Source organism: Pseudomonas sp. 5Vm1k (genome assembly GCF_056161485.1).
In genome coordinates this window covers 1-40,589 of the sequence record NZ_JBSPCZ010000035.1, presented here as the reverse complement: position 1 = coordinate 40,589, position 40,589 = coordinate 1, and the positions used below count along the sequence as shown (strand labels likewise).

The 40,589-nt window shown below is 60.5% G+C and carries 36 protein-coding genes; 18 read left to right on the top strand and 18 right to left on the bottom strand.

Annotated elements, in window-relative coordinates; translation table 11 throughout:
• Nucleotides 1–97 precede the first annotated feature (97 nt).
• Nucleotides 98–691, bottom strand: a complete 594-nt coding sequence (locus ACWIKB_RS33210; protein WP_403017925.1) for a nitroreductase family protein — start codon at nucleotides 689–691, stop codon at nucleotides 98–100.
• A 280-nt stretch (nucleotides 692–971) separates the two neighbouring features.
• On the opposite strand from ACWIKB_RS33210, the gene ACWIKB_RS33205 reads away from it, so the two are divergent.
• On the top strand, nucleotides 972–1,421 hold the full coding sequence (locus ACWIKB_RS33205; RefSeq protein ID WP_475271639.1) for a YcgN family cysteine cluster protein: 450 nt from the start codon (nucleotides 972–974) through the stop codon (nucleotides 1,419–1,421).
• A gap of 137 nt (nucleotides 1,422–1,558) precedes the next feature.
• Nucleotides 1,559–2,788 carry a hypothetical protein gene (locus ACWIKB_RS33200; RefSeq protein WP_475271638.1) on the top strand — a complete coding sequence of 410 codons (1,230 nt, stop codon included), beginning with the start codon at nucleotides 1,559–1,561 and terminating at the stop codon, nucleotides 2,786–2,788.
• Between the two features lie 87 nt (nucleotides 2,789–2,875).
• Here ACWIKB_RS33200 and ACWIKB_RS33195 read toward each other — a convergent pair whose 3' ends face one another.
• The 5 genes from ACWIKB_RS33195 to ACWIKB_RS33175 form a co-directional block, all read right to left on the bottom strand.
• On the bottom strand, nucleotides 2,876–3,247 hold the full coding sequence (locus tag ACWIKB_RS33195) for a YgaP family membrane protein (protein ID WP_475271637.1): 372 nt from the start codon (nucleotides 3,245–3,247) through the stop codon (nucleotides 2,876–2,878).
• Between the two features lie 77 nt (nucleotides 3,248–3,324).
• On the bottom strand, nucleotides 3,325–3,795 hold the full coding sequence (locus ACWIKB_RS33190; protein WP_054055178.1) for an RNA methyltransferase: 471 nt from the start codon (nucleotides 3,793–3,795) through the stop codon (nucleotides 3,325–3,327).
• Between the two features lie 309 nt (nucleotides 3,796–4,104).
• Nucleotides 4,105–5,517 carry an efflux transporter outer membrane subunit gene (locus tag ACWIKB_RS33185; RefSeq protein ID WP_475271636.1) on the bottom strand — a complete coding sequence of 471 codons (1,413 nt, stop codon included), beginning with the start codon at nucleotides 5,515–5,517 and terminating at the stop codon, nucleotides 4,105–4,107.
• A complete protein-coding gene (locus ACWIKB_RS33180) occupies nucleotides 5,501–6,667 on the bottom strand; it encodes an efflux RND transporter periplasmic adaptor subunit (RefSeq protein ID WP_475271635.1) in 1,167 nt (388 codons plus the stop codon). Before ACWIKB_RS33180 ends, ACWIKB_RS33185 begins: the two co-directional genes overlap by 17 nt.
• Entirely contained in the window at nucleotides 6,657–9,878 is a 3,222-nt protein-coding gene (locus ACWIKB_RS33175; protein ID WP_475271634.1) for an efflux RND transporter permease subunit, read from the bottom strand. The genes ACWIKB_RS33180 and ACWIKB_RS33175 overlap by 11 nt, the downstream gene beginning before the upstream one ends.
• A 227-nt stretch (nucleotides 9,879–10,105) precedes the next feature.
• Between ACWIKB_RS33175 and ACWIKB_RS33170 the strand changes: the two genes are divergently transcribed.
• Together ACWIKB_RS33170 and ACWIKB_RS33165 are read left to right on the top strand one after the other, a co-directional pair.
• Complete coding sequence (locus ACWIKB_RS33170) at nucleotides 10,106–10,510, top strand: PA0061/PA0062 family lipoprotein (protein ID WP_475271633.1); 405 nt, start codon at nucleotides 10,106–10,108, stop codon at nucleotides 10,508–10,510.
• Between the two features lie 156 nt (nucleotides 10,511–10,666).
• On the top strand, nucleotides 10,667–11,077 hold the full coding sequence (locus tag ACWIKB_RS33165; RefSeq protein ID WP_475271632.1) for a PA0061/PA0062 family lipoprotein: 411 nt from the start codon (nucleotides 10,667–10,669) through the stop codon (nucleotides 11,075–11,077).
• Nucleotides 11,078–11,221: 144 nt separating this feature from the next.
• On the opposite strand, the gene ACWIKB_RS33160 is transcribed toward ACWIKB_RS33165, so the two are convergent.
• The 4 genes from ACWIKB_RS33160 to ACWIKB_RS33145 all read right to left on the bottom strand — a co-directional run bounded on the left by ACWIKB_RS33160 (nucleotide 11,222) and on the right by ACWIKB_RS33145 (nucleotide 14,392).
• Nucleotides 11,222–11,905: a response regulator transcription factor gene (locus ACWIKB_RS33160; protein ID WP_163908961.1), complete on the bottom strand. Its 684-nt coding sequence runs from the start codon at nucleotides 11,903–11,905 to the stop codon at nucleotides 11,222–11,224.
• A 250-nt stretch (nucleotides 11,906–12,155) separates the two neighbouring features.
• Nucleotides 12,156–13,010 (bottom strand): hypothetical protein, encoded by an 855-nt coding sequence (locus ACWIKB_RS33155; RefSeq protein ID WP_475271631.1) that lies wholly within the window; start codon nucleotides 13,008–13,010, stop codon nucleotides 12,156–12,158.
• A gap of 271 nt (nucleotides 13,011–13,281) precedes the next feature.
• The gene (locus ACWIKB_RS33150) at nucleotides 13,282–13,656 is read right to left on the bottom strand and encodes a YajD family HNH nuclease (protein ID WP_475271630.1); all 375 of its coding nucleotides are present in this window, start codon (nucleotides 13,654–13,656) and stop codon (nucleotides 13,282–13,284) included.
• 49 nt (nucleotides 13,657–13,705) lie between these two features.
• Complete coding sequence (locus ACWIKB_RS33145; RefSeq protein ID WP_123410584.1) at nucleotides 13,706–14,392, bottom strand: spermidine synthase; 687 nt, start codon at nucleotides 14,390–14,392, stop codon at nucleotides 13,706–13,708.
• Nucleotides 14,393–14,481: 89 nt separating this feature from the next.
• Here ACWIKB_RS33145 and ACWIKB_RS33140 point away from each other — a divergent pair, with 89 nt between their 5' ends.
• Nucleotides 14,482–14,772, top strand: coding sequence for a hypothetical protein (locus tag ACWIKB_RS33140; RefSeq protein WP_475271629.1), 291 nt, complete (start codon nucleotides 14,482–14,484; stop codon nucleotides 14,770–14,772).
• A 114-nt stretch (nucleotides 14,773–14,886) separates the two neighbouring features.
• Here ACWIKB_RS33140 and ACWIKB_RS33135 read toward each other — a convergent pair whose 3' ends face one another.
• Both ACWIKB_RS33135 and ACWIKB_RS33130 read right to left on the bottom strand, forming a co-directional pair.
• Nucleotides 14,887–15,360 (bottom strand): cyclic nucleotide-binding domain-containing protein, encoded by a 474-nt coding sequence (locus ACWIKB_RS33135; protein ID WP_475271628.1) that lies wholly within the window; start codon nucleotides 15,358–15,360, stop codon nucleotides 14,887–14,889.
• Between the two features lie 185 nt (nucleotides 15,361–15,545).
• Nucleotides 15,546–17,600 (bottom strand): S9 family peptidase, encoded by a 2,055-nt coding sequence (locus ACWIKB_RS33130; protein ID WP_475271627.1) that lies wholly within the window; start codon nucleotides 17,598–17,600, stop codon nucleotides 15,546–15,548.
• A 310-nt stretch (nucleotides 17,601–17,910) separates the two neighbouring features.
• Between ACWIKB_RS33130 and ACWIKB_RS33125 the strand changes: the two genes are divergently transcribed.
• From ACWIKB_RS33125 to ACWIKB_RS33115, 3 genes are read left to right on the top strand one after another with little or no spacing between them, the layout of a single operon-like run.
• Nucleotides 17,911–18,408, top strand: a complete 498-nt coding sequence (locus ACWIKB_RS33125) for an MFS transporter (protein WP_475271626.1) — start codon at nucleotides 17,911–17,913, stop codon at nucleotides 18,406–18,408.
• Between the two features lie 32 nt (nucleotides 18,409–18,440).
• Nucleotides 18,441–19,217, top strand: coding sequence for a class II glutamine amidotransferase (locus ACWIKB_RS33120; protein WP_475271625.1), 777 nt, complete (start codon nucleotides 18,441–18,443; stop codon nucleotides 19,215–19,217).
• Between the two features lie 12 nt (nucleotides 19,218–19,229).
• Nucleotides 19,230–19,772: a DUF2937 family protein gene (locus ACWIKB_RS33115; RefSeq protein ID WP_475271624.1), complete on the top strand. Its 543-nt coding sequence runs from the start codon at nucleotides 19,230–19,232 to the stop codon at nucleotides 19,770–19,772.
• Between the two features lie 145 nt (nucleotides 19,773–19,917).
• Here ACWIKB_RS33115 and ACWIKB_RS33110 read toward each other — a convergent pair whose 3' ends face one another.
• Nucleotides 19,918–20,832 (bottom strand): LysR family transcriptional regulator, encoded by a 915-nt coding sequence (locus ACWIKB_RS33110; protein WP_475271623.1) that lies wholly within the window; start codon nucleotides 20,830–20,832, stop codon nucleotides 19,918–19,920.
• A gap of 158 nt (nucleotides 20,833–20,990) precedes the next feature.
• Here ACWIKB_RS33110 and ACWIKB_RS33105 point away from each other — a divergent pair, with 158 nt between their 5' ends.
• From ACWIKB_RS33105 to ACWIKB_RS33090, 4 genes are all read left to right on the top strand, one after another.
• Nucleotides 20,991–22,277 (top strand): MFS transporter, encoded by a 1,287-nt coding sequence (locus ACWIKB_RS33105; RefSeq protein ID WP_475271622.1) that lies wholly within the window; start codon nucleotides 20,991–20,993, stop codon nucleotides 22,275–22,277.
• A gap of 63 nt (nucleotides 22,278–22,340) precedes the next feature.
• Nucleotides 22,341–23,093 carry a 5-oxoprolinase subunit PxpA gene (locus ACWIKB_RS33100; RefSeq protein ID WP_475271621.1) on the top strand — a complete coding sequence of 251 codons (753 nt, stop codon included), beginning with the start codon at nucleotides 22,341–22,343 and terminating at the stop codon, nucleotides 23,091–23,093.
• On the top strand, nucleotides 23,090–23,794 hold the full coding sequence (gene pxpB / locus ACWIKB_RS33095) for a 5-oxoprolinase subunit PxpB (RefSeq protein WP_475271620.1): 705 nt from the start codon (nucleotides 23,090–23,092) through the stop codon (nucleotides 23,792–23,794). The genes ACWIKB_RS33100 and pxpB overlap by 4 nt, the downstream gene beginning before the upstream one ends.
• Nucleotides 23,791–24,708 carry a 5-oxoprolinase subunit C family protein gene (locus ACWIKB_RS33090; protein WP_475271619.1) on the top strand — a complete coding sequence of 306 codons (918 nt, stop codon included), beginning with the start codon at nucleotides 23,791–23,793 and terminating at the stop codon, nucleotides 24,706–24,708. The genes pxpB and ACWIKB_RS33090 overlap by 4 nt, the downstream gene beginning before the upstream one ends.
• 144 nt (nucleotides 24,709–24,852) lie before the next feature.
• On the opposite strand, the gene ACWIKB_RS33085 is transcribed toward ACWIKB_RS33090, so the two are convergent.
• The 3 genes from ACWIKB_RS33085 to ACWIKB_RS33075 form a co-directional block, all read right to left on the bottom strand.
• Nucleotides 24,853–26,031, bottom strand: coding sequence for a vWA domain-containing protein (locus ACWIKB_RS33085; protein ID WP_475271618.1), 1,179 nt, complete (start codon nucleotides 26,029–26,031; stop codon nucleotides 24,853–24,855).
• A gap of 36 nt (nucleotides 26,032–26,067) precedes the next feature.
• Nucleotides 26,068–26,913, bottom strand: a complete 846-nt coding sequence (locus ACWIKB_RS33080) for an AAA family ATPase (RefSeq protein WP_475271617.1) — start codon at nucleotides 26,911–26,913, stop codon at nucleotides 26,068–26,070.
• Nucleotides 26,914–27,055: 142 nt separating this feature from the next.
• Nucleotides 27,056–28,132, bottom strand: a complete 1,077-nt coding sequence (locus ACWIKB_RS33075; RefSeq protein ID WP_475271616.1) for a DUF748 domain-containing protein — start codon at nucleotides 28,130–28,132, stop codon at nucleotides 27,056–27,058.
• A 127-nt stretch (nucleotides 28,133–28,259) separates the two neighbouring features.
• Here ACWIKB_RS33075 and cysK point away from each other — a divergent pair, with 127 nt between their 5' ends.
• From cysK to ACWIKB_RS33060, 3 genes are all read left to right on the top strand, one after another.
• Nucleotides 28,260–29,234 carry a cysteine synthase A gene (gene cysK / locus ACWIKB_RS33070; protein WP_475271615.1) on the top strand — a complete coding sequence of 325 codons (975 nt, stop codon included), beginning with the start codon at nucleotides 28,260–28,262 and terminating at the stop codon, nucleotides 29,232–29,234.
• Between the two features lie 311 nt (nucleotides 29,235–29,545).
• Nucleotides 29,546–30,484, top strand: coding sequence for an aspartyl/asparaginyl beta-hydroxylase domain-containing protein (locus ACWIKB_RS33065; protein ID WP_475271614.1), 939 nt, complete (start codon nucleotides 29,546–29,548; stop codon nucleotides 30,482–30,484).
• Between the two features lie 221 nt (nucleotides 30,485–30,705).
• Complete coding sequence (locus ACWIKB_RS33060; protein ID WP_475271613.1) at nucleotides 30,706–31,959, top strand: TerD family protein; 1,254 nt, start codon at nucleotides 30,706–30,708, stop codon at nucleotides 31,957–31,959.
• A 272-nt stretch (nucleotides 31,960–32,231) separates the two neighbouring features.
• Here the strand turns inward: ACWIKB_RS33060 and ACWIKB_RS33055 are convergent, their stop codons facing one another.
• Entirely contained in the window at nucleotides 32,232–32,405 is a 174-nt protein-coding gene (locus ACWIKB_RS33055) for a hypothetical protein (RefSeq protein ID WP_475271612.1), read from the bottom strand.
• On the opposite strand from ACWIKB_RS33055, the gene ACWIKB_RS33050 reads away from it, so the two are divergent.
• On the top strand, nucleotides 32,404–33,309 hold the full coding sequence (locus tag ACWIKB_RS33050; RefSeq protein ID WP_475271611.1) for a DMT family transporter: 906 nt from the start codon (nucleotides 32,404–32,406) through the stop codon (nucleotides 33,307–33,309). The genes ACWIKB_RS33055 and ACWIKB_RS33050 overlap by 2 nt on opposite strands.
• Before the next feature lie 126 nt (nucleotides 33,310–33,435).
• Here ACWIKB_RS33050 and ACWIKB_RS33045 read toward each other — a convergent pair whose 3' ends face one another.
• Nucleotides 33,436–34,350, bottom strand: a complete 915-nt coding sequence (locus ACWIKB_RS33045) for a DMT family transporter (RefSeq protein ID WP_475271610.1) — start codon at nucleotides 34,348–34,350, stop codon at nucleotides 33,436–33,438.
• A gap of 203 nt (nucleotides 34,351–34,553) precedes the next feature.
• Here ACWIKB_RS33045 and aceK point away from each other — a divergent pair, with 203 nt between their 5' ends.
• Together aceK and hrpA are read left to right on the top strand one after the other, a co-directional pair.
• Nucleotides 34,554–36,275 carry a bifunctional isocitrate dehydrogenase kinase/phosphatase gene (gene aceK, locus ACWIKB_RS33040; protein WP_475271609.1) on the top strand — a complete coding sequence of 574 codons (1,722 nt, stop codon included), beginning with the start codon at nucleotides 34,554–34,556 and terminating at the stop codon, nucleotides 36,273–36,275.
• 258 nt (nucleotides 36,276–36,533) lie between these two features.
• On the top strand, nucleotides 36,534–40,445 hold the full coding sequence (gene hrpA, locus ACWIKB_RS33035; protein ID WP_475271608.1) for an ATP-dependent RNA helicase HrpA: 3,912 nt from the start codon (nucleotides 36,534–36,536) through the stop codon (nucleotides 40,443–40,445).
• Nucleotides 40,446–40,589 lie beyond the last annotated feature (144 nt).

Below are 40,589 nucleotides of genomic sequence, written 5' to 3'. Positions count from 1 at the left end.
CTTGCTCGCGAAGAGGCCATGTCAGTCAACATCGATGTTGAATGTGCCGACGCCTTCGCGAGCAAGCCCGCTCCCACAGTGGGTTTTGTGGTGTGGTTTAGAGGGTGAAGTCGCCTTCAGCCGCCAGTTCGCTCAGCGGACGGCGCGGGCTTGGCTCTTCGCGGGCTTGCAGGTATTCCGCCAGCGTTGCCTTGTCGCCCAATTTGCCGACGGCAACGGCCGCGTGCAGCGCATAACCTTCGGGAATGTTCAGCTCCTTGCGGGTCAGTTCCTGGTCAAAACCGGCCATGCCGTGGGTGTGCCAGCCGCTGATGCTCGCTTGCAGCGCCAGGTGGCCCCAGGCCGAACCGGTGTCGAAGGTGTGCCATAGCGCCGGGGTTTCTTCGGTAGCGCCCGGCACGGCGAAGGTGGTTTTCGAAATCACGATCACCAGCGCCGAGGCGTGTTGCGCCCAGCCACGGTTGAACTCATTCAGCAGACCCAGGAAACGCTCCCAGTTCGGCGTGTCGCGACGCGCGTACAGAAACCGCCAAGGCTGCGAGTTGTACGCCGACGGCGCCCAGCGCGCGGCTTCGAAGAAGCTCAGCAGGGTTTCTTCCGGGATGCTTTCGCCGGTGAAGGCCCGTGGCGACCAGCGATCGGTGAACTGTGGGTGAATGGCATATTCGGCAACGCGTGGATTGGCACTCATGCAAAGGTTCCTTGCTACGTTTGGGTCAGGGAGTCGAAATAAAAACCAGCGGCCACAGTTGAGCTGAGCGATGAGGTTTTTCGAGCCGTGGCAGTTCACCGGAATGCAACGCGGTTGCGCGTTAATGGCCTTCAGGTTTGGCTCGTTGCGACTGGCAAAGCTACTTCGTGGCGCCAAAACTGACAAGTGAAGTTCTACCGACAGTCGCCAGCGCTTGGCCCCCAAGGCCTTGGGCACTAGACTGGCGGCCTTTTCACCACCTGATGTTGATGCTTGAGCCATGGCCGCCAAAGTCGAACCGTTCTGGATACGCAAAACCCTCGATCAACTCGATCCGCAGGAATGGGAATCGCTGTGCGACGGCTGTGGCCTGTGCTGCCTGCAAAAGCTCGAAGATGAAGAAGACAACAGCGTCTACTACACGCGCATTGCCTGCAAACTGCTGGACCTGAAAACCTGCCAGTGCACCGATTACCCGAACCGTCGCGATTTCGTACCGGACTGCATCCAGCTCACGCCGGGCAAGGCCGAAGAGTTCCAGTGGCTGCCGCCGACCTGCGGTTATCGGCTGGTCAGCGAGGGCAAGGACCTGCCACTGTGGCATCACTTGGTGTGCGGCGACCGCGATGCGGTGCACCACGAACGCATTTCCCAATCCGGGCGCATGCTCGCTGAAGGCAGCGTGCCGGAAGACGATTGGGAAGATCACCTGATTTTCCGGGCTGGCTGAATGCCCACTGCTTTTGTGGCGAGGGAGCTTGCTCCCGCTTGAGTGCGCAGCACTCACCAAATAGGCTTAATGACTAAAAACTGGGGCCGCTAAGCAGCCCAGCGCGAGCAAGCTCGCTCGCCACATAAGGAGTGTGTATGGCTGGGGGATTACGGCTGGCGTTGGCCGTCGGGGCGTTGGCCCTGAGTTCGTCGGTGTGGGCGGCGAAGAAGGTCGATCTGGATTACCACGTGCGCCTGTTGCCACAAAGCGATCAGGCTGAAGTGCGCCTGACCTTGGCCCAGGGCTCGGCGGTGCGCAGCCTCGACTTTGACCTGGGCGACGGCAGCCACTACAGCGACTTCAAGGCCGACGGCCAATGGCAGCTTACGCCGGGTAAAACCGCCCGTGGGGTCTGGCACCCAGCCGCCGACAAGGCCAGCCTGACCTACCGCGTGCGCATCAGTCACGGGCGCAAGAACGGCAGCTTCGACACGCGCATGACGCCAAACTGGGCGTTGATGCGCGGCGACGATCTGGTGCCGGCGGCCAAGCTCGATCAGCAGGACGGCATCGAACTGGTGTCACGTTTGGAATTCGAATTGCCCAACGGCTGGAAAAGCGTCGAAACCGCCTGGCCGCGCATCGGCAAGAACACGTTTCGCATCAACAACGTCTCGCGGCTGTTCGACCGGCCGACCGGCTGGATGCTCGCCGGCCACCTCGGCAGCCGCCGCACACGGTTGGGGGAAACCGAAGTCACCGTCGCCTCGCCGCTGGGGCAGGGCATGCATCGCATGGACGTGCTGACGCTGCTGACTTTTGTCTGGCCGCAAGTCCAGACCGTATTCCCACGCCATCCGAGCAAACTGTTGATCGTCGGCGCCAACGACCCGATGTGGCGCGGTAGCCTGGCGGCGCGGGAATCGATCTACCTCAACAGCCGTTTGCCACTGGTCAGCGAAAGCGGCACCAGTGTGCTGGTGCGCGAGCTCGTTCAGGTCTTTGGCCGGGTCAACGACAAACAGCACAGTGACTGGATCAGCGAAGGTCTGGCCGAGTACTACGCCATTGAGCTGGTGCGCCGCGCGGGTGGCATGAGCGATGAGCGCTACGAGAGTTTGCAGAAGAAGTTGGCCAAGGACAGCCAGAAAGTGACGACATTGCGTGGTTCGCAGGTCAACCCGGCGCAGATTGCCAAGGCAGTGTTGCTGCTACAGGAGCTGGATCAGGAGATTCGAATCAAGACCCGCAATAAGCGGTCGCTGGATGATGTGCAGCGCGGGGCGATGCATTTGGAAAGTGTCGACACCAAGGAGTTTGTTCAGCTTGCCGAAAGCGTGATTGGTGAGTCCTCCAAAGTCCTCGATACCGAGCTATTGCAGTAAAAATCAAAAGATCGCAGCCTTCGGCAGCTCCTACAGGTGTACGCAAAACCCTGTGTAGGAGCTGCCGAAGGCTGCGATCTTTTGCTCTTATGCTTTAGGCGATTTCAACGAATCATTCCCGGTAACGGTCGCCGTCTTGGTCGCCGCTTCCGCAGCCGCCTTCAACTGATTCAGCTCTTCACCCGCGCGCTGAATCTTCGCCCGCACGTTGTTCATGTCCTGACGGCTCTTCTCCAGCAGGCTTTTCACCGAGCTGTGCCCGGTAATGCCGCGGGCCAGGGCCACGCCGCCGATTGCCACTTGAATCAGGCCAAACACACCGCCGCGACGCAGGCCCTTGCCGACCATCACCACGCCGCCAGCCAGGGAACCGATGCGTTCCCAGCCCTCGACGTTCTGCTCGTGGTGCGTCTGGAACGGGGTGGATTCGATGCGCTCTACGCGTTTGAGTTCGCTCATGATCTGTCTCCAGGCAGGGAAGGATAGTAAAGCTGACTGCCGAAGCGGGCCGCTTGTTCCATCGGATGTGCGGCGATTCAGCGGAATTTCGGCCCCGAGCGAGTGTTCAGCCCCTTGGCCATGCGGTCGTACAGCACGACGTTGACGGTGGCGGCCAGGTTCATGCAACCGGTGGTCGGGATGTAGACCACGTCTTCGCACCAGTCGCGGATCTCTTTATCCAGCGAACCGTCTTCCGGGCCGAAGATGTAGAGCGCGCGATCCGGGTGGGTGTATTCCGGCAGCGAACGGGCGCCTTCCACCAGCTCCACGGCGACCGGCACGCAACCCAGCGGCAGGATTTTTTTCAGGTCGTCGATGCCGATCAGCGGGATGTCGTAGTGCACGCGCTTGGTGTCGGTGACGAAGTCGGCGGCGCGATCATAGCGCTTGCCGGTGTAGAACACCGACGCCACGCCATAACAGCCAGCGGCGCGCATCACCGAGCCGACATTCTCCGGTGATTTGGGGTTATACAAACCAATGCAGCTGTACCGTTTGTCTGCCACGAGCGGGGTGCCTTCGGGAAAAAGAGGGCGATTATACGGGGATTGCCACAGGGTGGTCAGTTTGTAGATTGATGGTGCCAGTGCGGCCGTCATCGCGAGCAAGCTCGCTCCCACAGGGAAACGCGATCAACTGTGGGAGCGGGCTTGCTCGCGAAAGCGGTGGGTCATTCAACAACGATGTCGACTGGCACGGCCTCTTCGCGAGCAAGCCCGCTCCCACAGGAGATCTCGGGTGTTCACAAATACTGAGTTAGACGCAAAACCCCTGTGGGAGCGAGCTTGCTCGCGATAGGGCCTGCACAGCCAGCATCAATCTTCGCTGCTGCTCCAACCCCCACCCAACGCCACCACCAACCCGACACTCGCCTGCAACTGCCGCGTCTGCAAACTCTGCAACCGCCGCTGTGCCTGCAGCGCCGAGGTCTGTGCGGTCACCACATCCAGATAATTCACCGCCCCGGCTTCATAGCTGTTCATCGCCAGCGTCTGCGTGTGCTGCGCGGCATCGACAGCCGCCTGCTCATCCTCCGCCTCCCGTTGCAGATCGCGCAGTTGCCCGAGGTTGTCCTCTACCTCCCGCACCGCCCGCAGCACCTGACTGCGGTAATGCGCGGCGGCTTCTTCGAATTCGGCCTTGGCCTGGCGTTCGTTGGCGTCGAGGCGGCCGCCGTCGAAGATCGGCAGGTTGACCAGCGGCCCCAGTGCCCAATAGCGATTGCCGGCGGCCAATAGATTGCCGCTGCCAGCGGTTTGCCCGCCGAGCAGGCCAGTCAGGCTGAAATCCGGGTACCACGCGGCGCGGGCGACGCCGATGTTGGCGTTGGCGGCAAACACCCGGCGTTCGGCGGCCGAGATGTCCGGGCGGCGTTGCAACAGTGTGCTGGGCAGTGCGCCGGGGACTGAGGGCAACGCCAATGGTTGATCGCTGGCCTGGAGCCGGAAAACACTCGCCGGCTCACCCACCAGTTCCCCCATCGCATGCTCCGCCAGATCCCGCTGTGCCCGCACATCGTCCAGTTGTGCCCGGGCCTCGGCCAGTTGGCTTTGCGCGCGGGTCAGGTCCAGTTCCGAAGCGATGGCGCCTTCATAGCGGTCGCGGGTCAGTTGCAGCGCCTGGGTGTAATCATCGAGGGAGCTGGTGAGGATTTTGTTCTGCGCATCCAACCCATTGAGCTGGATATACAGCATCGCGAGTTGCTGTTGCAGGCTCAACCGCGCCGCCGCCAAGTCGTCCGCCGAAGCCTCAGCCTGGGCATCTCCCGCCGCCACCTGATTACGAATCCTCCCCCACAAATCGAGGTCGAAGTTCAGCGCAAATCCAGCGGTATTACTGTTGTACACCGACGGCTGATTGCTGCCGCGCAACGGTTTGCCGTCCGACTGACGTTGGCGCAACGGCTGGGCGCTGGCGGTGATTTGCGGGAACAACCCGGCATGCAATTGACCGGAATACGCCTGCGCCGCATCAAAGTGCGCGAGGGCGGCGGCCAGGTCCGGGTTGGCCTTGAGCAATTGCTGTTGCAGGTCGTTCAGGCGCGAGTCCTGATAAATCTGCCACCAGTCCGGACCCGATTCCTGGGCCTTGGCCAAGTGCCACGGACCATCGCTGGTCTGCTCGCGATACTGCGCCGGCAAGTCGATGTCCGGCGCCTTGTACGCCGGCGCCATTGAACATCCCTGCAACGCCAGCGCCATGATCAGCAGCTCAAGCCTTGGGCGCATGCACACCTCCGGCGTCGGCCAGTTGCACGGTATCGCCTTCACGCAGGGCATCCGGCGGGTTATCGACGACCCGGTCCGCTGGCTTCAAACCCTGATCGATGACCAGCCGCTCGCCCAGATCCAGACCGATATGAATGTCGCGCAAGTGCACGTGGTTATCCGGATCAAGCACCGCTACCTGCGTGCCTTGAGCGCGGAAGATCAGCGAACTCGCAGGAATGCTCACGCCATGGGTGTCTGCCGGAATCTGCAAAGTCGCCTCGGCATAGTCGCCGGGCAATAACGCGCCATCCGGGTTATCCGCAACAAACTGCGCGAGCAAGGTGCCGGAGCGTCGGTCAACTGCCGTGGAATCCCCGATCAACCGCGCACTGAAATGCTGGCCAGGATGTTCCGGCACGATCAGTTCGGCCTGCATGCCGGGGCGAATCACACTGGCGTAGTTCTGCGGCACCGGCACGTACAAGCGCAGTTGGTGGGTGTCGGCGATGTCGAACAGCTCCGGGTCGCTGTCGTTATCAGCCTTGATCAACTGGCCGATGTCGGTGTTGCGCGCGGTGATGGTCCCGGCGAACGGTGCGCGAATGGTCTTGTAATCCTCCAGCGCCGAGAGCCGCGCGTAATCGGCGGCGGCCGCATCGGCGTTAGCCTTGGCGGCGGCAGCGTTGGAGCGTTTTTCATCGGCTTCCTGACGCGACACAGAATGGCTCGCCAACAGGTTTTGCCAACGGCTCGCCGTGGTCTCGGCCAGACGTGCGTTGGCCTGTTCCTGGATCAATCGTGCGTGGGTTTGCGCGACTTGTTGATCAAGGTCCGGGCTGTCGATCTCGGCGAGAGTCTGCCCGGCCTTCACGTGGACGCCGATGTCGGTTTTCCAGTCCTTCAGATAACCGCTGACCCGCGCATGAATCGGCGCCTTGCTCCACGCTTCCAGATGCGCTGGCAAACGCAGGCTGTCGCCGTGCACGTTCTGTTGCGGCTGGAACACGCTGACCAGTGGCATGGCGGCGGTTTCGGTCCAGGCTGCCACGGCTTTCTCGTGGCGAGTGCGGGCGGCCAGACCGTTGGCCACCAGCAACGCGGCCAGGGTCAGGCCGCCGACCCCCACCCACATCAGGCGTTTGCGCGACGGTTTTTGATCAGGCGACATGAGAGCTTTCTCCAACAACTGTACGAGATGATTGGCGTCCGTGAACCAGGCTGAACACCACCGGGACGAACAGCAAAGTGGCGGTGGTGGCGAGGATCAGCCCGCCGATCACAGCGCGGCCCAGTGGCGCGTTCTGTTCTTCGGACAGGGCCAGCGGCAGCATGCCGATGATCATCGCCAGGGCGGTCATGCACACCGGGCGAAAACGCGTGTAGCCACCTTCGAGTGCAGCCTTGAGTGCATCGCCGTGTTCGGCCAGGCGTTCACGACAGAAACTCACCACCAGAATCGAGTTGGCCGTGGCCACGCCCATGCACAGGATCGCCCCGGTCAGGGCCGGCACCGACAGCGAGGTGCCGCTGAGAAACAGCATCCAGACAATCCCGGCCAGCGCGGCGGGCAGGGCGGTGATGATCACGAACGGATCGACCCATGACTGGAAATTGACCACGATCAGCAAGTAGATCAGCACCACCGCGCCGAGCAGGCCGAAGCTCAACCCGCTGAAGGCTTCGTGCAGCGCATCGATCTGCCCGTGCAGGCTGATCACCGCGCCTTTGGGCCGCATTGAGGCGGTGTCATCCAGCACTTTTTGAATGTCCTTGGCCACGCCGCCGAGGTCGCGGCCCTGCACGTTGGCGTACACATCCAGGGTCGGCATGATGTTGTAGTGGCTGACCACCGCCGGGCTCTGCACCCGGGAAATGCTCGCCAGGCCACCAAGGATTTGCGATTGCCCGTCACTGCCGGTCACCGGCAAGGCTTCCAGGGATGGCAGGCTGTCGAGGCGATATTGCGGCGTGGCGGCGACTACGCCATAGGACACGCCATTGGCCGGGTTGAGCCAGAAGGTCGGCGCGGTCTGCGAGCTGCCGGCCAGGGACGCGACCATGCTGTTGGTCACGTCGCGCTCGGTGATGCCCAGGCCGTTGGCGCGCAGGCGATCAACGTTGACCTGCAACGACGGATAACCGGTGGACTGCTGGATGCGCAGGTCAGCGACCCCGGCCACATGTTGCAGGCGTCGCTCCAGTTCCACCGCGTAAGCACGGTTGGCCACATCGTTAGGCCCGGAGATTTTCACGTCCAGCGGTGCCGGTGCGCCGAAGTTGAGGATCTGGCTGCTGATGTCCGCCGGCAGAAACGCAAAGTGGCTGCCGGGAAAGCTTTCAGGCAAGGCTTCGCGCAGGCGTTTGACGTAATCGGCGGTTGGGCTGTGATCGGCCTTGAGGCTGACCTGGATGTCACCGTCCTGCGGACCGATGGTGCCGCTGTTGCTGTAGGCCATGTCGATGCCGCTCAGCGGAATGCCGATGTTGTCGACGATGGTGTCCAGCTGTTCCGCCGGAATGATCTCGCGAATCCGCGCTTCGATGCGGTCGAACGCCGCCGCGCTTTCTTCGATCCGCGTGCCCAGTGGCAAGCGCACATGCAGCGACAATGCGCCGGCGTCGGTGGCTGGGAAGAAGTCCTCGCCCAGACTCGGCAGCAGCGCAAAAGAGGCGAGCACACACGCCAGGAACCCGAGCAGGAAACGCTTGCGATACTCCAGCGCCAATTCCAGCAAACCGAAGTAGGTGTCCCGCAGATTGGAGAAATGTCGCTCGAATCCCTGCTGGAAATTCAGCACCCGTTGCAGCAAAGGATGGTGGGTTTTGCGGTGTTGTTCGCCCTCGTGGTGGTTGATGAATTCATCTTCCGGGTGATGCCCCGGACCTTGTTCCGGCCGATGAGGTTTGAGCAAAAACATCGCCAACGTCGGCACCAACGTGCGCGACAGAATGAAGGAGCTGGCCATGGCGAAAATCACCGCCAGCGCCATCGGCCGGAACAGGTAACCGGCGATGCCCTGCAACAGGAACATCGGCACGAACACGATGCAGATGCACAGCAGCGAAACGAAGGCCGGGCCGACGATTTGTTTCGCGCCGTCGAGGATTGCGGTCTTCACCGCTTTGCCTTGCTCCAGGTGCCAGTTGATGTTTTCGATGGTCACCGTGGCATCGTCCACCAGAATCCCCACGGCCAACGCCAGCCCGCCGAGGGTCATCACGTTGAGGGTCTGGCCACTGGCCGCGAGCAGAGCGATGGCCGACAACACTGCCAGCGGAATCGACGCGGCGATGATCAGCGTCGAACGCCAGCTGCCGAGAAACAGCAGGATCATCGCGCTGGTCAGCAACGCGGCGATGATGCCTTCCTTGGCCACGCTGCCCACCGACTGTTTGACGAACACCGAGGCGTCCCCCAGCAGCGAGGTTTTCAGCGATGGCGGCAGGGTTTCGTTGATGCGCGGCAGCATCTGGCGAATGCCGTCGATGATCGACAGTGTGGAAATATTGCCGTTCTTCAGCGCCGGCATCAGCACGGCGCGGCGGCCGTCGACCCGTACGATATTGGTCTGCGGGGGTGAGCCGTCGCGCACGTGAGCGACTTGGCCGATGGTGATCAGCGCGCCGTCGACGGTTTTGATCGGCAGATCGTTGAGCTCGTCGATGGCTTTCGGGCTGTTGTTCAGCAGCACCGTGTACTCGTTGGGGCCGAGCTTGGCGGTGCCCACCGGGATGATCTGGTTTTGCGCCGCCAGTGAGTTGCCGACGTCCTGCGCCGACAGGCCTTTGGCGGCCAACGCCTGTGGGTCGAGGTCGAGGGTGATCTGCCGTTGTTTGCCGCCCATCGGCGTCGGGATCGCCAGCCCCGGCACCGAGGTCAGCGGCAGGCGGATGTTGTTCTGCACCAGGTCGCGGATCTTCGCTTCCGACAGCGTCGGGCTGGAGAACGCCATCTGCAAAATCGGCACGGTCGAGGCGCTGTAGTTGAGGATCAGTGGCGGCGTGATGCCCGGTGGCATTTGCTTAAGCACCGTCTGCGACACCGCCGTGACTTGGGCGTTGGCGGTGCGGATGTCGACGCCGGGCTGGAAGAAAATCTTGACGATGCCCATGCCTGGCAGCGATTGCGACTCGATGTGTTCGATGTCGTTGACCGTGGTGCTCAGGGAGCGCTCATAGGTGTAAATCACCCGCCCGGCCATGTCCTGCGGCGCCAGGCCGTTGTACTGCCAGACCACCGCGATCACCGGAATACCGATGTCGGGAAACACATCGGTTGGTGTACGCAGGGCCGCCATGGGCCCGATGATGCAGATGAAAATTGCCAGCACGATAAACGTGTAGGGCTTGAGCAGTGCAGTCTTTACCAGCCCGAGCATGCCGTAAACCTCCGAGGTCTTGAAGTGCAATTGCCCGGCAGTCTTGCGGTTGCTACTTAAAGATTTGCCTTCACGGGAATGAAGAAATTTTTAAGCATTTGCTGAAAAACCTTTCATGGGTCTTCATTTGTCCGCAGCGCTCTAGCCCGCCACTCTTCACCTCAAGCCGAGCGCCCACCGTCACACCTGACGGCGGCCTCGGCGTCCATTTTGCGAGGTGTTTTTCAATGACATTCAAACCCCTGTTAATGCTTCCGGGCCTGGGCCTGGTGTGTCTGTTGTCGGCCTGTGCCGGGCCGGTGCCCAAGGCTGATCCGAGCGAAGCCTGGATTGGTCTGCAACAACCGGGGAACACCAATGTGCTGGCGGAAAAACTCGATGGCCAACGCGTCGATGACGGGCGCTATTTCGAGGTCACGCCCGGCGTTCATCGACTGCAGGTGACGCTGATTCGAGGTACCGATGGCAACTCGGCCGAACCCATTTGCATGGGCCGGCTGGACTACAGCCACTTCCAGGCGGGTGAGCGCTACCACATGAATACGACCAGCGAGGGCCTGTCGGCCAGTGCCAGTCTGGTGGACTCCCATGGCAAGCAGGTCGCGCAGAGCGACAGCTTTCAGTGCTCGTAATACGGGTGTGAAAAAGACTGTGGGAGCGAGCCTGCTCGCGAAAGCGGTGGGTCAGTCGACACTGACGTCAACTGACACGGCCTCTTCGCGAGCAGGCTCGCTCCCACAGGGACCTGTAGTGTTTTGAAGTTTTTTTTAGGAAGGAAGGACATTCCAATGACACTTAAACATCTGCTGTTGATTCCCGGCTTGAGCGTGGTCTGTCTGTTGTCCGCCTGTGCCGGCCCGATGCCCAAACCTGACCCGGGGATGGCCTGGATCGGGCTTCAGGAAGAGGCGCCCAATGACATGCTGGCCGAACGGGTGGATGGCAAGCGCATCGATGACGGACGCTTTTTTGAAGTGGCCCCCGGCGCCCATGACCTGGCGGTGACGCTGTTTGAGATGCCGAGTGGTGATTCGAACCAGGAGGATTGCGAAGGCAAGGTCAGTTATAAGCAGTTCAAGGCCGGCGAACACTACCGACTGGTGGAATCGAGCCTGGGGGAGGCCGTCAGCGCGCGGCTTGAGGATTCACACGGTAAAGAGTTGGCGCAGACCGGCGACTTCCAGTGCATGCCCGGCTAAACACCCAGTTCAAAATCAAGTACATAACTGTGGCGAGGGAGCTTGCTCCCGTTGGACTGCGCAGCAGTCCTGTTTTTAAAAAAGGGGGCCGCTCCGCAGCCCAGCGGGAGCAAGCTCCCTCGCCACAGGTTCGGTGAAACGCCTTTATAGCGGTTCGGCAATCACATAGCCCGACCCGCGCATGGTGCGGATCAACGGCGGTAAACCGGGAGGGTCGATCTTCTTGCGCAACCGGCCGATGTGCACATCAATCAGGTTGGTGCCGGGATCGAAGTGATAACCCCAGACCTCTTCGAAAATCATCATCCGCGACAGAATCTGTCCCGGATTGCGCATCATGAATTCCAGCAGTTTGTATTCGGTGGGCAGCAGGCTCAGCGGCTGATTCGCACGATTGGCTTCGTGGCTGATCAGGTCAAGCTCCAGGTCGGCAATGCGCAGGGTAGTTTCGAAGGTCTTGGCCGGGCTTTTTCGCCGTAGCAGCACTTCGACGCGTGCAGCCATTTCGTCGGTGGCGAACGGTTTGGCCAGGTAATCATCGCCCCCAGCGCGCAGGCCGCGCACGCGTTCATCGACGTCGGAGAGGGCGCTGATCATCAGGATCGGCGTGGCCACGCCAATGGCGCGCAGCGTCGTGACAATCGCCAGGCCATCAAGCTCGGGGAGCATGCGGTCGAGGGTGATCAGGTCGTAATTACCACTGACCGCGCTCACCAGGCCTTCGCGGCCATTGCTCACCCAATCCACTTCGAAACCGTGGCTTTGCAGCTCGGTGACGATTTCCTTGGCGGTCACGGCATCGTCTTCGATGGTCAAGATTCGGGACATGTCGGTTACCTGTTCAGAGTTCCGGATGTCGCGATTTTGCCAATAAATGCTTATCAACTTTCTGATGAAAGTTTCATGTGCGGTACAAAGAAAATGCGCTATACCGCACGGCGCTTTTTCATGGGCGACCTCAATCCCCTGTGGGAGCGGGCTTGCTCGCGAAGGCGGTGGGTCAGTCGACATTAATGTTGCCTGACACGGCCCCTTCGCGAGCAAGCCCGCTCCCACAGGTTTTGCATTCGGCCTGGGATTACTTGGTTGCAGGCAGCATCGCTTTCAGCTTGTCCATCATCGAGCTGGCCGCATTGGTGATCTTGTTGCTCTCCGGGTCTTTGCTCCCCGAGCCGCTGGTGTCTACACCCGCGAGGATTTCCGCAAGGTTGTTGAAGTGCCCGTCTTTCTTTTTACCCCCGGCGACTGCATCGCCCTTGCCGTACTGAGTCAACGCGTCCTGCAAGGTCTGGTGCTGGGATAACCATTCGGGCTTGGTTTTTTCCTCGGGGCTCATGTTGTCGAGGAAATTCAGCGCGGCCTTGGCGCGACCGATCGGGTCATTGGCGAACGGGTCTTTCCAGTTTTTCTTTTGATCTTCGGGGCCGCTGTAGTGACCCGACGCCAACCGTGCCTGCTGTTGCATCAGCGCTTTGGCCGCTTCCTGCTCATCGTTCGAGAACTTGCCGCCTTCATTGGTGGCCACGGCGTTCAGCGAACGGCGATCCAGGTCGCCCATCAACGCATTCTTGTCTTCAACGCTGGCGCTGTAAGGCTTTTCGCCGGTCTTCATCTGCGCGTACTTGTCGTCCATGCGTTTGCGCGCATCCACGGCCACCTCCGCGAAGGTCTTGTCCTTGGAACTGGACACCGCGCCAGGTTGGGTAACGCCCAGCACCAGGGCGTCTGCGTTCATGCCCGCACGGACCGGAAAGTACGGCGTGTTGTTGCCGATCGAACCGCTGTAGTCGGTGGATTTTTTCGACAGGCTGACCGCGTCATCGGTTTTGGCGTCTTTGGCCGCCTGCTCGGTGGCGCTGGTTTTAGCCCTGGCCTGGGCAGCCGCGCCGTAAGCCAGCATGGCGGGGCTGTTGAAGGTTGAGGTGACGTTCATCGTTCACTGCCTTGAGTGTATTGATGCTGATACATCGCAAGAACAGTGCCAGCGGGGCGGAGGGCAGTTTGATGGCGAGCTTGTAGCGGTTTTGACATGTTTGTAATGGGCAAGCATTGCCGGTAGCGGCAAGTTGTCGCCGCCGTATTGCCGCTGGAAACTCAAAACAACTGTGGGAGCGAGCTTGCTCGCGATCGCGGCTTATCAGACAACAATGATGTCGACTGGCACGCCCTCATCGCGAGCAAGCTCGCTCCCACAGGGATTGGTGTCAGTCTTCTTCTTTTTTCATCAGCCCAGCCAGCGCAGCGAACGGGTTATGGGTGGCCTTGGCGACTTTCGGCGTGCTGAGGGAGCCTTCGCTGAAGTACTGCTGATCGGTATAGCGCGAGTGTTCGTTGTCGTGGCAATACAGGCACAACAGTTCCCAGTTCGAGCCGTCCTGCGGGTTGTTGTCGTGGTTATGGTCGCGGTGGTGCACGGTCAGTTCGCTCAGGCGCTTGCCGGAGAATTCACGGGCGCAGCGGCCGCACACGTGCGGGTACATCTTCAGGGCCTTGTCGCGGTAACCCATTTCCTTGTCGCGCTGGTTGTCGGCGAGGATGCGATCCAGCTTCGAGGTATTGGTCGGGGTGGACGAACTCATGGGTTCACCTTTGTAAAAAGACTAATGACGGTTATGAACTCAGTTTAGCTCAGCCCTTGAGCTTCTCGGCAATCCAGATGGTGTGGCGTGTGCCTTTGTTGCCGTGGGCGAAGACCTGGACTTCCTCGGCCTTGAAACCGGCCTTTTTCAACTTGTCGGAAAACTGCTTGTCAGCGCTGGCCGACCACACCGCCAGCACGCCTTTTGGCCGCAGGGCCTTGGCGCAGGCGCTCAGGCCGCCGGACGAGTAGAGCCAGCTGTTGGCCCGTTGGGTCAGGCCTTCGGGACCATTGTCGACGTCGAGCATGATCGCGTCGAAGCCCTGAGGTTCGGCTTGCAGCACTTTGGCCACGTCCTCCATGCGGATCACGGTGCGTGGGTCGAGCAACGGGTTGCCGGCCTTTTCGCCCAATGGGCCACGATTCCATTCGACCACGCCGGGCACCAGTTCGGCGACCACTACTTCAGCGGTCTTGCCCAGGTGCTTGAGGGCGGAGGCGAGGGTGAAGCCCATGCCCAAACCGCCGATCAAGACGCGGGAGTTCGGCCGGCCGGCGACCTTGCGGCACGGGATCTCGGCCAGGGCGTCTTCGGAACCGTGCATGCGGGTGTTCATCAATTGCCCGCCGTCGCCCCCCTGGATCTTGATGACGAAATCCTCACCGTATTCGAACAGGCACAGGGCACCGCCGTTTTCAGGGATGGGGGCGGTGTCGAGCAGAACGAAACGTTTCATGGGAGGCTCTTGAGCAGAAATTGGCATAAGGCAAACGGACGCCGTTGGGAGTAGCCTGCAAGCAGACAACAAGGCCAACGGAGCCATTGATGAAGCGCACCATTCTAACGGTCATTGCCTTGGCCGCGCTCTCGATAACTGCAGTGCAGGCCCAGGAGCAGCAAACCATACCCACCAGCCCTGCGCCGATGTCCGGCTCGCCCGGTACCGCGACCCCCACGCCGTACTCGCAGATTACCCCTACCAGCGTGCCCAGAACCGGGCCTGGCAGTGGCGGGCCGCCACTCGTACCGATTGAAATGCCCAGCCCGCCGTCCAAGGACCAGCCGTTGCCGGGCCTTGAGCCGAACAGCACGAAAATCAAATCGCCGGGCGGGTAGTGTCCTGTCTCACAAATACGTTTCTCTTTTGACGAGTGGCTGTTGTCGTCAGGCAACGCAGCATGACGGCAACAGACGCCGTCAAAAAGGAACAGTATTTGCGAGACGGGACACTTACACCTGCTGCGAAAGCAGTTGCCCGTCGGCCATGCGCAGGCGCTTGGAGAGCGAGACGGCGAGGGCGCGGATGATCTTGGCGGCAATTTTCGGTGCGTCGTTGAGCATCTTTTCCAGCGAGTCCTTGCCCAGGTTGAGTAACTGGCAATTGCTCGCGGCCACACAACTGGCCGAGCGCCGCTCGCCGTCGAGCACGGCCATCTCGCCGAACGCCCGACCGCTGCGCAGGGTGGCCATGATCACCGTTTGCCCGTCGCTGTTGGTCTTTTGCACCGAGACCTGGCCGGTGTGGATGATGCACATGAAGCTACCGGCATCGCCCTCATGGAAAATCTCTTCGCCCTGGGCGATGGTGCTGATGCTGAAATAACCGGAAGCAGCGGCGAAGTCGGCGGGCAGCAATTGATCGAACAGGCCGCAGTCCATCAGCCAGTCGCGAATTTCGTTGTTCAGTAAGGTCGGTTCTGACATGTCGTCACGGTCTTTTTTGTTTTTTGCTGATTGATGCTCATCCCCCTGTAGGAGCGAGGCTTGCCCGCGAAGGCGGTGTGTCAGCCAACATTGATGTTGGATCTTATGCCTCTTCGCGGGCAAGCCTCGCTCCTACAAGGGTAGGTCGGCGTACGAATTAAGACCCGTACGCCGGGCCAAGTTCCTCAGGCGATGCCCAAAACCTTGAAAACAAATGCGTATTCGAGGGCTACGTCACGTAATCCCTGATAGCGCCCGCTCATCCCGCCATGCCCGGCGCCCAATTCGGTCTTGAGCAGCAGGGGATTGTCGTCGGTTTTGGTCGCACGCAATTTCGCCACCCACTTGGCCGCTTCCCAGTACTGCACGCGACTGTCGTTGTAGCCGGCGATTACCAGGGTCGCCGGATACGCCTGGGCGGAGACGTTTTCGTAAGGGGCGTAGGCCTTGATCCGATCATAGACGTCCGGCTCTTCAGGATTGCCCCATTCGTCGTATTCGGTGACGGTCAGCGGCAAGTCCGGGTCGAGCATGGTGTTGAGCACGTCGACGAACGGCACCTCGGCAATCGCCGCCGCGAACAGCTCCGGGCGCTGGTTCAGTACTGCGCCGATCAGCAAACCACCGGCGCTACCGCCGCTGATCGCCAATTGCTGCGGGGTGGTGAAACCGTTGGCGATCAAATGCTCGGCGCAGGCGATGAAGTCGCTGAAAGTGTTGTGCTTGTGTTCCTGCTTGCCTGCGCGGTACCAGGCTTCCCCCAGTTCACCGCCGCCGCGCACGTGCGCGATGGCAAACGCCACACCGCGATCCAGCAAGCTCAGGCGGGCGTGGGAGAACCACGGGTCGAGGCTTTCGCCGTAGGCGCCGTAGCCGTAGAGATACAACGGCGTCGGCTTGCCGAGCGCTTCGCGTTTGACCACCAGGCTGATCGGCACTTGCGTACCGTCCGGCGCGGTCGCCCACAGGCGCTGGCTGACGTAGGCATCGGCGTCGAACGGGCCGAGCACAGGCGTTTCCTTGAGGACTTTCTGCTCGCCCGTGGCCAGTTCCAGCTGACGAACCTGCGCTGGACGGTTCAACGCTTCGTAGCGCAGGCGAATCCTGTCGCTGACAAACTCAAGGCTGTTTTGCACATGCAGGCTGTAGGCCGCGTCCGGCAGTTGCACGCGATAAGGTGCCAGGTCTTGTGGGCGAACCTCAATGATCGGCAAGCCACCTTCGCGCAGGCTCAGGGTCACGGCTTCGACGTTCAGGCTCAGGCCTTCGATCATCACGGTGTCGCTGTGGGGGATCAGGTTTTGCCAGTCGGCCTGGGTCGGCGCCACGCCGGTATCGAGCGCGGTGTACAGCGCAAAGTTGATGCCGTCGCGGTTGGTGCGAATGAACCAGGTCCATTGGCCGTCGAGTGCGCCGTGGTCGACGTCGTATTCGTGGTCTTCGACCCGGGGCGCCAGGCAGGTAAAGGCCTGGTGCGGCTCGAAGGCATCAAGCACCCAGACTTCGCTGGTGGTCTTGCTGCCCAGGGACAGCAGCAATTGCTGTTCGGAGCTTGAACGGTAGCAATGCAGGAAGAACCGGCCGTCCGGCTCGTGGAACACTTCTTCGGCCGCCGTGCCGTCCAGTCGGTAGCGCATCAGCTTGTGCGGGCGATGGGTGTCGTCCAGTTCACCAAAGAACAGCGTCAGGCTGTCATTGGCCCAGGTCATGCTGCCGTCGCAGTCCTCGAACTCCAGTTCGCTGACACGGCCGTTGGACAATTCCTTCACGAACAGCGTGTAAATCTCATCGCCCGTGGTGTCGAGACTGTAGGCCAGACGCTGATGGTCCGGGCTGATGCTGAACGCACCGAGGGAGAAGAAGCCGCCGTTGGCCAGTTCGTTCGGGTCCAGCAGCAGTTGTTCCCGACCCTCGTCGATGAGCAGGCTGTCATCGGCCGGGCGCGGGCAGCGGTAGTGACGGGCGTATTCGTCACCGGCCGTGGTGCGGGTGTAATACAGGTACGGCCCCCATGGCGAGGGCAGGGACAGGTCGGTTTCGAGAATCCGGCCCTTGATCTCTTCGAACAGGGTTTCGCGTAACCCGGCCTGATCGGCGGTTTGCGCCTCTTGATAGCTGTTTTCAGCCTTCAGGTAGTCGAGCACCGCGTCGGTGTCGCGCTCCTGAAGCCAGGCATATGGGTCAACCCCTTCGGCCTTGCGGGCAATCGGGGCGCTGGTGACATTGGCGGATAAGGGCATGAAGGGCTCTCGGACGATGTACGGAATAGGGGTTTCGCAGGTCTTGATGCCGCTGCAGATCCCTGTGGGAACGGCCTGTGGCGAGGGGGCTTGCCCCCGTTCGGCTGCGAAGCAGTCGTAAAACCATTGCATGCGATGTATCTGGTGTACCGCGATCTCAGGTTTTGGGGCCGCTTCGCGACCCAACGGGGGCAAGCCCCCTCGCCACACAAGCCCGCTCCCACAGGTTCTGTGTCTTGACCGACTGGCATTGGGACAAGCCGGACAGGCGAAAAGTCGTTACTATAAGCGCCTCTTTGCCTGCCTTGCCATGGACACCATGACCGAGAACGACTATCTGATCGCTTGGGGCCTCTACGCCTTTGCCGCTTTAGGCTGCCTGTTGGTGTGGATGCGCTTGACCCGCTGGATGTGGCGCTACCTGCGTGAGCCACTGCGGCTGCTGATGGCGGTGTTGCTGTTCAGCCCGACCATCATCGACCCGGTGAAGGACAAAGTCGCCCCGGCCATCGCCATTACCGCCCTGGACCTGGCGTTCAAGGTGGGCAACAACGCCTGGCGGGCGATTTCCGATCTGTTCATGTACGGCATGATCGTTTTCGGCCTGTACCTCATTCTGGTGCTGATCCGCTGGCCCATCGAGCGCGCAGCCAACGCCCGCAAGGAACAGGCGGCCGACGCCAAAGCCGCGATCAAGCCTGACGACTATGAAGACGATCAACCGTTCGGCGTGGCTGGCGATGATCGTTATGGCCGTCCACCGATCCCGAACAACCCTCAGCGTTCGCGCATCGAACCGCGTTTGTAACTTTGCCCCAGCATTGAAGCGAGAGTCCGAGCATGTGTGAGTTATTGGGCATGAGCGCCAATGTCCCGACCGATATCGTGTTCAGCTTCACCGGGCTGATGCAGCGCGGCGGGCGTACCGGGCCGCACCGTGACGGTTGGGGCATCGCCTTCTACGAAGGCCGTGGCCTGCGCTTGTTCCAGGACCCGGCGGCGAGTTGCGAGTCGGAAGTGGCGAACCTGGTGCAGCGCTACCCGATCAAGAGCGAAGTGGTGATCGGGCATATCCGCCAGGCCAATGTCGGCAAGGTCTGCCTGTCCAACACTCATCCGTTCGTGCGTGAGTTGTGGGGGCGCAACTGGTGCTTCGCCCACAATGGGCAGCTAGCGGACTTTCAACCGATCAAGAGTTTCTACCGCCCGGTCGGCGATACCGACAGCGAAGCGGCGTTCTGTGATTTGCTCAACCGCGTGCGCGCGGCGTTCCCAGAACCGGTAGAAATTGAAGAACTGCTGCCGGACCTGGTGGCCGCCTGCGCCGAATACCGCAGCAAAGGCGTGTTCAACTGCCTGCTCAGCGATGGCGACTGGCTGTTCTGCTATTGCTCGACCAAGCTGGCGCAGATCACCCGCCGCGCCCCGTTCGGCCCGGCGCGCTTGAAGGACGTCGATGTGATCGTCGACTTCCAGGCCGAAACCACGCCCAACGATGTGGTCACGGTGATCGCTACCGAACCCTTGACCGAAAACGAAACCTGGACCCGCTACGAACCGGGCCAATGGAGCCTCTGGCGACGCGGTGAATGCGTCAGTCAGGGCAAGACCGAATAAGGACTTACCCCCATGTTGCTCAGTTATTTACGGCTGGTGTTGTTTGCGGCGGGCCTGTTGATCGGTGTCCAGGTGCCGGGGTTCATCAGCGATTACGCCAAGCGGGTCGAAGCGCACATGATTGAAGCGCAGACCGGTTTGAGTGGTTTTCAGGGCACCGCCAATGAGTTCTTCAAGGGCGATATGCAGGCGTTGGTCGCACACTACCGCGCCAGCGAAGACCCGATCTTTCGCAGTGATGCCGACAGCCTGAGCACTTTGCTCACCCGTCAGTTGGCCCTCGATAAGCAATACCAGGCGATGCAAGGCCCGTGGTATATCCGCTTCCTGCAAGTGGCACTGGCCGCTGACCCGGATATTCGCAAGGAAACCTGGAACGGCTACAGCTACCAGATTTTGCTGACCCCGGAAGCGATGATCTGGGGCATGAGTGGCGCGTTGTTGCTGTCGTTCGGCATTGAATGCCTGTTCCGGCTGATCGACTGGGTAGTACTGGGCGGCAAACGCCTGCGCCAGAGCCGGCCGATTGAAGATCGGGATGTGCGGGGTCTTTGATCCGCCAAAGATCGCAGCCTCGTTTCACTCGACAGCTCCTACAGGGGAATGCAAAACCCTTGTAGGAGCTGTGTAGGAGCTGTCGAGTGAAACGAGGCTGCGATCTTTTGATCTTTGATCGTTCCCACGCAGAGCGTAGGAACGATCAATGAGCTAAAACGATGTAACCCTCACCCACCTTCCGCGCATACCCCTCCAGCACCTGCTGGCACAACGTCACAATCTCCTCGACCCATTCCACCCCGATCCGCCACGACACCACTACCTGCAAATTCGGTGGCCGCTGGTCGATGGCCAGCAAGGTCAATTCCCCCCGCGCCAACTCTTCAGCCACCAACACCGGCGGCAATGCGCCGATGCCAAAGCCGTCCCGCAGCAGCCGGGTAATCGCCGACACCGAATTCACGCAGTTCAAGCGCGGCGCCAACACGCCGTTGGCCTGCATCAGCGCCAGAACGTCCTGGTGCGGATGGGAGTTTTTCGAGTAGGTGATGATCCGCTCGCGGGCCAGATCGGCCACGCCTGAGTACTCGCGGTTGTAGATGGAGTTGCTGGCGACGATCCAGCCCATCGGGTGGCTGGCCAGTTCCAGGCTGCGCACGCTTTCCTGGCGCAACAGGTCGGTTTGCAGGATCAGATCGAGAAAGCCTTTTTGCAGCTGATCGCAGAGGTTCAGCGAGGTATCGGCCACCAGCTCGATTTCCACCAGCGGATAGTGATCCATCATCTGCGCCACCAACGGGCTGAGCCAGGTGTGAATCACCGTGTCCATCACGCCGATGCGCACCCGCCCGACCTTGCTCGAGCGGGTCTCGATCGACTGCTTGAGCGCCTGCATGGTGTCCATCATTTGCTCGGCGTATTCGAGCACTTTCAGGCCTTCGGGCGTCAGGCTCACGCCCCGGGAATCGCGCAGGAACAGCTTCACCCCGAGCTCGCTTTCGAGCACCGCGATGCGGCTGGAAATCGACGCCTGGGTGGTGAAGAGCTTGTCCGCGGTCAGGCGAAAACTCTTGAGTCGGGCGACCCAGACAAAGGTCTCGAGGAACTTCAAATTCATAGGATCTGCTCGGGGATAAAGAATTCTTATGTCTAGGGCGGGTTTTTATTAGTTGGACGCCGCAGGCCCGGGCGCCCAAAAATCAGGTCATCCGGTTCCCACGATAGGCGTCGTCGGGGCTCAGAACAATACCAATAAAATATGTACGGAGACTTGCCATGAGCGCGCCCGACACCCTCGACATCCCCAAGGCTACGACTCGCCCGGGACCTTTCGACTGGTATCGCAACATCAACAAACAGGAACGCCGCACGTTCTGGAGCTGCAAGATCGGCTATGGCCTGGACGGCATGGACACCCAGATGCTCAGCTTCGTGGTGCCGACCCTGATTGCCATGTGGGGCATTACCACCGGTGAAGCGGGGCTGATTCACACCAGCACCCTGATCGCCTCGGCCATCGGCGGCTGGGTGGCGGGGATTCTCTCCGACCGCATTGGCCGTGTGCGCACTTTGCAACTGACCGTGCTGTGGTTTGCCTTCTTCACCTTCCTCTGCGGCTTCGCGCAAAACTACGAACAACTGCTGATCAGCCGCACCTTGATGGGTTTCGGTTTCGGCGGTGAGTGGACGGCCGGCGCGGTGTTGATGGGCGAAGTGATTCGCGCCAAGGACCGCGGCAAAGCGGTGGGCATGGTGCAATCGGGCTGGGCGCTGGGTTGGGGGCTGACAGCGATTCTGTATGCGCTGCTGTTCTCGGTGTTGCCGCCGGAAGACGCCTGGCGTGCGCTGTTTATCCTCGGCATCGTCCCGGCGATTTTCGTGATCTTCGTCCGTCGGCTGGTCAAGGACCCGGAAATCTATCGCGAAGCAAAAGCCAAGCAAACACCGAGTAACCCGGCGAAGTTCTACGAGATCTTTGCTCCGGGCATCCTCTTCACCACGATTCGCGCTTCGGTGCTGACCACCGGCGCGCTCGGCGGTTACTACGCAATTACCTCGTGGCTGCCGACATTTCTGAAAAACGAGCGCGGTTTGAGCGTCCTCAATACCAGTGGTTATCTGGCGATGGTGATCGTCGGTTCCTACATCGGCTACGTCATCAGCGCCTATCTGACCGACATCCTCGGCCGCAAAAAGAACTTCATCCTGTTCGCCGTCGGCTCGTTCACCATCGTTTTGCTCTACACCCAATTGCCGGTCAGCAACGCGGTGATGTTGTGGCTGGGCTTCCCGCTGGGCTTCTTTGCCTCGGGGATTTTCAGTGGCATGGGCGCATTCCTGACTGAGTTGTTCCCAACGCGGATTCGTGGTTCGGGGCAGGGGTTTTGCTACAACATCGGTCGGGCGTTGGCGGCGATGTTTCCGCTGTTGATCGGTTTGCTTAGCCAGAAAGTGCCACTGAGCGTAGGCATCGGGGCGTTTGCGGCAGTGTCCTACGGGGTGGTGATCCTCGCGGCATTGAGCCTGCCGGAAACCCGTGGCAAGCAACTGGACGCCGAGTAACTGATAATCTGCTGCGCATCTATCCGGCAGTAAAAAAAGAATATGCCTACAGGAGTGTTCACCGTGAGCCGCCTGCTATTGAACTGCGACATCGGCGAGAGCTTCGGCAACTGGACCATGGGTCTGGATGCCGAGGTCATGCCCTTCATTGATTGCGCCAACATCGCCTGCGGTTTCCATGCCGGCGACCCGAGCATCATGCGCAAGACCGTCAGACTGGCCCTGAGCCACGGCGTACAGATCGGCGCGCACCCGGCCTATCAGGACCTGGTCGGCTTCGGCCGGCGTTCCATGGCCTACACCGCCCAGGAACTGCAAGACATCCTGCATTACCAGATCGGCGCCCTCGACGGTATCTGCCGGGCCCAGGGCGGCAAAGTCAGCTATGTCAAACCCCACGGCGCGATGTACAACGACATGATGGCCAACCCGGCGCAATTACGTGCGGTGATCCAGGCCGTGGCGGCTTACGACCGTACGTTGCCGCTGATGCTGATGGCCACCCGCGACAACCGCGCTGCGCAGCAATTGGGCGATGAATACGGCGTGACGCTGTGGTTCGAAGCCTTCGCCGACCGCGCCTACGACAGCGCCGGGATGCTGGTCTCACGGCAGTTGCCGGGAGCGGTGCATCACGATCCCGAGAAAATCATCGAACAAGCGCTGACCATTGCCCGAGGCGATAACCTCACGGCCAGCGATGGCAGCGCCTTGCATTTACAGGCCAACACTTTGTGCGTGCACGGTGACAACGCCAGTTCGGTGGCCGCTGTGCAGCGTATCCGCGAGGCCTTGAATCAGCAGAGTGCGTCATGAAACCAAGGGTAGAAGTGGTCGCGCTGGACTGCCTGATGGTGCGTCTGTTCGATGAAATTGCCGAAGCCAACATGCCGTGGATGCTCGCGGCCAGTGAAAGTCTGCGCGCCGCGTTTGCCGGGCATTTGATCGACCTGGTGCCGTCTTACACGACATTGATGGTGCATTACGACCTGACCGCGCTGAGTCCGGCCCAGGCTCGGGAGTTGATTGCTGAAGCGTTGATCGATCTGTCGCCCAACGCCAGCACAACGGGCAAATGCCATGTGTTGCCGGTCTGGTATGACTTGAGTGTCGGCCCGGAATTGAGCCTGTTGTCGCAACGCAGTGGGTTGTCGATGGACGAGGTGATTCGTCGTCACAGCGAGCGCGAGTATCAGGTGTTCGCGTTGGGCTTCGCGCCGGGATTTGCTTTCATGGGGCTGGTAGAAGAAATCCTCGCCGCGCCGCGTCTGAACACGCCGCGTAAGAAAGTGGCAGCGGGGAGTGTGGGAATTGCCGAGCGGCAAACTGCGGCTTACCCGGTGGTGTCCCCCGGTGGCTGGAACCTGATCGGCCGCACGCCAGCCAAACTGTTTGACCGCGAGCGCGACGGCTACAGCCTGATGCAACCCGGCGACACTGTGCGTTTCGAAGCTGTCAGCCAAGCCGAGTTCATCAACCTGGGCGGTGACGACACGCCACTGGAGGCCCAGGCATGAGCCGACTGAGAATTGAAGCGAGTACGCCGCTGTGCCTGTTGCAGGACGCGGGACGATTCGGCGTGCGGCACTTGGGCGTGACCCAGGGTGGCGGGCTGGATTGGCGCTCGATGTCGTGGGCCAATTGGCTGCTGGGCAATGGGCTGGATGCGCCGGTGATCGAAATAACCCTCGGTGGGTTCAGCGTGCTGGCCGAAGAGGATTGCGTGCTGGCGCTGGCTGGGGCGGACCTGGGCGCACAAGTGAATGGCGAAGCATTGGCGCCGTGGCGCAGCTTCCGGCTGCACAAAGGCCAGCGGTTGCAGTTCACCCAGCCGTTGCTGGGGGCGCGGGCTTATCTCGCCGCGCCGGGCGGGTTTGATGCGCCGAAGGTGTTGGGCAGCAGCGCGACGGTGGTCCGTGAGGAACTTGGCGGGCTCGATGGCATGGGTCGGCCGTTGGCCAAGGATGCGCAGCTGAGCTATTCGGGCAGTGACTTGATATTGCTGCGGGAGTTGCCGCAAGGGCTCGTCCCGGATTTCAAACTTGATGCACCACTGGACCTGGTGCTCGGTGCGCAGATCGGCGCGTTCAGCGGGCAAAGCCTGTTCGATGCGTTCAATAGCGTCTGGACCCTCGACAGTCGCGCTGACCGCATGGGCATTCGTCTGCTGGGCACGTCTTTGGAATACCAGGGCAAGCCGATGATTTCCGAAGGCATCCCGCTGGGCGCGGTGCAGGTGCCTCCGGACGGGCAGCCGATTGTGTTGCTCAATGACCGGCAGACTATTGGCGGTTATCCGCGATTGGGGGCGTTGACGCCGTTGGCACTGGCGCGGCTGGCGCAGTGTTTGCCGGGGGCGAAGGTAAGGTTGCGGCCGGTGGTGCAGGACGTGGCGCATCGGGAGCAGGTCGGGTATTTGCAGCAGTTTTAATGTGGCGAGGGGGCTTGCCCCCGTTGGGTTGCGCAGCAGCCCCAAAATCTGCAGCCGCGGTATTTCAGAAATACCGCATGCACTGGTTTTGCGACTGCTGCGCAGCCGAACGGGGGCAAGCCCCCTCGCCACAAGGTCCTCGCTCTACTTGGACAAAAACCGCATCCCTTCCTCCAACCCCCGCAACGTCAGCGGATACATCCGGTCTTCGATCAAATCGCGCACGATGTTGGTCGACGAGGTGTAACCCCAGGTATCTTTCGGATACGGGTTAATCCAGATCAACTTCTTGTACTTCTCCATGAAACGCTGCATCCACACGTAGCCCGGCTCTTCGTTCCAGTGCTCGACGCTGCCGCCGGCCTGGGTGATTTCGTAGGGCGCCATGGCGGCGTCGCCGATGAAGATCACTTTGTAGTCGGCGCCGTACTTGTGCAGCAAATCCTGCGTCGAGAAACGCTCGGAGGTGCGACGCATGTTGTTCTTCCACACCGATTCGTAAAGGAAGTTGTGGAAGTAGAAGTACTCCAGGTGTTTGAACTCGGTCTTGCAGGCCGAGAACAGTTCCTCGCAGATCTTCACGTGGGCGTCCATCGAGCCGCCGATGTCGAACAGCAGCAACAACTTGACGGTGTTACGCCGCTCCGGTCGCATCTGAATGTTCAGCAGGCCGGCGTCGCGGGCGGTGTGGTCGATGGTGCCATCGATATCCAACTCTTCCGCCGCGCCCTGACGAGCAAACTTGCGCAGTCGGCGCAGGGCAACTTTGATATTGCGCGTGCCGAGTTCCACCGAATCGTCGAGGTTCTTGTACTCGCGCTGGTCCCAGACCTTGACCGCTTTGCCCTGGCGCTTGCCGGCATCGCCGACCCGAATACCTTCCGGGTTAAAACCGCCAGAGCCGAACGGGCTGGTGCCGCCGGTGCCGATCCATTTGTTGCCGCCGGCGTGGCGTTCTTTCTGTTCTTCGAGGCGTTTCTTGAACTCCTCGATCAGCTTGTCGAGGCCGCCGAGGGACTGGATTTGCGCCCGCTCTTCATCGCTCAGGGAACGCTCAAATTCCTTGCGCAACCAGTCTTCGGGAATCAACGCCTGAAGGTGGTCGTCGAGTTTTTCCAGGCCATTGAAGTAGGCACCGAAGGCCCGGTCGAACTTGTCGAAATGCTTTTCGTCCTTCACCAGGATCGCCCGGGACAAGTAATAAAACTCGTCCATGTCGGCGAAGACCACGCGCTGTTTCAGCGCGTTGATCAGGTCCAGCAGCTCGCGCACAGAGACCGGCACCTTGGCTGCGCGCATTTCATTGAACAGGTTGAGCAGCATGGCGATCGCCTCCGCTTTTGTTAAAAAAAGCGAGACTTAGCGAGAGCCGCGACGGCTCATGAACGCCAGACGCTCAAGCAGTTGCACGTCCTGCTCGTTCTTCACCAGGGCGCCGGCCAGCGGCGGGATGGCCTTGGTCGGATCGCGTTCGCGCAGCACCGCTTCGCCGATGTTGTCGGCCATCAGCAGCTTGAGCCAGTCCACCAGTTCGGAGGTCGACGGCTTCTTCTTCAGGCCCGGCACTTTGCGTACGTCGAAGAACACGTCCAGCGCTTCGCTGACCAAGTCTTTCTTGATGTTCGGGTAATGCACGTCGACGATCCGCTGCATCGTGACGCGATCCGGGAAGGCGATGTAATGGAAGAAGCAGCGGCGCAGGAACGCGTCCGGCAGCTCTTTCTCATTGTTGGAGGTAATGATGATGATCGGGCGTTTCTTGGCCTTGATGGTCTCGTCGATCTCGTAAACGTAGAACTCCATCTTGTCGAGTTCTTGCAGCAGGTCGTTCGGGAACTCGATGTCAGCCTTGTCGATTTCGTCGATCAGCAGGATCACCCGTTCGTCGGACTCGAAGGCTTCCCACAGCTTGCCCTTTTTCAGGTAATTGCGAACGTCGTGGACCTTTTCCGTGCCCAGCTGCGAATCCCGCAGACGGCTCACCGCGTCGTACTCGTACAGGCCCTGATGCGCCTTGGTCGTGGACTTGATGTGCCAGGTAATCAGCCTGGCGCCAAAGGATTCGGCCAGTTGCTCGGCGAGCATGGTCTTGCCGGTACCCGGCTCGCCCTTGACCAGCAGCGGACGCTCCAGGGTGATGGCGGCGTTGACCGCCAGCTTCAGGTCATCGGTGGCGACGTAGGCCTGGGTGCCTTCGAACTTCATCTGCTAATCCTCGAACGGTAGCGCCGACCTGAACGGGCAGGGCGGGACGGAATAAATGTGATGTCCGACTATAACGCGCTGCCCGGTCGACTGTGAACGCAGACGGGTTATTCAGTCTCTGAATGGGGCGTCACATCTTGACTCAGCCCGCATCCGGCTTCGACTGTTCATACCGTGCATTGAATGCCTGGACGAAGCCGTTGCGCAAGATCTGCAAAAACGCCTGGAACGCGCTGATATCTTGCTGGTGCACGTTGCCGCTGAGTTCGACTTTGGTGGCGAACTGGTTCTTGCGCTGGTTTTTCAACACGGTTTCTGTGCTGCCGACGATGGCTTCCCAGACGGAGCGCAAGATCCCTTTGTTCTTGTTCTCGACGTCCTGCTGCCAGTTGAACACTTCGACGTCGCGCAGCAGCGGTTTGATGTAGCCCTTGAGCTGGCCTTTGTTGGCTTCGGCTTCGATCACCACATCACCGTGGCCGGCATTGAAGTCGAATTTGCCGTACGCCGAGGCGAAGTCGTTCATGCGTTTGAGTTCGATGTTCTTGGCCCGCAGGCGGAATTCGAAGTCTTCGAAGTTGCTCAGCGGGTCGAAGGTGGCGGTGGTTTCCAGCGGCGCGTGGCCCAGCAGCAGGGCCTTGCCTTCGAAACGGGCGTCACGCTTGCCTTGGGTGTCGACCACGTTGGTCAGGTTATAGAGGCTGGCGTTGACCTGGGTGGCGTTCATGTTTACCGGCGGGGTGGAGCTGAAGTTTCGAAAACTGATTTTGCCGTCGTCGATTCGCACTTCGTTGAGGGTGATCGGCAGCAATTTGCTCAACTGGGCGCGCCAGTCGGTGCCGCGACCGGTCTGGGAGTTCTGCTTGTTGGCGCCGCCATCGACGAAGTTCACCTCCGGTTTGATGAATTGCACCTCGGCCACCACCGCATGGTCGTACCAGAGTGAATGCCAACTGACTGAAAGGTCGATCAGCGGCGCGTTGACGAAGGGCACGGGGACTTTGCCGTCGACCTTGACGATCTTCAGCCCATTGATTTTGTAAGCGCCGCGCCACAGGGCCAGGTCCACGTCGGTGACCTGGCCACGGTAATCGCCCATGTCGGCGAGCTTGTCGTTGAGGTAATTACGCACCAGGTAGGGCAGGGCGATGTCCAGGGCAACCAGCAGTACAACAAGGCCGGCAACGGTCCATAGGGGCCAACTGTATCGACGCTTCATGATGGCAATTCCTTGGCAGTGTAAAGCCATTGACTACGGGCGCCTGCGGACGTTCGACCTGACTGGACGACCATCGGCAACAGGCATACCTTGGTGAGCTTATTCAACGCTGCATAAGGACCCAGCCATGAGTCGTATTTTTGCTGACAACGCCCATTCCATCGGCAATACGCCGCTGGTGCAGATCAACCGCATCGCGCCGCGCGGCGTGACCATCCTGGCCAAGATCGAGGGGCGCAACCCCGGTTATTCGGTCAAATGCCGGATCGGCGCGAACATGATCTGGGACGCCGAAAGCACCGGCAAACTCAAGCCTGGCATGACCATTGTCGAGCCGACTTCGGGCAACACCGGTATCGGCCTGGCGTTTGTCGCCGCCGCCCGTGGCTATAAGCTGATGTTGACCATGCCCGCGTCCATGAGCATCGAGCGGCGCAAGGTGCTAAAGGCCTTGGGCGCCGAGCTGGTGTTGACCGAGCCGGCCAAGGGCATGAAAGGCGCGATCGAAAAGGCTGCTGAAATCCTCGCCAGCGATCCGGCCAAATACTTTATGCCGGCGCAGTTTGAAAACCCGGCCAACCCGGCCATCCACGAAAAGACCACCGGCCCGGAAATCTGGAACGACACCGACGGCGCGGTCGATGTGCTGGTGGCGGGCGTCGGAACCGGCGGAACCATCACCGGTGTTTCGCGGTATATCAAGAATACCCAGGGCAAACCGATTCTTTCGGTGGCCGTGGAGCCGGTGTCGTCGCCGGTGATTACCCAGAAGTTGGCCGGTGAAGAGATCAAGCCGAGCCCGCACAAGATTCAAGGCATTGGTGCCGGTTTTGTGCCGAAGAACCTCGATTTGTCGATTGTCGACCGGGTAGAACTGGTGACCGACGACGAGTCCAAGGCCATGGCCCTGCGCCTGATGCAGGAAGAAGGGATTTTGTGCGGTATCTCTTGCGGTGCGGCGATGGCGGTTGCGGTGCGTCTGGCCGAAACCCCGGAAATGCAGGGCAAGACCATCGTGGTGATCCTGCCGGACTCCGGCGAACGTTATCTGTCGAGCATGTTGTTCAGTGATCTGTTTACGGAGGCAGAAACCCAGCAATAACGTGTGTACCTGTTGTGGCGAGGGAGCTTGCTCGCGCTTGAGTGCGTAGCGCCCACATAAACTTGGGGCCGCTGCGCAGCCCAGCGCGAGCAAGCTCGCTCGCCACAATGTGAACCCGGACCTAAAAAGGGTTGACTCGGGTCAGCCTTCGTTCAGGAACCTTATGTTAATAAGTGCTTTGTTGCGCAATCCTTAACACTGAATGTTCAGTTATGTGGGTTTTTCCCTGGGCCGGTAGTGGTTATCATGGCCGGCTGCCACGTCGGGTAAATGGCGTTGCGCAAAGTTGCTTATATCTCAAGGAGTCGTTGATGACCTTTTCCTTTGCCGCGAAGGCGTCGGTGTTGCTGTTATTCCTCGGCAGCACGCTCTATGTGCATTTGCGCGGCAAGGCACGTTTGCCGGTCCTGCGTCAGTTCGTCAACCATTCGGCTCTGTTCGCGCCTTATAACGCCCTGATGTACCTGTTCTCCGGCGTTCCGTCCAAGCCCTATCTGGACCGCAGCAAGTTTCCGGAACTGGATGTGCTTCGGGACAACTGGGAAGTCATCCGCGACGAAGCCATGCACCTGTTCGACGAGGGCTACATCCGCGCCGCCGAAAAGAACAACGACGCCGGTTTCGGTTCGTTCTTCAAGAAGGGCTGGAAGCGTTTTTACCTCAAGTGGTACGACAAACCGTTGCCATCGGCTGAAGCCCTGTGCCCGAAGACCGTGGCGCTGGTCAGCAGTATCCCTAACGTTAAAGGCGCGATGTTTGCCTTGTTGCCAGGCGGCAGCCACCTCAACCCGCACCGCGACCCGTTCGCCGGCTCCCTGCGGTACCACTTGGGGTTGTCGACACCGAACTCCGATGACTGCCGCATCTTTGTCGACGGTCAGGTCTACGCCTGGCGCGATGGCGAAGACGTGATGTTCGATGAGACCTACGTGCACTGGGTCAAGAACGAAACCGAAAAGACCCGGGTCATCCTGTTCTGCGACATCGAACGCCCCCTGAGCAACCGCATCATGACCCGCATCAACCGCTGGGTCAGTGGCCTGCTGGGGCGTGCCACGGCACCGCAAAACCTGGACGATGAGCGCGTTGGCGGGATCAACCAGGCTTACGCCTGGAGCAAGAACTCCAGCGACAAATTCAGCGGCGTGGTCAAGCAGTGGAAGCGACGTCATCCCAAGGCCTACCGTGTACTGCGGCCGGTGCTGGCGGTGGTGGTGCTGACGTTGTTGGGGTATTGGCTGTTTGGTTAAACCGGCCTCTGAACAAAAAACCGCTCTGTGTGAGCGGTTTTTTTATGGGAAGCAGATGAGGGCATAAAGCGCCGCAGAGTGACACAAGCCGTTAAACTCCCTCCCCGCAGTACGGCCCTGAAAGCCTGGCTTTCCCTTTGGCTGGCTCGCGCACTCGCTCAATGAAGGCGCAGCACACATGCAGTGTGCTGCCATACACCCCATGGAATAGGCGACTCCCATTGAATCAATCCCTCAAGCCCGGCGAAAACACCACCCTCAGCCTGCCCAAAGGGCAAGTCGTGGTCACCCACGCTGCCGGCGACAACCTGGACGTTAACCTCACAGCCTTCCTCGTCACCGAAACCGGCAAGGTGACGGATGACAGCGGCATGGTTTTCTTCAACGCGCCGGAACACGCGTCCGGTGCTGCCATGTTTATCGCACCAGTCACGCAAAGTGGTGCCGTCAGCCACCGCATCGGCTTTGATCTGTCGCGCCTGCCGGCCAGTATCACCAAGATCGCCATTACCCTGACTCAAGATGGCAGCGCTGGCGGTTTTGCTGCGGTGAAGGATCTGCGCGCACAAGTGATTGTCGGCGACCGGATTCTGGAGCTCGCGCCCGGGTCGTTCTCTCAAGAGACTGGCATTATCGTGCTCGAGTTGTACGTTCGAAACGGCCAGCTCAAGGCGCGTTCGGTATGGCAGGGGTTCGCTTCGGGCCTGGCCGGGCTCTGCGGTCTCTACGGGATTGAGGTGGACGACGAAGCGCCTGCTGCCCCGCCGGTTTCGCCGACTCCCGCCCCGAAACCGGTCAATATCGCCAAGTCCGTGATCACCCTGGACAAGCCTGGCACCAGCCACAAGGTGTCATTGGAAAAAGGCCCGTCCGCACCGAAGGTCATCCGTGTCAGCGCGACCTGGGTTGATAACGGCGATGGTGAGGACAATGACGATCTCGACCTGAGGATCGGCATCCTGCGGCCGGATGGCCGGATGTCCATCATTCAGGCGCCCGACAAGAGCGGTGCCTTTGACGTCGATCCCTTCATTTTCCACACCGGCGACGTGGTCAGCGCCAGTGCGTCTGCGCCGGGCATAGAAACGGTCGACATCAACCCTGCCATCTCCCAGCGCATGGGCGGCAAGGTTGCGCTGGTCTGCAGCGTTTACTCCGCCGTGGACAACGGGGCCGTCTCGGTGGCTTCGCTGAAACCGAAAATGCGCATGGAATACGGCGACCAGATCGTCGAGTGCGCCTTTGAGTTCAAGGACGGTTTTTTCAGCAGCGCGATTTACACCTACGTGATCGGCTTGATCGAAATCGATCTGGATCACATTGAGCTGAGCCCATCCGGCAAGACCTCCAAGAGCACCAGTGAAGCGACCCCTTGGCTGTCGCGCAAGGGTGACAAACTGGAGATCACCATGGATGGCCCCGCTGTGTTCAAAGGCTATCCGCCGGAAAACAGCGGCAACAAACGTTACGTCTGAGTCCCTGTGACGGGCGCGTGGCACTTGTCGAGTCGCCACGCGCCACTGCTACGTAGTGCAGGCTTGGCGGGCCTTTACGGCAAGTCATTGCAATCCATGTCGAACGCTGGTTATAGTCGGCGCTCGCCTGCTTACCCAAGTACGGCCCTCAAAAAAAGATCCGCCCATGCCTGCTTCCCTCATCAACGCGGTAGTCGATTCAGCGGTCAACGCTGGCGTCGTGCCGTGCGGGATTCAGCAGCCTGCGCAGATCAGTCATTACCCCCCTCCTGTCAGTAGCACGCCGGTGTGCGCAGTCGTATCACCGCCAGGCGTTGGCATTTCGGGCTGATCAGCTTTTCCTGCTGTTCCATGCCCGTCATAAAAAGTGCCCGTCTGAAAAAACTACTGAACTTCAGCTTCGGCTGACCTGGCTTTTTATTTGCCTGATGACAGGTGGTATTCATGTTTGTCCTTTCGAAAAAAACCGCGCTCGCGGCGGCGTCCACGAGCCTGTTCGTCTTGCTGTGGAGCAGCGGGGCGATCTTCTCCAAATGGGGCCTGGCCCACGCGTCACCCTTTGCCTTTCTGCTGTTTCGCTTCGTCATCGCCCTGTGCGGGTTGGTGCTGTTGGTGCCGTTGCTCAAGCTGAAACTGCCCAAGGGCGGCAAGCCGATGCTGTATGCAATGGCCACGGGTGTGGTGTTGTTGGGGGCGTATCAGATTTTCTATCTGCTGGCCCTGGACCTGAAGGTCACCCCCGGCGTCATGGCCACAATCATGGGCGTGCAGCCGATTCTCACCGTGGTGATCATGGAACGGCAGCGCTCGGCCAGCCGGATGTTCGGCCTTGCGCTGGGGCTGGCCGGGTTGATCATGGTGGTTTACCAAGGCATCGGCCTGGCCGGGATGTCGCTGGCCGGGATGCTCTTTGGTTTGTTAGCGCTGGCGAGCATGACCTTCGGCTCGATCATGCAAAAACGCATCACCGACAATCCCCTCGGCACGCTGCCGGTGCAGTACCTGGCAGGGCTGTTGCTTTGTGGGATTTTTGTACCGTTCCAGCCGTTTCATTTTGAACACAGCACAGGGTTTATCGTGCCGGTGTTGTGGATGGGACTGGTGGTGTCGGTGCTGGCGACGTTGCTGCTGTATCGGCTGATCGCCCGGGGCAATCTGGTGAATGTCACCAGTCTGTTTTACCTGGTGCCGGCGGTGACGGCGGTGATGGATTACCTGATTTTCGGTAATCGGTTGGCGCTGTTGAGCGTGCTGGGGATGCTGCTGATTATTGTCGGGTTGGTGTTTGTGTTTCGTAGGCCCGGGCGCGGCAGCGCGAAGACGGTTACAAGACAGCGGTGTCGCGGCTGACATCCATATGTAATGGCTATTGATTAACCCTGTAGGAGCTGCCGAAGGCTGCGATCTTTTGATCTCGATCTTAAAAACAAGATCAAAAGATCGCAGCCTTCGGCAGCTCCTACGGGGGAGTAGGCTCTAGTCTTGGCGCGTAGCCACTTCCGCCGGTTTCACTACCGCCGGCTTCAACACCAGCCACAACGCCGCCGCAATCAACACCCCGCCGTATATGTGGGCCATCGACAACGGCTCATCCAGCAGCAACGCGCCCCACAGCACGCCGAACGGCGGGATCATGAAGGTCACGGTCATTGATTTCACCGGGCCGATCGAGCTGAGCAAGCGGAAGTAAACAATGTACGCAAACGCGGTGCAGCCCAATCCCAACCCCAGCAGCGACAACCAGACATTCCAGCCGCCCCAGCTCGCCGGTGGCTGGGTGATTACGCTGTAGCCGAACAGCGGCAGCAGGAACAATGTCGCGCCGAGCATGCTGCCCAACGCCGACAAACGGCTGTCGAGGCCGCCGGCCTGATCGAGCCAGCGGCGGGCGAGGAACCCGGCAAAGCCGTAACAGGTGGTGGCGAGCAGGCAGGCCACGGCGCCCATCAGCAATGGCATGTCGAACGCCACCGGACCGGCACGAGTCAGGATCCCGACGCCGAGCAGTCCCAGGAACACGCCGCCAAGTTTGGCCGCGGTCAGTTTCTCATGGAAGAACAGCCCGCCGATCAGCACGCCCATCAAGGGCGTAGTGGCGTTGAAAATCGCCGAGTAACCGGCCGGCAGCACTTGCGCGGCCACGGAATACAGGGTCGCCGGAATCCCGGAGTTGATCACCCCGAGCAACATCACAGTCTTGAGTTTGCCTTTGAAATCCCAGCTGATACGCATCAGACCGAGGATCACCAGCAAGCCGGCAGCGGCAATCGACACGCGGAAAAACGCGGTGGGAACAGTGCCGATCACCGGGGCGATGACGCGCATGAACAGGAAACTCGCGCCCCAGATCGCTGCCAGCGACAGTAAACGAACAATATCGACAGGGCTCACGGTGCACTCCTTCCTTTCTGGGGACGGAAGTGTTGCCGAGAGCCCTGTGGATGGCAACCGCAAATCGGGCATTTAATTGGCGGCGCGGGTCTCCAGACCGTTGAGCTCCACGGCCAGGCGCGACAATGGCGAAAATGACGCTTCTCCTTAACCCGGTTCACTGGCTAAGCTCAGGCTTCCGCAATTCCCGCAGAGGTTTCACCATGCCGCAGCAATGGCCAGCCGCCGACATCGCCCGAATGATCCTCGATGGCTTTGACGATTACCGCGAGCATTTCCGGCAGATCACCGATGGTGCCCGGGCCCGCTTCGAACAGGCGCAGTGGCAGGAGACGCAATCGGCGTCGGCGGCGCGGATCAATCTGTACGAGGATAAAGTCGGCGAAACGGTGGAGCGGCTGCGGGCGTCCTTCGACACCGATACGCTGATGGACGTCAGCTGCTGGCCACTGGTCAAAAGCGCCTACATCACGCTGATCGACCTGCGTTTCGACGATGAACTGTCCGAGACCTGGTACAACTCGATTTTCTGCGGGCTGTTCAGCCACGACCTGATCAGCGACGGCTGCATGTTCATCCACACCACCCGGCCGAGCCTGCGCCGGGCCCGGGCCGCGCAAACCCGCACCTACAAGCCTCAAGGACATTTGTCTGAAATGTTGGCGAGCATCTTTGCCGACTACCGCTTCAGCGAGGATTACGCCGACCTTGCCGGCGACCTGCGCCGTCTCGAAGCGCAACTGCGCGAAAACCTGCCGGACTGGGTCTGCAAGGACCCGGAGTTGTCCGTTGAACTGTTCTCCTCGGTGCTCTACCGCAACAAAGGCGCGTATCTGGTCGGACGGATTTACACCCAGGACGAGCAATGGCCGCTGGTGATTCCGCTGCTGCACCGCGAAGGTCGCGGGATTCAGATTGACGCGTTGATCACCGATGAAGCCGATGTGTCGATCATCTTCTCGTTCACCCGTTCGTACTTCATGGTGGATGTACCGGTGCCGGCGGAATTCATCGGCTTTCTCAAGCGCATCCTGCCGGGCAAGCACATTGCTGAGCTGTACACCTCGATTGGCTTCTATAAACACGGCAAATCCGAGTTTTACCGGGCGTTGATCAACCACCTGGCCAGCACCGACGACCAGTTCATCATGGCTCCCGGCGTGCGCGGCATGGTCATGAGCGTGTTCACCCTGCCGGGCTTCAACACCGTGTTCAAAATCATCAAGGACCGCTTCTCGCCATCGAAAAACGTCGACCGGGCGACGGTGATCGAGAAGTATCGCTTGGTGAAAAGTGTCGATCGGGTAGGGCGCATGGCCGATACCCAGGAGTTCGCCGATTTCCGGTTCCCGCTGAGCAAGTTCGAGCCGGCGTGCCTGGAGGAGCTGCTCGATGTGGCGGCGTCCACGGTGTCAGTGGAGGGCGACACCGTACTGATCCGCCACTGCTGGACCGAACGGCGGATGACGCCGCTGAACCTCTACCTGGAACACGCCAACGAGGCGCAGGTGCGCGAGGCGCTGGAAGATTACGGCCTGGCGATCAAGCAACTGGCGGCGGCGAACATCTTTCCAGGCGACATGTTGCTGAAGAACTTCGGTGTTACCCGTCACGGGCGTGTGGTGTTTTATGACTATGACGAGATTTGCTTTTTGACTGAGGCCAACTTCCGGCATATCCCGCAACCGCGCACGCCGGAAGATGAAATGGCGTCCGAACCGTGGTATTCGATCGGGCCGCTGGATGTGTTTCCGGAAGAGTTTCCGCCGTTTTTGTTTGCTGATTCCGGGCAACGGCGGTTGTTTGATCAGTTGCATGGCGAGTTGTACAACGCCGATTACTGGAAGAGCCTGCAAGAGGCCATTCGCGCGGGCAAAGTGATCGACGTGTTCCCCTATCGGCGTAAGGGGTTGGATAACGAGTGATGGCTGACATCCAGCCCCTCACCCCAGCCCTCTCCCCAGAGGGGAGAGGGGGGAAAGGGAGCTGATCTCCATCGTTTTCCAGACCTGAGTTCGACTCGGACTTTCAGGTCGATATAACTCAAAAGAACAACTCGGTCAGTCCCCTCGCCCCTTTGGGGAGAGGGTTAGGGTGAGGGGTGGCCCTCCCTGACACGCCAAACACACCCAAATCTGCGACAATCGCGCCCCTGCGCCACTAGACGACTTATTGCGTACCTGATGACTGACGAATCGCCTTCCATCGACAAACTGCTGAAAAACCTCGATCACGCCATGCTCGCCGACCGCCACCGGCTGCGGCGGCAGTTGCTTGAGCTGCGCAAAAAACCTGATGAGGCCAAGCTGGCCCAGTGGGTGGTGCGCATGCAGGCGTCCTGTGATCAGGTGTTGGCGCGGCGCGCCAGCCTGCCGGTGATTCGTTACGACGACAGTTTGCCGATCGCCGCCAAGCGCGACGAAATCAAAGAGGCGCTGCTCAAGCATCAGGTGCTGATCATTGCCGGCGAAACCGGCTCGGGTAAAACCACCCAGTTGCCGAAGATCTGCCTGGAAATCGGGCGCGGCCAGCATGGCTTGATCGGCCACACCCAGCCGCGCCGAATCGCGGCGCGCAGTGTGGCCAGCCGGGTCGCCGAAGAACTGGCAACGCCGCTGGGCGCGCTGGTCGGCTATCAGGTGCGGTTCGAGGATCAGAGCGATTCCAACACCCTGATCAAGCTGATGACCGACGGCATCCTGCTGGCGGAAACCCAGAACGACCGCTACCTCGAACGCTACGACACGATCATCGTCGACGAAGCCCACGAACGCAGCCTCAACATCGACTTCCTGCTCGGTTACCTGAAAACCCTGCTGCCGCGCCGCCCGGACCTGAAAGTCATCATCACGTCGGCGACCATCGACCTGGAGCGTTTCTCCAAGCATTTCGATGACGCGCCGATTGTCGAAGTCTCCGGTCGTACGTTCCCGGTGGACACCTGGTATCGCCCGCTGACGCTGGAGCAGGACGAAGAGGGCAACCGCGTCGAGGACGACTTGACGGTGGATCAGGCGATCCTCGCCACCCTCGATGAAATCGCCGCGTTTGAACGCAGTGAGCGCAAGAGCCCCGGCGATGTGCTGGTGTTCCTGCCCGGCGAGCGCGAGATTCGCGACGCCGCCGATATGCTGCGCAAGGCCCAGCTCAAGCACACTGAAATCCTGCCGCTGTATGCGCGGTTGTCGCCGGCCGAGCAGCAGCGGATTTTCCAGTCGCATCCTGGCCGTCGCGTGGTCCTGGCGACCAACGTCGCGGAAACCTCGCTGACGGTGCCGGGCATTCGTTACGTGATCGATAGCGGCACCGCGCGCATCAGCCGCTACAGCTACCGCGCCAAGGTCCAGCGCCTGCCCATCGAAGCGATTTCCCAGGCCAGCGCCAACCAGCGTAAAGGTCGATGCGGCCGGGTCGAGCCGGGCATTTGTATTCGCCTCTACGGCGAAGAAGACTTCATCGGCCGACCGGAATTTACCGACCCGGAAATCCTGCGGACCAACCTTGCCGCCGTTATTTTGCAGATGCTGCATCTGCGCCTCGGCGAGATCACCGATTTCCCGTTTATCGAGCCGCCGGATGGCAAGGCCATCAGCGACGGTTTCAACCTGCTGCAAGAACTCTCGGCAGTAGACCGCAACAGTCAGCTGACCCCGCTCGGTCGGCAACTGGCGCGGCTGCCGGTGGACCCACGCATGGGTCGCATGCTGCTGGAAGCGGCGAAGCTCGGCAGCTTGCAGGAAGTGCTGATCGTCGCCAGCGCCATGTCGATCCAGGACCCGCGCGAGCGTCCGCCGGAACGCCAACAAGCGGCCGATCAGGCCCACGCGCAATGGAAAGACGTGGACTCGGACTTCGCCGGGCTGGTCAATCTGTGGCGCGGTTTTGAAGAGCAGCGCCAGGCGTTGACCGCCAGTCCGTTGCGTAACTGGTGCCGCAAGAATTTCCTTAACTACTTGCGCTTGCGCGAGTGGCGCGACTCCCACCGTCAGTTGAGCCTGATCTGCCGCGACATGCAGCTCAGCCTCAATAAAGAACCGGCGGATTACCCGAAACTGCACAAAGCCGTGCTCTCGGGCCTGCTCAGCCAGATCGGCCAGAAAACCGAAGACGGCGACTACCTCGGCGCGCGTCAGCGGCGCTTCTGGATTCACCCGTCGTCGGGCCTGGGCAAGAAGCGTCCGCAATGGCTGATGGCTGCCGAACTGGTGGAAACCACCAAGCTCTACGCGCGGATGGTCGCCAAGATCGACGCCGACTGGATCGAGCCGCTGGCCGGGCACTTGATCAAGAAGAACCACTTCGAACCCCATTGGGAGAAGAAGCGCGGCCAGGTCGTGGCGTTTGAGCAGATCACCTTGTTCGGGCTGATCGTGGTCGGTCGCCGGCCGGTGCATTACGGGCCGATTGATCCGGTGGTGTCCCGTGAGTTTTTCATTCGCGAAGGTTTGGTGCGCGGCGAGATTCAGTCCAAGGCCAAGTGCCTGACCGCCAATGCGCAGTTGCTGGAGCAGCTCGACGAACTGGAGGCCAAGGCCCGTCGTCGCGACATTCTGGCCGACGAAGAAACTCTGTTTGCCTTCTACGATGCGCGCCTGCCGGCGGAGATTCACCAGACCGCGACCTTCGACAGTTGGTATCGGGTTAACAGCCAGAAAGACCCACAGCTGCTGATCATGCGCGAAGAAGACGTACTGGCCCGCGAGGCCAGTGAAGTCACCGCGCTGCATTACCCGGATACCTTGCACATCGGTGATCTGGAACTGGCCCTGAGTTACCACTTTGAACCGAATCATCCGCGTGACGGCGTGACCCTGCGGGTACCGGCGCCGCTGTTGCCGATGCTGCCGCCGGAACGCCTGGAATGGCTGGTGCCGGGCGTCATCGAGGCCAAGTGCGTGGCGTTGGTGCGTAACCTGCCCAAAGCCCTGCGCAAGAATTTCGTACCGGTGCCGGACTTCGTCAAAGCCGCGTTGCAACGCATGACCTTCGCCGAGGGCTCGTTGCCCCAGGCGTTGGGCCGCGAACTGTTGCGCATGACCGGTGCGCGGGTCAGCGATGAAGCCTGGGCGGAAGCCTCGCAGCAGGTCGACAGCCATTTGCGGATGAACCTGGAAATCGTCGATGGCCAAGGCAAGTTCCTCGGCGAAGGGCGGGATCTGGCCGAGTTGACCGCTCGTTTCGCTGAAGCCAGCCAAGCGGCGTTGGCCGTGCCGCAAACCGCGAAAAACCAGCAGCCGGTGGAGCCGAAAGTCTTTGCCGCCGTCGCCGAGAAAACCCAACAGAAGATCGCCGGGCTGTCGATGACGGTATACCCGGCGCTGGTGGAAGAGGCTGGTACGGTCAAGGAAGGGCGTTTCTCAACCCCGGCCGAAGCCGAATTCCAGCATCGCCGTGCCTTGCAGCGTTTGCTGATGCAGCAATTGGCCGAGCCGGCGAAGTTCCTGCGAGGCAAGTTGCCGGGGCTGACCGAGTTGGGCCTGATGTACCGCGAACTCGGGCGCATTGATGCCTTGGTCGAAGACATCCTGTTGGCTAGCCTCGACAGCTGCATCCTCGACGGTGAAGACCCGTTGCCACGCGACGGCGCCGGGTTGGCGTCACTGGCCGAGCGCAAGCGCGGTGGCTGGACCGAACACGCCGAGCGTCTGGCCAAATTGACGCTGGAGATTCTCAAGCTCTGGCACGGCCTGCAAAAACGCTTCAAGGGCAAGATCGACCTGGCCCAAGCCGTGGCCCTGAATGACATCAAGCAGCAGCTCAGTCATCTGGTGTATCCGGGTTTTGTCCGGGAAACGCCGATGCAGTGGCTCAAGGAGCTGCCGCGTTATCTGAAAGCGGTCGAGCAGCGCTTCGAGAAAATCGGCGCGCAAGTGCAGCGGGATCGGGTTTGGAGCGGCGAATTGTCAGGTCTGTGGGCGCAGTACCAGACTCGCGCCAACAAACATGCCCAGGAAGGCAAGCGCGATCCGCAGCTGGAACTGTATCGCTGGTGGCTGGAGGAATACCGGGTTTCCCTGTTCGCCCAGCAACTGGGGACCAAGGTGCCGATCTCCGATAAGCGTTTGAACAAACAGTGGACCCAAGTCGAGCCATAACCTCGATTAATGTGATTCGCGCGATCCCTGCGATCATTGCGATCTCTGTGGATCACCGGGATCCACCGTAGGAGCTGCCGAAGGCTGCGATCTTTTGATCTTTCTTTGTCGCGACACCGGAAGATCAAAAGATCGCAGCCTTCG

Coding starts and splice junctions, on each gene's coding strand:
- ACWIKB_RS33210 (WP_403017925.1), bottom strand. CDS start 691: ATGAGTGCCAATCCACGCGTTGCCGAATATGCCATTCACCCACAGTTC.
- ACWIKB_RS33050 (WP_475271611.1), top strand. CDS start 32,404: ATGTTTGTCCTTTCGAAAAAAACCGCGCTCGCGGCGGCGTCCACGAGC.
- ACWIKB_RS33080 (WP_475271617.1), bottom strand. CDS start 26,913: ATGAAGTTCGAAGGCACCCAGGCCTACGTCGCCACCGATGACCTGAAG.
- hrpA (WP_475271608.1), top strand. CDS start 36,534: ATGACTGACGAATCGCCTTCCATCGACAAACTGCTGAAAAACCTCGAT.
- ACWIKB_RS33170 (WP_475271633.1), top strand. CDS start 10,106: ATGACATTCAAACCCCTGTTAATGCTTCCGGGCCTGGGCCTGGTGTGT.
- ACWIKB_RS33075 (WP_475271616.1), bottom strand. CDS start 28,132: ATGAAGCGTCGATACAGTTGGCCCCTATGGACCGTTGCCGGCCTTGTT.
- ACWIKB_RS33115 (WP_475271624.1), top strand. CDS start 19,230: ATGTTGCTCAGTTATTTACGGCTGGTGTTGTTTGCGGCGGGCCTGTTG.
- ACWIKB_RS33165 (WP_475271632.1), top strand. CDS start 10,667: ATGACACTTAAACATCTGCTGTTGATTCCCGGCTTGAGCGTGGTCTGT.
- ACWIKB_RS33200 (WP_475271638.1), top strand. CDS start 1,559: ATGGCTGGGGGATTACGGCTGGCGTTGGCCGTCGGGGCGTTGGCCCTG.
- ACWIKB_RS33110 (WP_475271623.1), bottom strand. CDS start 20,832: ATGAATTTGAAGTTCCTCGAGACCTTTGTCTGGGTCGCCCGACTCAAG.
- ACWIKB_RS33105 (WP_475271622.1), top strand. CDS start 20,991: ATGAGCGCGCCCGACACCCTCGACATCCCCAAGGCTACGACTCGCCCG.
- ACWIKB_RS33130 (WP_475271627.1), bottom strand. CDS start 17,600: ATGCCCTTATCCGCCAATGTCACCAGCGCCCCGATTGCCCGCAAGGCC.
- ACWIKB_RS33160 (WP_163908961.1), bottom strand. CDS start 11,905: ATGTCCCGAATCTTGACCATCGAAGACGATGCCGTGACCGCCAAGGAA.
- cysK (WP_475271615.1), top strand. CDS start 28,260: ATGAGTCGTATTTTTGCTGACAACGCCCATTCCATCGGCAATACGCCG.
- ACWIKB_RS33120 (WP_475271625.1), top strand. CDS start 18,441: ATGTGTGAGTTATTGGGCATGAGCGCCAATGTCCCGACCGATATCGTG.
- ACWIKB_RS33205 (WP_475271639.1), top strand. CDS start 972: ATGGCCGCCAAAGTCGAACCGTTCTGGATACGCAAAACCCTCGATCAA.
- ACWIKB_RS33055 (WP_475271612.1), bottom strand. CDS start 32,405: ATGAATACCACCTGTCATCAGGCAAATAAAAAGCCAGGTCAGCCGAAG.
- ACWIKB_RS33195 (WP_475271637.1), bottom strand. CDS start 3,247: ATGAGCGAACTCAAACGCGTAGAGCGCATCGAATCCACCCCGTTCCAG.
- ACWIKB_RS33180 (WP_475271635.1), bottom strand. CDS start 6,667: ATGTCGCCTGATCAAAAACCGTCGCGCAAACGCCTGATGTGGGTGGGG.
- pxpB (WP_475271620.1), top strand. CDS start 23,090: ATGAAACCAAGGGTAGAAGTGGTCGCGCTGGACTGCCTGATGGTGCGT.
- ACWIKB_RS33125 (WP_475271626.1), top strand. CDS start 17,911: ATGGACACCATGACCGAGAACGACTATCTGATCGCTTGGGGCCTCTAC.
- ACWIKB_RS33085 (WP_475271618.1), bottom strand. CDS start 26,031: ATGCTGCTCAACCTGTTCAATGAAATGCGCGCAGCCAAGGTGCCGGTC.
- ACWIKB_RS33150 (WP_475271630.1), bottom strand. CDS start 13,656: ATGAGTTCGTCCACCCCGACCAATACCTCGAAGCTGGATCGCATCCTC.
- ACWIKB_RS33175 (WP_475271634.1), bottom strand. CDS start 9,878: ATGCTCGGGCTGGTAAAGACTGCACTGCTCAAGCCCTACACGTTTATC.
- ACWIKB_RS33090 (WP_475271619.1), top strand. CDS start 23,791: ATGAGCCGACTGAGAATTGAAGCGAGTACGCCGCTGTGCCTGTTGCAG.
- ACWIKB_RS33135 (WP_475271628.1), bottom strand. CDS start 15,360: ATGTCAGAACCGACCTTACTGAACAACGAAATTCGCGACTGGCTGATG.
- aceK (WP_475271609.1), top strand. CDS start 34,554: ATGCCGCAGCAATGGCCAGCCGCCGACATCGCCCGAATGATCCTCGAT.
- ACWIKB_RS33185 (WP_475271636.1), bottom strand. CDS start 5,517: ATGCGCCCAAGGCTTGAGCTGCTGATCATGGCGCTGGCGTTGCAGGGA.
- ACWIKB_RS33155 (WP_475271631.1), bottom strand. CDS start 13,010: ATGAACGTCACCTCAACCTTCAACAGCCCCGCCATGCTGGCTTACGGC.
- ACWIKB_RS33065 (WP_475271614.1), top strand. CDS start 29,546: ATGACCTTTTCCTTTGCCGCGAAGGCGTCGGTGTTGCTGTTATTCCTC.
- ACWIKB_RS33140 (WP_475271629.1), top strand. CDS start 14,482: ATGAAGCGCACCATTCTAACGGTCATTGCCTTGGCCGCGCTCTCGATA.
- ACWIKB_RS33145 (WP_123410584.1), bottom strand. CDS start 14,392: ATGAAACGTTTCGTTCTGCTCGACACCGCCCCCATCCCTGAAAACGGC.